Origin of the sequence: Glaciecola punicea, from assembly GCF_001756615.1 — a bacterium.
In the GTDB taxonomy this organism is placed as follows: domain Bacteria; phylum Pseudomonadota; class Gammaproteobacteria; order Enterobacterales; family Alteromonadaceae; genus Glaciecola; species Glaciecola punicea.
Map to the genome: position 1 here is coordinate 1 of NZ_LZXY01000011.1, position 57,671 is coordinate 57,671.

The following is a 57,671-nucleotide window of genomic DNA, read 5'->3' on the forward strand; positions in this document are numbered from 1 at the left end:
CTTTTTTGTGCCTGTGAGAAAGAGACAATGTAGAAAGATACCATGTAGCAACATCAACCATGGTCAAAAACACGCCGCTTAAATTTGATGAGGCTATGGAAGCAAAAAGGGATCAAGGATGTCGCACCGTCCCCGCTGTTAAACCTACCAACGGTCGCGCAGTATTTTCAGTGACAAGGGCGGACACTAAAAATCTGCACTTATACACACCGCTTATCAACAACAATCATAAAAGATAGTTGGTACAAAGCTTCCAAATTGTCTGTAATAGTATTATCGATACAATCAAATGATAGAGTAGATGAAAGGCGGCGCAAACATGACGAAAGAGGTGAAAAAAACAATGCCGGAATTACAAAAAAATATACCCGACCATATGTCTGAAGAAATACATTATATTGACGTGCCTTTGCCAAAGCCCGGAAAGTGGGAACAAGTTGCACCAGGGATCTTGTGGCTACGTATGCCATTGCCATTTGCTCTTGATCATATTAATTTATATCTTATTGAAGACACACTAACAGATGGCTACGTTCTAATTGACACCGGTATTGGCACGAATAAAACAAAAGAATTATGGGAGAGTTTATTAGGTGAGCTAATTAAACCGATTACAAAAGTAATCGTGACCCATATGCATCCAGATCACATTGGTATGGCCGGGTATTTAGTTGAAAAATTTCGTGTTCCCTTCTATATGTCTAACTCAGAATACTTTGTTGCAAGGGCACTCACCGCTGGTGCAATGGGCGCAAGTGACTGGCAAGATGACCAATATTTAGTACGCTGCGGTATGTCGACTGACTATGTTGCAATTGCCAAAGAAAACAGGAAATCAAGTAAGGGAATGGGTGCTGTCATTGCGCCTATTCCGCTTCAGTTTGAGCGCTTAGAAGCGGGCAACAGTTTGCTAATTGGAGAGCATAGTTGGAAAGTTATTATCGGCAGAGGACATTCACCAGAGCACGTGTGCCTATATAGTGAGTCACTCAAGGTGTTAATCTCCGGTGATCAGGTGCTACCTAAAATTTCGCCTAATATTGGGGTTTATAGTACAGAGCCTAACGCCAATGCTTTACAGCAATATTTGACGACTTTGCCGCAGTTCCTTCAGCTACCCGGTGACACATTGGTGCTTCCATCTCATAAACAACCATTCTACGGATTACACTGCCGAGTTAACCAACTCTGTAATCATCACCATATGCATTTGGAAAACTTACGCGACTTTTGCAAAACGTCTAAAACAGTAGCAGATTGTTTACCCCTGATGTTCAAACGTAAGCTGGATGACCACAATATGTTTTTTGCCATCGCAGAGGCATTCTCACATCTGAATTATTTATTCTTTGCTGGAGAATGCTCGCGCGAGATTAACCAACAAGGTCACTATGTTTTTACCCTAAATAAAAAACAAGATTAAAACATTCCGCAGCTGCGTCATATTGCACAAGCAAATTGGCGCGAAAGTGTTACATCCACACTGGCTTATCTCTAGCAACAATCAGTAAGGCACGATTGGCCTGTTCTCTGGCCAAGTATTCTGGAATAAGTGGTACTTTGTGGAAGCCTGAGGCCAATACATAGTTTATATCTGCTAAATTATGCGGTCGCATAAATACGCTTTGTTGATATACAACCTGCTGAGTCTTGCCGACGGGAAACACATAATAATTCACCCCAATTAATCCCTTCCTAATATAAATAAAACCTTTTTCAAAATGGTAGCCCCAACGCCACCAGCGTAAATACACTAAGCCAACTAATAAAGTATTGAACATAGAGAGAATGCCCCAGCCAAGAATGGTAGTTTCACTAGATTGAATTACCACTGCGTTAACCAAAACGAGTATAGGCATAATGGGGAAAGCTAGAATGCGAATAATTAACCGTTTTGAAATACGGGTAAAGACAATACTATCAAAACGTTTAACATTAAATGCATCTTGAATTAATGCTGCTGATTCAGTGATCGTAACTGACGGCACAATAAGCTTACTTGCATTATTTATATTACCTGCCTGTCCACCGCCAACGGGCATACTCATGTTTTGTTCAAAGCGAAGATTTGTACGTTGAATAATTAGGTCAAGCCAGTCTTGCTGCTGAACAGCGACTTGAATTCTGCTAAGTCGCATACTGACTTCATGCTTAGTTAAGAGACCACTTCGGCGTATGTACCTGTCTCCTAAGCGGCTTAATTTATATTTATAAAATACAAATATCGAACCAATTACCGAGAACGAAACAACAACTAACATAACTAGCATTACGAGTGACAATACGTGTAATATAAATAAGCCAACACTGAGACTTTCGTAATCTAGATACGCCATTAAATCAATGCCAACACTTTCTAAGGCAAGGCCAATGTTCTCTCCAATAGCATTGTAGAAGGGCGCTAAAAAGCCCAAAAATATCCATACTCGGTTATTCGATATACCATGGATTACCAGATCCATCAGCGAGCGTTCGTTCAGCAATGTTTCCTTATCTTGATGCACTTCAACGCAGCCCGACTCTTTATTTAAAGTATTTGCAGGTTCATTAGTTTTTATCTGCAGTATCATCTGCTTGAAGCTCTCAGCTAGATGCAGGGGTAGTGCAACAATTTTTGCTTCCTGCTGAGCAGAGCCTGCAGTATCTAATTCAATAAACGAATATTGATTAAAGCGATAATAGAAGGGTTGAATCACCTTAACATTTTGTATCTTTTTAAACGGTAGGTCTAAATGTGACTTTTTAAATACACCCTGTTTAATTTCAACGCGCTCGTCAGTAAACTTGTAGAGGTAAAACCAATACTTAGCGATGCTGTTTATCAGAATTAGCGTAAAGAAAGCAATAAGCCCTAATGCAAGATACACTGGGTTTTCTTTGATCGTTGAATAGCCGGCTGCAAAAGCAGGAAGTGTATAAATAAGCACGCCACTTACTAATCCATATACTGTTTTAGTAAAGAAATACAAAATAGCCAAAGGCGACACACGTGACCATTCTTGTGTGTGTGTGCGAGTTAAGTTCGCGTCTATCTCAGGTTGAGTTAGCAAGGGCTGTGTTTCGTTATTGGATTTAATATGCTCATTTTGCCTTGTTTCAGACATCGGCAGCTAAATCCTTATGATCAAGAATAAATTGACGCAGCGACACAGCGTCTTTATAAACGAGACCTGGAATATTAAATGTATGAGATACGCCGCCAGCGCTAAATACCTGTAGTGTAGCAAGGCCAGCCTGCCGCTCTATAGGCCCACGTCTAATTTCGATGTGCTGAATCCGTAAGATGGGCTGGCTGACTAAGCTTCTAAAGATTAGACCCGATTGATAATTAAGATCGTGTTCACGCAGAGCATATTGTATGAGTGGGTCGGCAAAAACGTGATAAATTAAGTTGCGCAGTGTATTAATAGCGATAAAAACGTAGCCGCCAATAACGTAAGGGCGCGCATTTTCGGGTAAATCAAAGATAATACCACTTGTGAAAAGTGTCAAAATTATGGCAAGTAAAGCACCAAAACACGCCCCCCAAATTAGATTTATCTGACGATACTTAGGGGATATAGGCGTCATTGCCATAGTTGCCGTATTTATTTCAGTAACAGACAACGTTTTATTAGTAAATTCAGGTTCTACAGTAAAATTAGACGGGGTTTCAGACAAAACAAAGTATCCTTTAAATGAGCACGACGCTATCGTGGGTAAAGCGCAGACTATCAAATACGTCAATGCGCTTAATTATGACCAACTTCGATACAATAAGGTCCTACCGCTTTAGCCTTATACAACGAGGTGTGGCTCGTTTTACAGTATCCACGAGCGCTTAATTGGTTAAAATAGGCCGCTCACCAAAGTTACGTCGTTGCACAATATCACCTATCTTTGTCGTATTTTATATAAATTTGTCATTTAAGTTTATACACGTGCACCATTTTCTGTAACAATAAATATAGATAAATTAACGAATAAGTGAATTAAAAATTGGACTCGTTAAAGTCTTTACATACATTTTCGCTTCACGCGCGCTGCCGCAGGATTATAAATATTGAATCGTCACGAGAGTTAATAAGCACAATTAGGGCTTTAATAAACGAAGGCGATGACACAAAATACCTGATGTTAGGTGAAGGTAGTAATACAGTATTTATTGATGACTATCCACAATTGGTGCTGCTAAACCGAATTAAAGGTATACTCGTGAATGAAAATAAAAGCGAATACTTACTCACCGTAGGAGCGGGTGAAAATTGGCATAGATTAGTCGAGTTTTGCATACAACGTAATATTGGTGGTTTTGAAAATTTGGCCCTTATTCCAGGCACTGTTGGTGCATCGCCTATTCAAAATATAGGCGCTTATGGTGTCGAAATAGAAAGGTTTATTGATAAAGTTGAGTTTTTAGACACCGAGTCGCTCACCCTATGTAGCTTTAATAAAGAGCAGTGCAATTTTGGCTATCGTGACAGTATTTTCAAACAGCAGGCTCATAATCAACGTATAATAACGCGCGTTTTTTACCGCTTACCTAAAGTGTATAAACTTGAAACGAGTTACGGCTCATTGCTGCACCTGGTATTACCTAGCGCCGAGAAGGTGTTTAATGAAGTTATTGCTATCAGAAAAAGTAAGCTACCCGATCCTGCAAAACTAGGCAATGCTGGGAGTTTTTTTAAAAACCCAGTAATTGATAATAACCATCTTAATAGGCTTTTAAATATCCACAATGATATGCCGAGTTTCCGAGTAAATGAACATCAGGTAAAAATCCCGGCAGCATGGCTTATTGATAAATTGGGGTTTAGAGGAAAAAAAATTGGCAATATTGCCTGTCATGAAAATCAAGCGCTTGTGCTGGTTAATATGGGAGAAGGAGAAGGTAAAGACTTACTGACGCTAGCGCGTCAAATTCGTGACTCGGTATACAAAACCTTTGATATTGAGCTAGACAATGAGGTGCGGCTAATTGGGAAACATGGACTTGTCACGTTATGAAAAAATCACAGGCGCAAAATAAACAAGCGCTTCGCACTCAATTGCTAAATAAATTAAACGATGGCCATTTCCACCTTGGTGAAGATCTAGCTAGTGAACTAGCGCTCAGCCGCAGTGCAATTTCCGAGCAAATAAAAGCACTGAATAAGCTTGGCCTCGATATCTGCAGTATTAAAGGGCGCGGATACAAGCTAACCAATCATATTGAGCTGTTGTCGCACAGCCAAATTCAAGCTGCATTGCCGGCGTCAAGTCAAGGTAATGCCTTTTTGATACAGATTGAGAATTTGGTTAGTTCAACTAACGATATTGTAAAAGCAAAATCGCACAGTGTACCCTATGTCGATTCTGGCTATTGTTGTTTAGCTGAAGCACAAAGTGCAGGCCGCGGCAGGCGCGGACGAAATTGGGTTTCGCCCTATGCCAGTAGCTTATACTTAAGCATGCTGTGGCGATTTACCGGTGGCCACCAAGCGATGACCGGGCTTAGTTTGATGGTGGGGGTAATCATTAATGAAACACTGCAATCGTTAGAGGTATTGAACTGTCAGTTAAAATGGCCAAACGATGTGTACCATGAACAGAAAAAACTAGCGGGCGTTTTAATTGAGGTTGAGGGACAAGTAGGGGCCACTACATCGGCTATCATTGGCATAGGCATTAATATAAATTTGCCCGCTAATGTGCAAGGAATAAATCAAGCTTTCACTGATCTATCCAGTATAACTAAAAAACCTATTAGCAAAAATCAATTAGCCGCTGCCCTTATTCATAAGCTTTGGCAGAATTTACCTATATTTGAGGCACACGGTATGGCGCCTTTTATGGCAAGATGGAAAGACTGCGATTTATATTACAAAAAACACATAACGATAGTTGCTGGTGATAAAATTATCACGGGCACAGGCAATGGTATTGACAATACTGGCGCACTTTTGCTTGATATTAACGGCAGTATAAAAGCTTTTCATGGCGGAGAAATTAGTGTTAGACAGGCCTAGTTTATTGCTCGATATTGGCAACAGCAGTATTAAGTATGCTTGGTATACTTTTCCTGAAGAAATTGCCGATTTACGCATATTTAGAACATCGCTAGACAGTATTGAAGCCTTACTTGAGCAGGCTGCAAACTGTTGGTTATGCAGCGTAGTAAATGAAGAAACAAGCCTTTTTATTGCAGCGCTGTGTGGCAAAGCAAAAATTCCTTTTCACCAAACGCGCACTCAAGCAGTACAGTTTGATATTTCAAATGCTTACGCACAGCCGCAAAATATGGGCGCTGATCGCTGGATGGTGATTTTAGCAGGCGCGGCACTTCGTGATAGGGGAGAGCAAACTAATTTTATCGTGATAGACGCAGGCACTGCTATAACCTGTGACTTTGTGGTTGCCAACAAACACTTAGGTGGTTGGATAGCGCCAGGACTTTCTATGGCTCGCACCGCAGTGGTTAGCCAAACTAAAAGAGTATTTGACCAAGGTCAGCTATTGGACACATTAACACTAGGTAATGACACGCCTATATGTGTTGCACAAGGTGCTCTTGCACAACTCAGCGGAATGTTATTGCAAGCATGCAACATCATGCAATCGTATTGTTCAAAATACGAGCTGTATATAAGTGGAGGAGATGCAAGAGTGCTGATCAGTACATTGGCAAAATCAGAAAATAATAGCGCGTGCGTGAATATAAATTATGTTGAAAATTTAGTGTTAATTGGGCTGGCCAAAATTGCACATCAAAATATGGCTAAAAATGATTAAAATAATGGCAAATATAGAAGCTTTTACGAGCAAGCAAACATTAATCGTAAAAAAATCTATTTATTTACCAAAAGACACTTGCGCATCATTAATCATTGCTCTAGAATCCGCACCCACTTGATGTAGTGCCGACTTAGCTCAGTTGGTAGAGCAACTGACTTGTAATCAGTAGGTCACCAGTTCGATTCCGGTAGTCGGCACCATCAATCTCTGGAGGGTTACCCAAGCGGTCAACGGGATCAGACTGTAAATCTGACGGCTCAGCCTTCGCAGGTTCGAATCCTGCACCCTCCACCACCTTTTTGAAAAAAAGTTGGTCAGAGAAACTTCGGGAATGCGAGCATCGTATAATGGCTATTACCTCAGCCTTCCAAGCTGATGATGCGGGTTCGATTCCCGCTGCTCGCTCCACGATGCTGATATGGCTCAGTTGGTAGAGCGCACCCTTGGTAAGGGTGAGGTCGGCAGTTCGAATCTGCCTATCAGCACCATTCTTTGACTACTTTTTTTAATATTAACTTTGCTGGGAAAAGACAATGGCAAAAGCAAAATTTGAACGTAAAAAACCGCATGTTAACGTTGGCACAATTGGCCACGTTGACCACGGTAAAACAACGCTAACTGCGGCTATCAGTACAGTTCTAGCAAAAACATACGGTGGCTCTGCCTCAGCGTTTGACCAAATTGATAACGCACCAGAAGAGCGCGAGCGCGGTATTACTATTAATACCTCACACGTCGAATATGACACGCCTAACCGTCATTATGCACACGTTGATTGTCCTGGTCACGCCGATTATGTAAAAAACATGATCACCGGTGCTGCGCAAATGGACGGTGGCATATTAGTAGTGGCTGCTACCGACGGTCCTATGCCACAAACACGTGAGCATATTTTACTAGGTCGTCAAGTTGGTATTCCATATATGATTGTCTTCATGAACAAATGTGACATGGTAGACGACGAAGAATTACTAGAGCTAGTAGAAATGGAAGTGCGTGAGCTTCTTAGTGAATATGATTTTCCAGGTGATGATTTACCGGTAATTCAAGGCTCAGCACTCAAAGCCCTTGAAGGCGATGAAAAGTGGGAAGCTAAAATTCTTGAACTAGCAGATGCGCTAGACAACTACATTCCAGAGCCAAAGCGTGACGTTGACAAGCCATTTATTCTGCCAATAGAAGATGTGTTCTCAATTTCAGGCCGTGGTACGGTTGTAACAGGTCGTATTGAACAAGGTATTGTTAAAGTAGGCGAAGAAGTTGAAATAATCGGTATAAAAGATACGGTTAAAACAACGTGTACAGGCGTTGAGATGTTCCGTAAATTGCTTGACGAAGGTCGTGCCGGCGAGAACGTGGGTATATTATTACGTGGTACTAAGCGTGAAGATGTTGAACGTGGTCAAGTACTTGCCAAGCCTGGTTCAATTAAGCCACACACCAAGTTTGAAGCTGAAGTGTATATCTTAAGCAAAGACGAAGGTGGCCGTCATACGCCATTCTTTAAAGGTTACCGCCCACAGTTTTATTTCCGTACGACTGACGTAACAGGGGCTGTAGAGCTTCCTGAAGGCGTAGAAATGGTAATGCCTGGTGATAACCTTAAATTCGTAGTAGAGCTAATTGCTCCAATCGCGATGGATGAAGGCTTACGCTTTGCAATCCGTGAAGGTGGCCGTACTGTAGGCGCCGGTGTTGTTGCTAAAATACTGTAGTAAATACTAAAAATGCAAAGAGGTCGCTTAGTTAAGCGGCTTTTTTTATGCCCAAAATTTAGTGCTAATAACACGGGTGTACATTTGTATTGTCCGAATGTCCGAATGTCTGAATGTCCTAGAAAGTCTTGCATTGCTCAATTGTCGGAATCAAAGATCTACGCCATCAATAGATTTGGTAAGTTTAAGGGTTCTACGTCAGAAATTATTAGACATCATGAACAAAAGGTTCGGGCTACACTGTCCAGTAATTTTTTATTGTACTTTATTTTATTTGTGGCCTGTTTCACGTTTTTATAGGTGTGACTCACAGTGTCACATAACAAGTAAATTGAAGACACACCCTGTGACGCATAGCATCTAGTTGAACGGATAATGCAGCTACTCTTCATCTCATCGCGCTTAGTAATCATTTGTGTGCTTTCATGACTAACGATAAAGTGTCTTTATTAAATGATAGCCAAACTTTGTTTTCACCGGCCCATGTACAGTCAATATATCTTTTTTAAAGACGACATCATCAAACGCTTTTACCATTTGCCCGCGACGAAACTCACCCAAATCACCGCCTTTTTTGCCTGAGGGACATACTGAATGACGCTTGGCTAGAGTGGAAAAGTCTTTGCCTTTATTAAGTTGAATAAGTAGCTCGTTCGCTTCTTTTTCAGTTTTTACTAAAATATGTAAAGCACATGCGGTTGCCATAATATTGGTCTCATAATGATGTAAGTAGCAATACATTAATGTTGCTGTAAACTTTGGTATTACACAATGTATAAATATTCAATACGCGTATAAAGAGAGGGTAGGTAATGACAAATCTTGCTTAAATTTCACTTGTGTAATGTGTACTAGACGACCAATTACACGAAACACTTCAAATTTTAGCATTATAAATTACAGTAGTAAGCATTTAGGCAGAGTCGTTCAAAGTCGTTCACACAATATGAATGTACTTGCCTATGTGAGCACCAAGGCCACATTATTTTATGGCAAGGCCCTTAATAACAAATAATAGTGAACAAAAAATTATCTTTTAGGCATAGATGGTAACTGGAAAATGAGTCAACTCAACACAATTAGTTTTAAAAACGAATGGGTAAGTCCTTCAAAAATAGTCTGCATAGGTCGAAATTACCTTGATCACATAACAGAGTTAGGCAATCAAATCCCCTTTGAGCCTGTCATATTTTTAAAGCCCAACTCGGCTATCAGTGAAGACTTGAATAGCAAAAATCAAGATGAAATTCATTACGAAGGAGAGCTTTGCTTTATCATTAAAAATGGGGAAATTGCAGGACTAGGGTTTGGACTTGATTTAACCAAACGTAAATTACAGTCTCAGTTAAAAGAAAAAGGTCTGCCTTGGGAGCGGGCAAAAGCATTTGACGGCTCTGCGGTGTTTAGTGCCTTCGTAGAACTCCCCGCAGATATCAGCAATGTAACATTTGCATTAAGCGTCAATGAGCACCTCGTTCAGCAAGGGCGCGTTAAATTGATGATGAATACGCCATACTGCCTTGTTGAAAATATAAGCGCATTTATGAGTTTGGTCGATAACGATATTATTATGACAGGAACACCAAGCGGGGTCGGTAAAGTTGAAAAAGGACAGATTTTCTTAGGTGAGGTTTTCGATGGCACTCAAGGTCTTATTTCAAAACAATGGACAGTACTGTCATAACTATAATATTGTGGTCTGGTATTTGATTGCCGCACGTATAAAACAATAAAATACGCAAGCCCAACATGAGACACGCTATTATCCCTATGAGAGCAATTGAAATATTTTGGATATTCCTAAAATTAGGACTCACCAGCTTTGGCGGGCCCGTGGCGCATCTAGCCTATTTTAGGCAGGCGTTTGTGGAAAATAGAAACTGGTTCAGCGAAGCGCAATATGCGCATTTGCTGACCATTTGCCAAACTATTCCAGGCCCTGCGAGCAGTCAAGTGGGGTTTGCTATTGGCCTTCTTAGAGGTGGCTGGCTTGGGGCTACCTTGGCTTTTATTGGTTTCACCTTGCCTTCGGTTTTGCTGCTGCTTTTATTTGCTAATAGCTTAAGTTTACTCGATTCATGGGTAGGCCAAGCAAGTTTACACGGCCTAGCAATATTGACCTTCATTGTTGTGCTACAGGCCGTTATTGGCATGAGTAAACAGCTGCTAACAGTGCCTCTATCGTGGATAATCGCTGTAGTCATGTTTTGTGTAGTGTTGTTAACTAGCGCGCTATTATGGCAAGTGATGGCTTTAATGCTGTGTGCAATAGTCAGCAGCGGGCTATTAAAAAAAGACACGCAAGAAAACCATTCAGACGCACCGATGTTTTCTTCTTTTCCTCACAAGTTTACGTTAACCACAACATGGCTTGCTGCAGGCTTGTTTGTTGGCTTGTTTATCGTGCTAATTGGAAACCCATTTAACTTTACTCAATACTTATACGCGCAAGCACCGGCTTACTATGCCTCGGGCGCGATGGTGTTTGGCGGTGGGCATGTTGTGCTGCCGTTCTTAGAGCAAACTACGGTAGCCCAAGGATTGGTTAGCCAAGAGGTGTTTTTAGCAGGCTATGGTGCAACTCAGGCTGTTCCCGGCCCTATGTTCTCGTTCGCTGCCTATTTGGGCTATATGGGTGAATTGCATCAACAGCTTGTTAATGGTGGTGATACAAATGTAAGCAATGCAGTCCTTGCCGCTTTGCTGGCGACCCTTTTTGTCTTCTTACCCGGCTTTTTGCTAGTAAGTGCCATTTTGCCTATTTCGCAGAAGTTGTTTGCCTATGCTTTTGTAAGACGGGCCTTTGTAGGCGCTAATGCTGCGGTAGTTGGTTTGTTAGCTGCAACCCTATACGATCCTATTTTCACGCATGCTATACAAAGCAATCACGATGTGGTCATCGCCGGCATCGGGTTCATAGCACTTAGCCGTTTTAAAGCACCGGTATTGGTCATTGTTTGTTTATGCATTATTGTAAAAGTGCTGTTTGTTTCAATGTCGATGTAAACGCTTATTGCTGAAATGTTATTTAGCGCATTCCCAAATATCCCATCGGGAAAGCCGAACGAAGAAACAATATAAACAATATTTTCATTGAGGGTATAAGTTTGTAAACTCTTATGCATATTTGAAGTATAATTCAAATAACGCTTTACAATAAGAAACACCCTAAAACGACAATAAAATAAAGGATACGACTCAATATGAATTTTAAAAAAACCGCTGTTGCATTAGCTTTATTTGGCTTTACGAGCGCCAGTATTGCGCAAGCTACCTTTAGTTTTGTGGCGCAAAGCGATATGAAAGCGCCCAGTCACGTTGTGTTTGTAGACGACCTAGAAAACCTAGATGGCGCCGCAGCAAGGCTAAACACAGCCTCTGAAGGTCAACTGCTTAAGTTACTTGCGCTGAACGATTTTGAAACAAAGCTTGGTCACGTGCAGCATTTGCAAATGGTAGCGGGTTTGGGGTCGCTGCTGGTTATTGGCAGTAAGGATGACAACGGAATAAGCGCCTCTGAGCTTCAAGATTTAGGCGGCATAATTGCCTCGTCGTTGTATTCTACTACCAAAACGGTTGACGTGGCGGTTCATATTGACAACTTAACACTAACAGACACTACTCTTTTTACGCCTAGTGCGCTTATTGCTAGCGGCTATCATATGCGTGACTACAGTTTTGACAAATATAAAACAAAGAAAGATGAAGGCAAGTCTACCGTTACCTTAGTCACTCAAAATGCAGAAATGGCGGAAAACCATTATCAAAACGATTTAAAATATGTGGCACAAGGCATCCATATGGCACGCGATATTGCCACAGAGCCGGGCAACAATATGTACCCGGAAGTATTTGCAGACAAAATAAAGGCTGCATTTAGCGGCATTGACAACGTAAAAGTAAAAGTACTTGACGTAAGAGACATGGAAAAGTACAACATGGGCGCATTGCTTGGCGTGGGTAAAGGCTCGGTTCATGATCCTCGCTTGGTCATCATTGAGTATTTAGGCGGTGATAAAAACACGGCGCCAATTGCGCTTGCAGGGAAAGGCATTACCTTTGATACCGGCGGCATAAGTTTAAAAGATAACGATGGTATGTGGGCTATGAAGTCAGATTTAGCCGGCGCATCAGCCGTTGCTGGCACTATGCATGCGATTGCTAATAGAGGTGAAAAAATTAACGTTATTGGTATTATGGCAATGGCTGAAAATATGCCCGGTGCTAGCGCAATAAGACCAGGCGATGTGCTTGACACAATGAAAGGCACTACCATAGAGATAATGAGCACCGACGCCGAAGGCCGTCTGGTATTGGCAGACGCCGTTTATTACGTGCAGCAAGAATATAAGCCAAGTATGCTGTTAAACATTGCTACATTGACAGGCTCAGCAGCGCGAGCGCTAAGCGATGAATACGCGGCAGTGATAACACGCGATTTTGAGTTGTCTACGCAAATGATGGAAGTGGGCAAGCGTTCGGGAGAGCATGTATGGCCCTTACCGCTTCACGCTAATCATTTTGAACAGATAAAGTCGCCTATCGCCGATATTAAAAATTCAGGCGCAGGCAACCCTGGTGCGAGTATAGCCGCTGCTGTTATTGCCACATTCGTGGATGAGTCACTGCCATGGGTACACTTAGACATAGCAGGAGTTGATTGGCTAAGTGAGGATATTGACGTTTCGCCCAAAGGCAGTCAAGGTTGGGGCGTACGCTTTATGGATCAAGTTGTTAGAGAGCAGGTAAAGTAAGGCTTACACAAACGCGCGAATTATTGCAAAGCCTGCTAAGGTGAACGGCACCGACACCACGGTGCTTATTGCAATAATTTGCGCAGCAAGTTCATGATTCCCACCAATTTTACGCGCCATGACATAGCTTGCCGCCGCGGTTGGACTAATAGCCATTAAAAACACAATCATAAGAGCCATTCCCTCAACGCCCGCTAACACCGCGACCGCGACAATAACAATAGGGTACACGACGCACTTAACCGTAATACTGAATAGGCTGGCAAGACCATTTTGACGCATAGTCGAGAAACGCAGTGCGGCACCTGTGCATAAAAGTGCTAAGGGCAGTGTGAGTTGGGCAAAATATTGAATACTGTTAGTTGCAATTTGCGGTAGTTTAACAGCTAGGATAGAGGCCAATAGTCCTGCCACAATAGACAATATAATAGGATTGGTCACAATGTCTTTGGCTATTTTTGTGTAAGAGCTTTGTTTATCTTGATATACGTTAAGCACAGCAACCGACAGCAAATTATACAAAATAGTGAGGCCGCCCAAGTACACAGAGCCATAGGCTAAACCTTCACTTCCGTAAGCGTTAGCGCAATATGCCAAGCCAATTATGCCCATATTAGAGCGAAACGAACCTTGAATGACGACGCCACGATCTTGCTTGTTCTTAATAAGCAAAGACGTTGTTAGCAGCATGGCTACAAACACCAGTAAGGTGCCGGCCATACCAGCGCCGATGACGGTGAAATTAGCAAGTTGCCCCACAGAGCTAGTGCTAATGGTGCTAAATAATAATGCGGGCAGTGCGAAGTTAAAGACTAAACGCGAGGCTTTTTCGACAAAAGCGTCGTCTAAGGTGCCGTATCTGTGAAGCCCATAGCCAAACGCTATCATTACTATTACTGGCCCAATTACTGATACGGCAAAGCTTACGAAATTTAAATTAGGCTGCAAGGGCTTTATGCCTGTTGGTTAATAATTAAAGGTTGTCTATATACTTTAATATACTACCAAATGCACGCGATCCATTCTTCTGAATTTGTTTATCAAAGTATAGTGGACCAATTAAGAAGGTGCTTATCCTGCCTTTTGAAATCCATTTCGCGTGGGTTTTGCCGTCAACTTCAGATAAGTGCACTTCGCCTAAGTGATGATCGTAGGGAAGTGGTTTTGAAAATATAATCTTATAGCCTAAAACCGCTTTTTTTGTCTCTTGATCCGATTTGCTGCTCGCAGGCTCATAACGCACAATTTCTTCGTGAAGCGTGCCAATAGCCGCTACTACTTCGCGTACTGCCCCCAAGCCGTTTTTATGCTCTGTGCCTTCTTTAAGTAAACTAGATTTATCGACCCCTTTGAACTGGGAATAATTTGCGTGGTCACTTATTAGCTCAAACACCTGCTCTATAGGCTTATTAATAATACGTTCTACAGAAATATTGAACATTAGTTACTTCTCTCTTTTTTTAGGTGACTGTTATCTAAGCGCACGTCTTAGTATTTTACCCACTGTTGACTTGGGCAGCTCATCTATCACATTAAATTCTTTGGGTACTTTATAAGGGGTTAAAAATTCGCGGCAGTGCTGGCTAAGTTCTTTGTCACTTACCGGAGCATTAACCGTTATATAAGCGCAAACACGCTCTTGAGAATGCTCGTCAGGCTTGCCAACCACCGCCGCCTCTAGCACATTAGGGTGTCTACTTAACACATCTTCAACCTCATTAGGATATACATTAAAACCAGACACAATTATAAGATCTTTTAAGCGATCTACAATTTTAATACAGCCGTCGGGTAAGCGCACGCCAACATCACCGGTTTTAAAATAGCCATTAGCAGTCATTACTTTTGCGGTTTCATCGTCGCGCTGCCAATATCCGCGCATTACCTGCGGGCCTTTAACCGCGATTTGGCCCTCTTGTCCATCGACGACTGGTGCATCGTTGGTGTCTAGTAACTGAATGTCGGTTTGGTCTAAAGGTAGGCCGACGCTGCCTATTACTTCTTTACCGGGTATATTAAACGCCACAACCGGTGCTGTTTCAGACAGTCCATACCCCTCGGTAACTGAACAGCCCGTGGTTTTTTCCCAAAGCTGGGCCGCTGACTGCGTTAAGGCAGTACCGCCTGACATGGTCAGTCGCAGCGTTGAAAAATCAAGTTTTACAAAGTCTGGCTGGTGGCACAAGCCCATAAATAGTGTGTTAATGCCTGCAAACGCCGTAAATTTGTGAGGTTTGAGCGTTTCCACAAAACCATCCATATCACGCGGATTAGGTATTAGCACATTTAGTGCACCTTTAGCGAAAAAAGTCATCATGCATACCGTAAATGCATAGATATGATAAAGCGGTAGCGGACAAATAACGACCTCTTCACCGTCTATTAAGCGTGTACCAAGCCGGTTTAAGGTTTGAATGCTGTTAGCAAGTACGTTTTTATGGCTTAGCTCAGCGCCTTTCGATACGCCGGTAGTGCCGCCTGTATATTGAAGAATGCATGGATCTTCTAAGCTAGCTGATGCTCTGTGTATGCTAAGCACTGTGGGCACTTTGGCAAATATTTCTGCATAGCAAGGGTATTCAAGCCCACTAATTTCTTTGTTATCTAGCAATTGCGCTGCACTCGTCACAATTACGGTGTCGATATTAACGGCGCCGGCGATAGCTTCATACTTGGGTAAGAGGTCGGTTAATATTACGAGCGCGGTGGTGCCAGAGTCGTTAAATTGATGCTGCATTTCAGTTGGGGTATATAAGGGATTGGTGTTTACCACGATAAGCCCCGCGCGCAGCGCTCCATATACCGCGATTGGATGCTGAATTAAATTAGGCAGTTGAATCGCAATTCTATCACCGGGTTTCAAGTCGGTATGGTGCTGAAGATAGTTAGCAAAGCGTGCCGATAAGTCATTCATTTCGGCGAAGGTTTTAGTTTGGCCTAATGCATTGTAACAAGGACGTTGCGCATACTTTTCAAATGTCTCTTCTATATAATCGGCTAAGCTATAAATGTGGCTAGGGATTAGATTGCCTTTAGTAAACGTGGGTTGGCTTATATGCATAGTATCCTCTGTAAGGGCTGTTAAATATATGGCTTAGTGTGCGAACTAACGTAGCAATATACTAATATGCGCACCAATTTAACACTTTTTTTACACATTGGAGTTATTACACTTATGATGAATGTGCTATTGATTTGATGAATAATTCGTTTACTGGCGCATTATCACCAGCAACGAGGCTAAGCCGCCTTAGTTTGGGGTCGGCGAAGTCGCATAAAACATAAGCCGCCAAGTAAACCTGCGCCAATTTGCAATATAATGCCGAAAAGAGAGCGAGCGCCCGCCAGCAAAGTAACGCCCAAAATTGGCTGCATGCCCACTAGAATGGCCGCCATTGTAAAGCCACCCGCCACAACATACAGGTAAGGCGAAGTGGCGCGAGTGTGCTTGCGTATTGTTTTAGCAATCAAAAAGGCAATGACCAAGCCTATTGTAATGATCACGCCATAGCTTGGTAACAAGCCAAGCAAATCTTGCCACGACATATATATCCGCTGCGACCACGTAATATCAATGTCTATGTTGCTTAGTGCTAACAGCACCATTTGGGTTTGTAATAAGCACGCACTAATAATGGTTACTAATGCGGCGAGTAAGAAATGCTGGAGTAGAACAAGTTTTTTCATAAAAGTCTTAGTGGTAGAAAACATTTTGCGTGATAACATAATTCGCTATAGTAGTGTTTTTTTATCGTCAGAGGCAAGTGTAGAATGAAATTTGATGGAACATACAAATCAATGCGATTACCACAACGTAAACTCGCTTTATTTTTGCGCCCGCCGTGGATTAATATCGCACTTACTTTGGCTACCTTACTAACGTGCTATGTCGCTAATGCTAGCAGTACGAAAAACGTTGTTGATGATACGCTTAGTTTATCCCCCATCATTATAGATCTATCGGCATCTTGGGCCATCAACGTTGGCCCCGATAATTTGCTATATGTTACTCATCGCTCAGGCCTGTTATCTACGTATTCGCTGTCAGGTGAGTTATTAACAAAGATTGATTTGCAGCTTAATGACCTTTATTACGCGGGTCAAGGTGGATTATCAGCCATTGCTTTTCACCCAAATTTTGATCGCCAGCCTTGGATTTATTTATCATATTCTTATGGTAGTAAAACCGCTAACGGTTTAAAAGTAATTCGCGTTTTGTTAAAAAACGCAAAGCCTGAAAGTGAACAGTTGGCAAACCCTAGCACGCCAAGAGCCCTTAACATCGACGGCGTTGCCGTATCTGAAACTATTTTTGAACAAGCCGATTTGCGCAGCACCGCCGCACACTATGGCGCGCGGCTAGCTTTTATGGCCGACAACAGTCTACTTATTAGCACCGGCGACGGTTTTGACTACCGCGAGCACGCACAAAAAAGAACATCCGATATGGGTAAAATACTGCGCCTGACCGACACGGGTGAGGCGCATGCTGGTAACCCTTTTATGTCGGGGGATACGTTTTCCCAAAGAGCCGTGTACAGTTTTGGGCATCGTAATCCACAGGGTTTAATTGTGCTTTCTGATCAGCAAATTGTTGCGCACGAACACGGTCCTGCAGGCGGCGACGAGATTAATCTTATCAATAGTGGCGTAAACTATGGTTGGCCTGTCATAACGCAGGGTAAAGATTACATTGGTAGTTTAATTAGCCCTTTTACCGAGTATGACAATATGGAGCAGCCTGCTTTTAACTGGACGCCCTCGATTGCGCCGTCAGGAATGATTTTTTATAACAGCGAAGTAATTCCTGACTTTAGCAATCGTTTACTACTTACATCACTCAAATATCAACAGCTACATTCGCTCGTATTAAATAACGAAAGTGTGACAGATGAGCGCATCTTTTTTGCAAACAGTGGCTACAGAATGCGCGATATTACTATGTCAAAAGACGGCCGAGTCTTTATCTTGGCCGACGGTGATATGGCCTCTGTATTTGAAGTCGTGATGCAATAGTGGTATCGCATCACTTTGGTGAATGCTAGGTATAATCGCTTGATTGCTCAATCCTATTCATCTTCTGGGTATAAATGGTATACTTGCGCCTATCCCAAAATTCTCATTACATAGCGATGCTATGGCAATTTAAAACGTGGCTAGCCCACATTAGAGGACGTAAAACGTGTTAGAAGATTATCGTAAGCATGTTGCCGAACGTGCGCAGCAAAATATTCCGCCAAAGCCGTTAAATCCAGAGCAAGTTGCTGGTTTAATCAAACTTTTAAAAAATCCGCCTGCAGGCGAAGAAGAGTTTCTAGTTGAATTGCTAGCCGAGCGTGTGCCTCCCGGTGTAGATGAAGCGGCATACGTAAAAGCCGGATTTTTAAGTGCTATTGCTAAGGGTGAAGAGATCTGTATTTTGATTAGTAAAGAGTCGGCGGTGCAACTTCTTGGCAATATGCACGGTGGTTATAACATTACGACGTTAGTCGAGCTGCTTGACGACAGCGACTTAGTTGAACTAGCGGCAGAAGAATTAAAGCACACACTATTAATGTTTGACGCCTTTCATGATGTTGAGGAAAAACACAAAGCGGGCAACAAGTACGCGACTGAAATCATGCATTCATGGGCTGAAGCAGAATGGTTTACAGGACGAGAAGACTTACCTGAAAAAATAACCGCGACCGTTTATAAAGTTACCGGTGAAATTAATACTGACGATTTATCACCCGCACCCGACGCATGGTCTCGTCCCGACATTCCTTTACACGCTCGCGCTATGTTTAAGATGCGTCGCGATGGCCTTGAACCTGAAATACAGGGTGAAGTAGGTCCGTTGGCACAAATTCATGAAATGAAAGAAAAAGGTCACCCGGTTGTATTTGTAGGTGATGTAGTAGGAACAGGTTCCTCGCGTAAATCAGCCACCAACTCGGTTTTGTGGTTCTTCGGCGAAGACTTGCCGGGCGTGCCTAATAAACGTGGCGGCGGCATTTGTATTGGCGCCAAAGTAGCGCCTATCTTCTTCAACACAATGGAAGACGCCGGAGCATTAGTGTTTGAAGCCGACGTAGAAAAAATGAACATGGGCGACACCATCGACATTTATCCACTTGAGGGCATTATCAAAAATACTGACAGCGGTGAAGTTATCGCACAATATAGCTATAAGTCAAAAGTGCTGCTTGATGAAGTGCGTGCCGGTGGCCGTATCAACCTAATTATTGGGCGAGGCCTAACGCAAAAAGCATGCGAATCATTGGGACTTGGCGTTAGCGATATATTCCGTGTACCAGAAGTGCCTACCGCCACCAATGCAGGTTTTACGCTTGCTCAAAAAATGGTTGGAAAAGCCTGTGGTGTCCACGGTATGCGCCCTGGTACTTACTGCGAACCTAAAATGACCACGGTCGGCTCACAAGATACAACCGGGCCGATGACCCGCGATGAGCTAAAAGATTTAGCTTGTTTAGGATTTTCAGCCGATTTAACCATGCAGTCGTTTTGCCACACCGCGGCGTATCCGAAGCCTGTTGATATTGAAACACAACATACACTACCCGACTTCATGATGAACCGGGGTGGTGTTTCATTGCGCCCAGGCGACGGTATTATCCATTCGTGGTTAAATCGTATGCTACTGCCTGACACCGTGGGCACCGGCGGTGATTCACATACGCGTTTCCCCATGGGTATCTCGTTCCCGGCAGGTTCTGGCTTGGTCGCATTTGCTGCCGCGACAGGTGTAATGCCGCTAGATATGCCTGAATCTATACTGGTGCGCTTTAAAGGCAAAATGAAGGCAGGCATAACTCTGCGCGATTTGGTGCATGCAATACCGCTTTATGGCATTAAAAATGGCTTATTAACGGTGGCTAAAAAAGGTAAAGTAAACGCATTTTCTGGCCGTATACTAGAGATTGAAGGTTTAGAAGATCTAACCGTAGAACAAGCCTTTGAGCTGTCAGACGCCTCGGCCGAGCGCTCAGCGGCAGGATGTACCATCAAAATGTCAAAAGAGTCTATTGGCGAATACTTGAAATCTAACATTACCATGCTACGTTGGATGATCAACGAAGGCTACGGTGACGCACGTACGATTGAACGTCGCGCCCTTAAAATGGAAGAGTGGTTGGCTAACCCAGTATTGATGGAAGCTGATAAAGACGCTGAATATGCGGAAATATTAGAGATAGATTTAGCTGATATCGACGAGCCTATTCTGTGCTGTCCTAACGATCCTGACGACGCTAAAAGCTTGTCTGATGTAGCCGGTAACAAAATAGATGAGGTCTTTATTGGTTCATGCATGACTAATATAGGCCACTTCAGAGCCGCAGGTAAGCTACTTGAACAATTCAACGGCACCTTACCTACGCGCCTGTGGATTTCACCACCCACTAAAATGGACAAAGCGCAGCTTATGGAAGAGGGCTACTACAATATATATGGCCGCGCTGGCGTTAGAACCGAAATGCCAGGCTGTTCACTGTGTATGGGTAACCAAGCGCGCGTATTAGCGGGTGCTACTGTATTGTCTACTTCAACACGTAACTTCCCAAATCGCCTAGGTGACGGTGCTGATGTATACTTGTGTTCAGCTGAAATTGCTGCGGTTGGCGCAATCTTAGGTAAAATTCCTAGTAAGGAAGAGTACATGGATTATGCTAACAAGATTGACTCGATGAGCTCTGAGGTTTTCCGTTATTTGAACTTTGATCGTATGGAATCATTTAAAAAAGCGGAAGAAGAAGCGAAAGCGAATATCATTCCTACTTTAAACCTTGCCTAGGGATGGCATTGTCTCAGCTACGCTAATGTAGTGAAGTCAGAGTCTTAACTAGCAAACAAAAGCCGAGTTTAGTATATTCACTGCTCGGCTTTTTTGTGCAAGGAATTATCATGTCAGCTAGACCTTCATCAGCATTTTTACTCGTATTAGCATTATTGTGTCTATTAAGCCTTATGTCATGCGCAAAGCCTAGCAGCGTTGCTGATAAGGCAAGCCAAGAAAATCAAACACTGGCAAATATTTCGCAAAACAATGAGCCTGCTGATTTTGATGCAATGAGCGATGAAGAAGCTGACGCCTGGTTTGCTGCTAAAGCTGGCGATGGCAAAATTCCCTTGACGATTGGGGCAACAAAGATTCAGGTTGAATATGCTGATACAGCGCAAAAGCGTCAGTTAGGCTTAATGTTTAGAAGACAGCTTTGTGAAGATTGCGGAATGTTATTTAAATTCGACAGCCCTCGAACTGGCAGTATTTGGATGAAAAACACCTACATTGAACTAGATCTTGCCTACATTGACGAGCAAGGCACAATAGTCGATATTGAACAGCTCCAAGCCCACAACCTCACGCCGGTGAAATCGTCATCAGTGGTGCTATATGCGCTTGAAATGAACCAAGGCTGGTTTGCTAAGCAAGACATAAGAGTGGGTGATATAGTCGCAATGCTGCCGTAATACTTTTTGCATAGTAAAAAGAGGTGCTTTAACACAGTAGTTTAAATATGTATGTTGAACAACAATGCTACTAAAGTGACACCTTTTATTAATATCATCGGTATATTTACAAGGATAAGGCTGGTTGTTGCTGATGAACACTAATTTTTATTGCACATACCAGTCACTATTATTCACATATATTACACCTAAGGACAAATCGCGTTATGTCTACACAGTTGAACGTCGCTAAATTTGGCGGTACCAGTGTTGCCAATTATCACTCTATTAATAACTGTGCCTCTATTGTGGTAAAAAACAAACACACTAAATTGATGGTAGTTAGCGCCGCGGCCGGCGTTACTAATCATTTGGTGATGCTAGCCAACACCGCGCTAACGTCACAGCAAATAACGGATGTCATAGTAAGCATTCGCAAAATCCAAGTTGCTATTTTAAATGAATTGAAAAGGCCAAGTGAAGTTAACGACAAATTGTTTGAACTATTAGATGAACTTGATGGTTATGCACGCCATGAAGAAATTAATTATAAAGATGATTTGAAAGATGCCCTGATGTCTATGGGTGAACGCATGTCGTCTTTATTATGCGCGGCGGTGTTAAGAGAACACGGTGTTAACGCCATCAACTTTGATGTACGCAAAGTGATGCGCACTGACGACCTATTTACCCAAGCAGCTCCCGATATTAATACCATTAAGATTTTGTCAAGGCAACTGTTGGCTCCTGAGCTTGAAAACCATATAGTGGTAACCCAAGGTTTTGTAGGCGCAGATGCCCAAGGAAAAACTACGACGCTCGGTCGCGGGGGTTCTGATTTTTCGGCAGCCTTGCTAGCTGAGGCATTAGGCGCTGCTACATGTGAAATATGGACCGACGTCATTGGTGTGTATACTACCGATCCTCGCATTACCGATAAAGCCAGACCCTTACCTGAGTTAAGCTTTGAAGAGGCTGCGGAAATGGCAACCTTTGGAGCAAAAGTATTACATCCAGCCACGATGGAGCCGGCGCTACGACATGATATTCATGTATTCGTAGGATCTAGCAAAGAGCCAGATAAGGGCGGTACTTGGATAAAACGAAATTGTGAGCATGAGCCGGCATTTAGAGCAATTACGCGAAGGAAAGATCAAGTGTTAGTAACGGTTAAAACGCCAAAGATGATGTATGCTCAAGGTTTCTTGGAGAGGGTGTTTCATATTATTGCCAAACATGATCTAAGCGTAGACCTGATTACCACATCGGAGATTGCGGTTTCATTTACGCTAGATAATCCACCAAACTCTATGTCAGAAAAAATGAATAAAGAAACCATTGTTGAACTCAGCAATATTTGTGAAGTCGTCATAGAACGGGATTTTGATGTAGTGACTGTGGTGGGCAATAACATGCATAGTTCTGCAGGTGTATCTTCACGAGTATTTGCTGCCATTAGCGATTTTAATTTGAGAATGATTTGTTTTGGCGCAAATGTTCATAATTTATCATTTGTTGTGGGGAAAGACGACAGTGAAGACATTGTGAAAACACTTCACCGAGCACTATTTGAATAGTGTATTAAGTACTAAAAAAATTATGCCCCCTGAGACATGGGATTACGCAAGAACCTCCTTGATTGTACTTGTAATGAAAGATAAAACGTTAAAATTTTCACGAAAACGTTAATTTATTATTAATATTTTAGTTTTTTCCATATTAAATATAAATACTTATAAAAAATAAACATCAGACTAGTTAGACCTAAAGTACTGGCCTTATTGGCAATTATGTAAATAAAGTTTCGCTTGTAACAAAATATTTATTGAACTAACTGAAAAATCTGCAAACATTAGGTTGACCGCGGTGTGCAGTAGAGTTTAATATCGAAAGACGGGATCTGATCTCGATAATATAAGGTCGTATGAAACGACTATTTTTCACTATTTATAGTGCTCTAGGGAGACATTAAATGTTTACAAACAATAAAATAGCTAAGTCTGTTTCAATAGCGATAGCTTTTGGTGCAGTGTCAGGATTAAGTTTATCTGGTGCCGCTGTTGCTCAGCAACAAGAGCAAGCGCAAGCTGATACAAAAATTGAGAAAATTCAGGTTACCGGTTCACGTATTAGACGTACCGATTTAGAAGGTTCAGTACCGGTAACTATAATAGACAGAGCGGCAATTGACCTTTCTGGTCAAATATCTGTGTCTGATTTATTGCGTAGCACAAGTTTCAACAGCGCTGGTTCGTTCCGTCCTCAGTCTGGTAGCTCTGCTCAAGGTGTTTCACAAATTAACCTTCGTGGTTTAGGCGCTGAACGTTCACTAATACTGGTAGACGGTCGTCGTTTACCGAAGTCACCTTCTACAGGTAATTCACAAGATTTGAATACTATTCCAATTGCTGCTGTTGAAAGAATAGAAATTCTTTCTGACGGTGCTTCAGCAACCTATGGTTCAGATGCTATAGCCGGTGTTGTAAACATCATCCTAAGAAAAGACTTCGACGGTGTTGAACTTCGTTTAGGCGCTTCGGATGTAAGCACTCCTAAAGAAGGCGGCGACAGAGAAGCAGGCTCTGCAGTATTTGGTGCAACTAGCGACAAATCAAGCATAATTGGCGGTGTATCATGGAACAACCGTGACATCATTTTTGAAAACGCTTACGAGTGGGTACAGCCAGGCGCATCAAGCTTTGGCGTTAACTGGAGAACAGCTGCCGGTTTTACTTCAGTGATTCCAGATGCAACATGTGATTCATTAGAAAATTTCTTTACATTAAGCTCAGGTCTTTGTGCATATAACTTTAATGCGACAAACGCTAACGAAGCCTCTACTGGAAACCAGTCTGCTTTCTTGAAAGCAGACTATGAAATTAATGATGACTGGAAAATCTTCTCTCAGACACTAGTTACTAACACCACATCTTTCGGTCGTTATGCTCCTTCACTAAACAACGCTGGTGATGCTGCATTCGTTGGTGTAGACAGTATTAACAACCCTACGAACCCTGCTTCTCCTTTCTACAATGTAGCTAACGGCGAGCAAAGAGAAGTTAACGTACGCCACAGATTTGCCGCGCTAGGTAACCGAGACAACGAAGTAGATAACTGGTCTACTGATTTCTTCGTCGGTATCGAAGGTGATTACAACGATATGTTCATAGATTTAGGCGTAAGAAAAACTAAGTCAAAAACTTACGAAATTGGTAGAAACTACCTAATGTCTTCTAACGCTAGACGTGCATTAGACAGCGGCGATTACTTATTAAACGATCCCTTTGGCGACCGTTTCACCACTACGGCCGACAGAAGTGCATACAAAACATTACTAAACGGTCTTAAAGTGACAACTGCTCGAATTGGTACGTTTGATCAAGAAGAAGTGTTCGGTTCAGTTGCTTTTGACGTTTATGACATGGGTGCCGGCGATATTCAAGCGGTTGTTGGTTTTGAGTACAGAAACGAAGATTACTCTGATACATACGATTCACTATCAGAAGCCGGTCAGGTAGGTGGTTCAGCGGGTAACAGTGCTGGTGGTGGCAGAGACGTTAAGGGTATATATTTCGAAACGCTGATTCCAGTAACAGACCTAATAGAAGTAACGTTTGCAGGTCGTTATGATGAATATTCTGATTATGGCAGTGATTTTTCTCCAAAAATCTCGGTTAAGTATGACATCACGGATGATCTTGTCCTTCGAGCTTCTTACGGTGAAGGTTTCAGAGCACCAACACTCGACATACTTACACAGCAGCCACAGCCAGGTAACCCAAGTGTTTCTGATGATCCATCTTGTATCAATCTTGGTCTTGAAGCAGGCTGTGATATTCAAGTAAATTCACTAACTATTGCTAACCCAGAAATTGGTTCTGAGAGTTCTACGCAGCTGTCACTTGGTTTTGCATACCAGCCTACAGAATGGTTGAATATGTCTGTTGACTACTATGACATTGAAATTAAAAACTTGATCAGATTCTTTGGTGCACAAACGATTCTGACACGTGAGCAAAGAGGCGAGGCTTTACCTCCTGGTATCGGTGTGTCTAGACTTGCAAATGGTGGAATTGATTTAATCACCCAAGGTTATTCTAATGAAGGTAAACTTGAGTTAAACGGTATCGATCTTAACTTCAATACTAACTTTGACCTAGGCGACTACGGTAGAGTTACCCAAATGCTACAAATTAGTCAGCAATTTGATTATATTATTGACGGCGGCGAAGATTCTCTTAAAAAAGAAGGCGAACCTGACAAGCGTGGCTCATTATCTACTTCTTATGCAATAGCTGATTTTGAGTTTGCTTGGGTTGCAAACTACATTAGTTCACAGCGTAAAGATGGTGCAGATACAGCTTCTTGGATAACTCATGATATGCAGGCTACCTATATATTCAGTACAGGAACAAGTGTTGCTATAGGTGCGCAGAATATATTTGAAAAAGACCCGCAGTTGAATAGTTTCGGTGGAAGAAACTATAACTTCGACCTGTATGACGCATACGGGCGTATCGCATACGTAAGACTAATTCAACGTTTTTAATTAGTTGCAGTAAACATTAAAAAGGCGGGAATTATCCCGCCTTTTTTGTATGTGGAGATTAAATGAAACATTGGGATGCATATTGGACTACGAGAAATGCAGTTCATAGCTTCAGCGAAGGACAGTACAATAAGGGTTACAACGGTGAGTTGTCTATTTTATGGAATTCTATTTTTAGAACCATTGATAGTGCAGCTAGAGGTGTAGATATTGGCTGTGGCAACGGCGGTCTTGCCTTGCTTGCAGTGCAAAGTGAAAATAGGTTTACAATGTTTGGATGCGACGCGGCCAACATTCAGCCCCTTGCCGCGATTGATACTTCGCTAGAACATTTTAAAATGCTGCCAGAAATTAGCTTTTTTGCCGGCATGAAAGCTGAAAACTTGGGTTTTGACGCTAATTATTTTGACTTTGCAATTAGTCAATTTGGAATTGAATATTCAGAATTAAACTTAAGTATTCCTGAAGTGTCGCGGGTGCTAAAGCCAGGCGGGCGTTTTATTGCAATGTTACATCATAAAAATTCTTTTGTGACAATAAGCTCAAGTATAGGGCTTGAAGTTCTAGCTAATTTTTTAGCTAAGAATTCAATCGTGGATCAATTACATAAATTTGTGACATTTTATAATTCTCCGCAGTTTACGTACAATATGCAATTAGCAGAAAATGTGGCCACATTTCAAACATATAATAAAACGTTGCTAAATTCCTTTAAGGCCGTGCAGCAAGCTAACTTAAATGAAGCTAATATTCATTGGTATAACGACATCAGTAAAATGTTGGTTCCCTTTGTCATGTCTTGGCAGAGTTACTCAGTAGAAGATTTTGAACAAGTGATATCTTCAATTCAGCAGTTTAAAAGTCGGCTAGGCGATCAGATTAGTTGTGCAAAATCCCAAGCTAATATAAAAGAGATAGTAGACTGCGCGCGCCATACCTTTTCAAGCATTGAATATAGGCCGATAAGATTAAAAGAAGGCCTATTTGCTTGGTGTGTTGAGTTTATAAAATAAAGCAAAAGAGGGCTGAGCTTAAAAGCTTTGTCCTCTTATATATATTGTTGTAACTTCTTTGTTTATTACTTCGGCGGCTTGTTCAGCATCATTTGCCTATTACCCGAATAGCTAATGTGATCCTCATGAAAACTCCAAAATAGCATGCTGAAATTTAAAATATCGATTAAGCCTATATCGTAAATAATAGGAAAACCTTTACGCGTAGTGATGGAAAAATTCTTGAGATTCTAAGCAATACAAACGCATCTTATTGCCCCAGACAAAGCCAGTGTCTAAGGCTATCACCTTAGCGTCAACTGGAAGCGTAGTAGGCACTTCACCTAACAAGGAAGCCCAATGCCCGAATAAAAGTGATTGGGATGGTTTAAGAGAGCTGTTCTCATGATTAAACCAAGGCTGTAAATGCTCACTTGCATTTCTTGGATGACACTTAGTGCCAAAGTCTAAACTTAAATCATCGTGTATAAATCTCATGCGGGTAAATGCGTTAACGATAAAGCGGTCACGCGCGGAATCTTTTAAATCTTTACTCCATACGTTAGGCAGATTGCCATACATATTGTTTAAGAAGTGTGCTACTTGCTTTCCCTGTAATTTAGTTTCTACTTCAAGAGAGAGTTTACGTGCTTTTTTAATAGACCACTTTGGGTACAAACCAGCGTGTGTAATTAAGGTGTTTTTAAGGGGAGAGATTGCAAGCGGCTTGGCAAGTAAAAAATCAATGAATTTAGGCAAGTTCTTATGCTTCAATAGCGGCGCAAGTTTGTCTTGTGTCTTTGCTTTGCCGACTCCAAAAGCACAGGCAATTAAATGCAAATCATGATTGCCAAGAACAGTGTTGAAATGAGGGCCTAAATCGTATAGGTACTCCATTGTCGCTAAACTGTCTGGACCGCGCGCCACCAAATCACCTACCGCCCATAATTTATCGGTGAGGGGATCAAAATCGGCTTTTTTGAGCAGTTTAATTAAGCCTTTGTAACAGCCTTGAATATCACCCACTACAAAATTCTTCAAATTGTCACCTTTTTGTAGGGTTTTGCACGATTCACATACCACATTAATGAAGGCTGTTAGGAACCGCTAAGCTAAACACAGGAATAGGGGTTTTAAAATTGTCTTGGTTGTGTGCTTGAAACTTATAAAAACCTTGCATAGTGCCTACGGCTGTTTTTAACATTGAGGCACTCGTGTACGAATACGTTTGATTAGGGGCGATAACGGGCTGTTCACCTATCACGCCGTCGCCTTCAACCTCTACTTTTTCGCCATCACCGTTAGTGATCAGCCAATAGCGGCTAAGGAGTTTCACATTCTCTTTGCTGGTATTGGTAATATTCACCGTATAGCTAAACACATACATTTGCGGGCTCTTATCTTGGTCTTGTTTGCCCAAGTATTTACTGGTCACTTTAATCTGAATGGCGGGGGTCATGGCTTGATATCTCTTGTGCAACCTTGTGTGAAGGTTCATGCGAAGGTGCTTGCGAAGCGTTATGAAAGGCATTCGCTAGCTTGGCAAATTGCGCTATAGTGATTTGCTCAGCGCGGCTTTCTGGGTCTATATCCAATGCCACAATTTGAGCTTCACTTAATAGGTTCTTTAGGCTGTTTCGTATTGTTTTTCTACGTTGATTAAACGCGGCTGTGACTATGGCTTGAAGGCTGGCAACTGAGCTAACCGCATATTGTGGTAAGCTTCGCGGGCTCAATCTTACTACGGCCGAGTCGACCTTTGGCGCCGGCTTAAATGCACTTGGCGGCACCATTACAACAGGCACCGCACTGCAATAGTACTGCGCCATAACCGACAAACGACCATAAAGCTTGCTGCCACTTTTTGCGCATAAGCGCTGCACAACTTCATGCTGCAGCATAAAATGCATATCTTGTATATGTTCACAGTATTTAAATAAATGAAACATTAAAGGAGTAGAAATGTTGTATGGAAGATTACCAAACACTCTTATCTTTTTCTGTGACTGACGAAGTTGTGAAAAATCAAATTTAAGTGCGTCTTGCTCCACTACCGTCAGTTTATCGCGGATAAACGGATGAGAGCGAAGCCTGGCGGCTAAATCCCTGTCTAGTTCTATCACGGTGAAAAAATCGACAAGTTCTGCGACAGGTTCAGTTAGCGCACCTAAACCAGGTCCTATTTCAACAATATTATCGTCATGTTTAGGCCCTATCGCACTGACAATTTTATCTATTATATACTCGTCGTGCAGGAAGTTTTGGCCAAAGCGTTTGCGTGCCGTATGTCCTAAGTGTTTATTGCTCATTTGCTGCACTCACAGTTTTAGCTTAGCAAGCTTAATCGCTTTATTAATCGCTCGCGCCATACTGCCTGTATCAGCCTGTCCTGTGCCGGCTAAATCGGTGGCGGTGCCGTGGTCAACAGAAGTGCGAATAAAAGGTAGGCCAAGTGTTATATTGACTGAGTTACCAAAGCCTTTAAACTTTAATACGGGTAAACCCTGGTCATGATACATCGCTAACACCGCATCTGCTTTTTCTAAATACTTGGGTTGAAAAATAGTATCTGCAGGCAACGGTCCAACTAGGTTCATTCCAGATTCACGCAGGCGGTCGAGGGCCGGCGTAATGACCTCAATCTCTTCACGGCCTAAATGTCCATCTTCACCCGCATGCGGATTGAGTCCACAAACATAAATGGTGGGATGTTCAATGCCAAATTTTTGTTTTAAGTCGGCATGCATAATGCCAACCACCTTCTCAATTCTTTCACGCGTAATGGCTTTGCTAACGTAAGCTAGCGGGATGTGGGTAGTCGCTAAACACACGCGTAAACCGTCTGTGGCGAGCATCATTACGACGTCTGCCGTGTTAGACTGCACCGCAAAATATTCGGTGTGCCCGCTAAAAGACACGCCAGCTTTGTTTATGATCCCTTTGTGCACTGGACCTGTTACCACCGCGTTAAACTCGCCTTCCATATTAGCTTCGCAGGCTAAGCGCAGTGTGTTCACGACATAATGTCCGTTTTCACTGTCGAGTATTCCGGCAATTGGCTCCTTTGCACAGGGCACATGGTTTACAATTATTTCGCCCGGCTTCTGAATGTAGTCCATGCCTTTTGAGTACGGGATAATGTCTATCTTCTTGCCCAACAGAGCCGCTCGTGCGCGCAGCAAGTCTCTGTCAGCGAATATCACCAGCTGTGCCTCCCACTCTTGCTCGGCTAACATAATAATAAGGTCAGGCCCGATACCAGCAGGTTCCCCTGGCGTAACGGCAAGTTTAATGGCTGATTTGCGCGCATCAAGCTGATTTGATACCGTCACTTATGCATTCTCGTCTAAGACTTCGATGTATGCTTGGTCGCGCATTTCTCGCAGCCATGCGTCGGTCTCTTCTTGGAACTTACGATTAAATATGAGTTGATAAGCGCGGTCCTTCTTGCGCTTTTCGGTTGCATCGTCTACTCGCCTGTCGATTAGCTGAATTAAGTGCCAACCATGTACTGTACGAATGGGCATGCTGTACTCGTCTTTTTGCAAAGATGCCAATGATTGCTTAAATTCAGGTACATAAATACTGGGGTCATTCCAACCAAGTACGCCGCCTCGCAGCGCTGAACCGGGATCTTGACTATGCTGCTTGGCTAACTCGGCAAAATCCGCATTGCCTTCAATTAACTCAGTTCTAAACTCCGTCAGCATTTGTTCGGCTTTTGCGTCGCTCAATATAATAGAAGGCGATATAAGTATATGGCGAGCGTTAACTTCTTCCACTTCTACAATTTCTACACCGCGGGTGTCTGCGATTTTGAGTATGTGAAAACCTGCGCCACTTCTAATCGGACCAATCACTTCGTCTTTCTGTTTATTGCCCACCGCTTCAGCAAACAAAGTCGGCATGGCATTAATATTCATCCAGCCCATGTCTCCACCTTCAAGTGCCTTAGGACCAGATGAAGCACCAATTGCTAAACGGGCAAAGTCTGAGCCACTGCCTAGTAGTTCTAAAATCTTTTCAGCGCGCTCTCGTGCTTCACCTACTATTTGTTCAGAAGCATCACCTGGAATATCAATTAGGATATGGGATAGCTGATACTCGGCTTGCTGAGCGCCTTGTTCATTAATGATGGTCATTAATGAGTCTACTTCTTGGTCGGTAATATATACTCTACGACGGACATTAGCGCGGCGGACTTCGCCGCTTATTAGTTCTCTTCTCACCTGTTCACGATATACTTCAAAGGCCACGCCGTCTTTGCTTATTTCATTTCGAAACTCAGCCATGCTCATATTTTGCTGCTGGGCAATGTTCTGTATAGTTTGATCTAACTGTGGATCACTAACTTGAATGCCCATGTTAGCTGCCATTTGTGCCTGCAAATTTTCAAGTATTAAACGTTCAATAGCTTGACGTCGAAGGGCAGCATCAGACGGTAGCGTCTGTCCATTTATGACGGCGTTTTCCTTTACACCTTGCATAAGGTCGGTAATTTCGCTTTCAAGCACAACGCCTTTGTCGACAATAACGGCCACTTTGTCTAATAGTTCACGGGCATTACTCGGGGTGCTGGTTGCCATTAGCCCAAACGCTAGTAGCAGTGTTACGGTTAGTAATATCTTTTTCATATTCACTCTATTGTCAAAAATTAATTCAGTACAAACGGCTGACGGTAGCCAAATAGCCCTTGGCTAAGCATATCAACTTTCCTGTCACTATTCCCCATTCCTTTAAATACAAATTGTAACCCTATGCCAGAGTCGAAATCATTTAAATCACGCACGCCATTGTTATTAAAGCGTGTCGCTAAGTTTCGCCTCAGCGTGAGACGTAACGCCCAGCAGCAGCTTTCATACTCAATGCCCATGAAGGTTTCGATGCTCCTAGAGCGCTGTAAATCGCGATAATAGCGTCCTACCCAATGCCAGTTGTCTGCTATTGGCCAGCTTGCCGTCACGCCTACTTGGTCAATTCGCTCATTAGATAGCTCGCGAATGTATCGATGATTTATCTGCACTAGCTTATTGTGGTCTAATTTATATTCGGTTGACAGTGCGCTACGTTCCACTTGGTTGGACTGATTTCCTACTTGTATGTCAGAGCGTAGAAACCAGTTTTGGTTCACTTGCCAATCTAATTCGGCCGCTATCGATGAACGATTTCCCTCTCGGCGTCCGTCTATTAGTTCTGAGTCACGCACATAAAGGATTTGACCAATACTAGCGATTAAAATCTCATTGTTACTGCTGTCGATAAGTCGTGAAGTGGTACCCAATGTCACTTGGTTATTATCGTTTATTCTGTCTAAGCCAGTAAATTCTTGACCGCGAAATAAATTATTGAAATTGGTTAATATAGCGGTGGAGTCGTATAAACCTATATTGCTTTGCTCCTCAAAGCTGGTGAACAAATATTGCGCTTTGGGCTCTACGGTTAACGTGTAATCTGTACCAAATAAACGCTGGGGTTTTTCGAATATTAAGGCGCCATATAAGCGTGCTTGGCCGAGCGTACGATTAACTTCTTCCTCTAATAGGCCAAATTTTTCATCCTTTAAGTCTTGTTTGTAATAAGTGTGTAAAACACTGGCTTGTGCGAGCAGTTCACCCCACGCACGCTGATAAGGTATGCGTATAGAAGGTTCTACATGGAATCGCAGCGCGTCAGGTAGTACAAGCGAGTCGTTTTCAAAATACGCTAGCTCAGATTTTACGCCCACATTAAGCAACTCGTTAAGGCTATTGGTGTAATTGAGCTTTGCTTCTGGAAGGGCTCTATAATTGCTCGCTGATGCACCAATGGTGGTAAAGTCACGCACGAATACCGAAAAGTCGAGTGCTTGTGAACTGAAGTTAACACCTGCTTGGCGGGACAAATGTGTGTCGGCCTGATTATAAAAGTCAGAGCCCAAATCGATAATGTAGTTATCGTCGCTTAGATCGCTAATGTCGGCGCTTATAGACCAGTTGTTGCTAAGCTTACCACGATGAAAGAAGCGATAGAAATAGCGCTCTTTATCAGTCACCCTGCCGTTGTCGTTGGGTAAGTACTCTAACTGAAGCTCACCGGCATGGTTATCGAATAAGTATCTAAATTCGCTTTTTAATTGTACACCGCGATTAGTCATTAAGCGCGTGGAAATAAAGCCATCTACATTCGCAGCTATATTCCAATAAAAAGGCTGCTCCCATTCAAGGCCGGTGGTGGAACTGCTGCCAAACTGCGGGAATAAAAAGCCTGTCTGACGCTCAGCCGTAATAGGGAATGCGAAATACGGTAAATAGAAAATAGGCAAGCCGCCCACAAAAAAACGGGTGTTGTAGGCTTCACCAAAGGGCTTACCGCTTTCAATTGATATTTCAGAAGCTTGGATTTTCCAATCTTCATTGCCTTCTGGGCACGTGGTAAATGAGACATTTTCAAGGCTTACGCCGCGCTCTTGTGAGATTGACAATAACTCAGCGCCGCCGCGGCCACTTATGCCCGCAATTTTATAGTTAGTCTCTTGCATTTGCAGTAGCTTTAAGTTGCTGTTCACCTCGACCCCTTCGCTGTTGACTTGCAGTAATGCGTCGGTATATTGCACATTCCCTGTGGCCCGTATTTCTCGTCCGTTATCTAAAATGTTTGCGCTATTTGCGGTAATAGTCGACATTGGGCTAACAATTGAAACATCACCTTCAAATACCGCTAGCGCGTCTTTCACGAGCAGGGCAGAATTAGAGTTAACCGTGATGTTGCCGCTGCCCCCTTTGGGCGCTGCATACACAAAGGAAGGGGTTATACAGGTAACCGGTACACTGAATGATCCGTCAGTTTTAGGGGTTCGGTTCATAGTTTGTGCAGATTCAATCTGCTGGGCAGCGCTTAACTCAGAGCCGCATAGCAGCCAGCCTAGTGTCAAAGCATGAAGCGCTGGACGTAAACGTTTAGCAAAGTAGGTTATTTGATTTCGAGCAGTTGTGTGACGATAGAGTTTGGACATTGCTGGTAACGAACCGCTCATTAATGATGAAGCTATTGACAGTGAAAATATTAGCGCCTCCCCTATGAAAAATGGTCTGACTGAAGGCCTTGTAATATTAATGGTTATGCGAGCAATAACCAACTAAAAACGACTAAAAAGCATAAAAAGTAGGTAAACATCGATTAAATGCTCACATTTCAATACAATCTTTGTTTTTCCACGGTGAATACTTTAATTTAGGCACCTTGAACCTTACACTAATCACGCTGCTTTATTTTTGCAGTGTTACCAGCGCGGAGCATGTCACCATGTTCACGCTCACACGGGGAACTATGAATATTTACGGTAAAATAATAGGTGCGCTGTTAGGACTTATATTTTTAAAGTGGCCAGGCCTTGTGCTTGGTTTATTTGTCGGGCATATGTTTGATATAGGCTATGGGAAAGATTTCTCTAAACGCGGCAGGTTCGCGCAATTTTTTTCATCGCAAGATGGGATCCAGCGTCAATCCGTTTTTTTTCACGCCCTCTTCTCAGCCCTAGGTCACGTGTGTAAGGCCGATGGCAAAGTTACCCCTGACGAAATAGCAGTAGCCTCTGCACTTATGGACAATATGAAGCTAAACGGTGATACTCGCCAAGCAGCTCAGCATGCATTTCGAGATGGTAAGGCTAAAGACTTTGCGTTAGCGCCTATGCTCGATGAATTCAAAAAGCACTGTGGCGGGCGTCGTGATGTCTTGCAAATGTTTTTAGAAATATTGATAAGCGCTTCATGCGCCGATGGGCGAATAACGCCGCCAGAGTTAGAGGTGCTTGAGAAAGTCGCGCGCAGCCTGCATTTTTCTCGTCAAGACCTGCATTTTTTGATCAGTACGTACGAAGCGGGTCAGCGCTTTAGGCAGCGCGGCGCGCACAATAGCCAGCAGCATGGCGGCTCTCATCAAAGTCACAGCACTTACTCTTCAAGTCATTCTTTGCAAGATGCCTATCGCATTTTGGGCGTAGCCCAGACTGATGATGACAAAGCGATTAAACGTGCTTATAAAAAACAAATGACTCTGCACCATCCCGACAAATTGAGTGCCAAAGGCTTACCTGCAGAAGCGCTTGAGTTGGCTAAGGGTAAAGCGCAAGATATTCAAGCGGCCTATGAGCTGATTAAAGAAACACGCGGCATGAAATAGTCGTGTATTTATAAAATATGTGTACGGTTAGTGTCAATACCAGAAAAGTACTATTGTGGCTGGCAAAATGTAAGCTTGGTACTATCGGAGTATTGCTAGGGTATAACCAAGGTATAACCAAGGTATAACCAAGGTATAACCAAGGTATAACCAAGGTATAACCAAGGTATAACCAAGGTATAACCAAGGTATAACCAAGGTATAGCAAAGGTATAATCACGGATATGGTAGAGCCAACGGCCACCATAAGGGTAAACGTAACGGCAAAATATGGCAGAAAATATAGTAGGAAAGGCCTTCAACCAGCAGCTAGCGAAAACTACGTTATCGCTTGAAAATGAAGAGTTAATCGAAGATTTCATCAACATGCTGTGGGTCGAAAAAGGCCTTAGCAATAACACCGTGAGCGCGTATAAAAGCGACTTAAATAAATGGGCGTTGTTTTTACAGCGTTACTTTGACAAGCTGTCGCTGCTAGATGCCACCGAATCACACGTGCAGGCGTACTTAGCAGTTAGGGTCGAGCAATCATTTAGCCAGCGCTCAACGGCTAGGTTGCTCAGCTCCAGTCGCGCATTTTACGTCGATTTAGTCGCCACTAAAAAACGCCAAACAAATCCTGTTAGTGCCATTAAAAATCCTAAGCTACCGCAATATTTACCAGGCACTTTGTCTGAAAAGCAGGTAGAGAGTTTGCTGGATGCGCCTAATATAAGCGAGCCCATTCAAATGCGTGACAAGGCAATGCTAGAACTATTGTACGCAACGGGCATAAGGGTCAGTGAATTAGTTAATCTGCAAATGCATGAGATTGGTCTACAGCAAGGCGTTATTAGAGTCACTGGAAAAGGGGGCAAAGAGCGCTTAGTGCCCATGGGTGAAGAAGCGCTATCAAGCTTAGAGTACTATATAAAGTTTGCACGACCTGAGTTATTAAAGAGGCCAATTAGTGCGGTATTTCCAAGCAAGCGAGGGCAGTTAATGACTCGGCAGACCTTCTGGCACCGGATTAAACATTATGCAGCTGTAGCGGGCATTGGCACTACACTTTCTCCGCATACATTACGGCATGCTTTTGCGACTCATCTGCTTAATCACGGCGCCGATTTAAGAGTTGTACAAATGTTGCTAGGACATTCTGATTTATCAACTACTCAAATTTACACCCATGTAGCCACTCAGAGGCTGCAATCTTTGGTGAAAAATCACCATCCTCGAGGATAACATTGTGCCTGCTAGTCAGTTTCTATAATATAATACCATGTATAATGCCGATAGTGACATGAAGAACATGCTCGGCGATGTTTTTTGGCTTAAAACAATCATGGAAGCTACAAGATTGTATTAACAGGCCGTAAAAAAAGTGTAAATAATTGAAGTAGTTTTACTTGTTTACGTGTCTACTCTTATAACTTATTTGTTTTGGAATCAATTTAATGAAATTAATCCGTTTGCTAGCCAGTGCTAGCACATTTGTTATGGTCACTGCATTGGCTACGACCAATGCGTTTGCGCAAAACAGCGACAAGGCTATAACAGCATCTCTTTCTCAAAAACTGAATTTAGATATCATTTCAATCGCAGACTCGCCAGTGCCAGGATTAAAGCAGGTGTTTACTAACCGCGGATTGTTTTACGTTAGCGACAACGGCGAGTTCTTTTTGCAAGCGCGCGTATATAATATAACGCAAGGCGTTGAAGATGAAACCGAAAACGCGCTGAAAAGCGTTCGGCTAGAAGGCGTTGAGCGTTTTAAAGATTCGGCGATTGAATTTAAAGCCGACAAAGAAAAATATGTAATTAATGTGTTTACTGACACTACATGCGGCTATTGTCGAAAACTTCATAATGAAATGGACCAGCTCAACGGTTTAGGGATCACTGTGCGTTACCTGGCTTGGCCACGTGCGGGCATAAACAGCAAGGTATATGACGACACTGTTTCTATTTGGTGTTCGCAAGATCCGCATCAAGCCATCACCGATGCTAAAGCGGGCAAGCCAGTGAATGACGCAAAATGTAAAAACCAAGTGGCTGAGCAGTTTAAATTTGGTCAACAGATTGGCGTTAGCGGCACTCCCAACATTATTATGCCTGATGGTTCGGTTGTACCGGGTTATCAACCCGCACAAGCCTTAGCATTAGCGCTTAAAGATTTGAGCTAAAGCTTTGAGCTAGAGCACAAGCTACATGAGGAAGTAATGTAGTGCAAAACACTATTAGCTTTAGTATGCATATTGCATTTACGTAGCACAGTTTTTACAATTGCGGCTATACTATGCATTAACACCCTCTTGTAATTAAGGAAAACTCTGTGCACATTATGCGACGTGAGGCGATTAATGCAGCGCCTTTAGGTGGAAAACACACCGACATTATTGACAAAGTTTTGCGTAATCGGGGTATTCAATCTCAAAGCGAGTTGAGTGTGCAAGGTAAACACCTGCTGCATTACAATAAATTAAAAGATATTGAAAAAGCAGCTAATTTACTGGCTGATGCCGTGGTTAATCATCAACAAGTGTTCATTGTTGGTGACTTTGATGCTGATGGCGCTACGAGCACAGCGCTGTGTATCCTAGCATTTCGCAAAATGGGCCTGTTGAACGTCCAGTACATAGTGCCCAATCGTTTCGACTACGGCTACGGATTAAGCCCGCCGGTGGTTGATTTAGCTTATCAAGCGGGCGCTAAGGTGCTGGTGACAGTCGACAACGGCATCTCAAGTATTGAAGGGGTAAAGCATGCAAAGTCACTTGGCATGACGGTGGTGGTAACCGATCACCATCTACCCTCAGACGTGTTGCCCATTGCCGATGCTATTGTAAATCCTAATCAAACCTTGTGTGAATTTGAATCGAAAAACCTCGCGGGTGTTGGCGTTGCATTTTATGTGATGTCAGCCACTAAAAATGTGCTGGTAGAGCGTGGGTATTTTACACAACAGCAAATACCAGTCCCAAACATGGCCAATTTTCTTGATATAGTGGCGGTTGGCACCGTTGCCGATGTGGTTGTGCTAGATAAAAACAACCGTATTTTGGTCCATCAAGGCATTCAGCGTATAAGAAGCGGCAAAACAAGGCCTGGCATACTGGCCTTGTTGAACATAAGCGGGCGTGATTATAGTAAGTGCTGTACCACCGATATTGGTTTCGTTATTGGTCCCCGCTTAAATGCTGCCGGGCGCTTAGAAGATATGTCACATGGTATAGAATGCCTGCTGTGTGAATGCATAAATGAAGCAGCCACTCTAGCTTTGGCGCTTGACGCCTTAAATCAGTCGCGCAGAGAAATAGAGCAGTCGATGAAAGATAAAGCCGAGTTGGCCTTGGCAACACTTTCTCTTGATGCCAAAAATATGCCCGCTGCACTGGTGCTCTATAACGAAGATTATCACCAAGGCGTAGTAGGTATTGTGGCTGGAAGAATGAAGGAGCGTTACTACCGGCCCACTATTGTATTTGCCAACGACAATGAGCACACATTAAAGGGCTCGGCGCGATCTATTCAAGGTGTGCATATTCGCGATGTATTAGCCAGAGTTGACTCATTGCAGCCTGCGCTTATACATAAGTTTGGCGGTCACGCCATGGCTGCTGGTCTGTCGATAGCCAAAGTTGACTTGCCGTTGTTTCAAACCGTATTAATACAAGTCGTGAGTAACCTTACGCAAAACCTTCCTAAAGAAGCTATCATATACTCCGACGGCGAGCTGAGTGAGCAGCAGCTCACCTTAGAAAACGCACATGAACTTAAGTATTCAATGCCTTGGGGTCAAGGTTTTGAGGAGCCTCAATTTGACGGTGTCTTTACTCTGGTTAATCAACGTATTGTAGGTAAAAATCATTTAAAAATGACCTTAGCGCAAAATCAAGTTTACATAGATGCTATCGCGTTTAATGTAGATATCCAAGCATGGCCAAATCATAAAGTGAACGAAGTGAAAATGGCCTACAAACTAGATATAAACGAATTTAGAGGCCAAACCACCCTGCAGCTGATGGTAAGTGACTTAGTGGCCGTAGAATAACTAAGATGCATAATCGTCAACTCCTAAGTGGCTATGTACTGCATAAGCGTCCTTATCGAGAAACCAGCCTGCTGGTGGATTTTTTTTCATTAGAATACGGGCGTGTTAGCGCAGTAGCCAAGGGCGCTAGGGGCAATTCAAAATCAGATCGTAAGAGCTTATTACAGCCATTTCAAAAACTAGAATTTGAACTAATAGGCCGTTCTCAGCTAAAAAATTTAGGCCGCGTTGAGGCTTTACAAGGCGCGGTTAAGGTAAGGCAAAGTGGACTCTACTGCGGTTTTTATATCAACGAAATTTTGAGTCGAGCGCTTCAGCAAGAAGAGCCTGTAGAGGAAGTGTTTACTCACTATGAAAAAACCTTAGACCTTATTGCCAACGTTGATAATAATGCACTTGGTGAGTTTGAACCGATTTTAAGAGAGTTTGAATTTACCTTGTTATTAGCGCTAGGGTATTTACCTGACTTTTCTGTTGATGCACAAAGCGGTGCAGATATAAATGAAAACGCATTGTATAGCTTTAATCCTCAAATCGGTTTTAGCCCTTGTGGTGAAGATCAGAAACGCGCTATTAAAGGTGAATATATTCGTGCAATTGCCAACGGTAACTATGGCGATAAAAGTCAACCGCATATAAAGCAGATAGCAAAATTTATTTGCCGAACCGCACTCGTCGAGGTGATTGGTCCTAAGCCTATTAAAAGTCGGGAACTGTTTAGGTGAAGAGCTTTACATTATTGTGGTAATCATCCGCGCCCTGTGCTTTGTTTGGGCATCCTAAAGCTGATATAATTTACGTTCATCAAGTAACACAAGTACTCGCCACATTACTATTAGGAATATTCGTTTATGAATCCAATTTTGTTAGGTGTCAATATAGACCACATTGCTACACTGCGAAATGCTCGCGGTACCGATTATCCAAACCCTGTGCACGCCGCTGATATTGCCGAACGAGCAGGCGCCGACGGCATTACTATACATCTACGCGAAGACCGCAGGCACATTGTCGATAAAGACGTATACACTTTAAAAGAAACGCTCAACACGCGCATGAACTTAGAAATGGCATTGACCAAAGAAATGTTAGCGATTGCGGCAAAAGTGCAGCCCGAGTTTTGTTGTTTGGTGCCTGAAAAACGGGAAGAACTGACCACTGAAGGTGGGCTTGATGTGGCGGGTAATTTATCCAAAATGAAAGATGCTTGTCAGCAACTAAGTGAACAAGGCACACTAGCTTCTTTATTTATTGATGCTGATCAAGCGCAAATTGAGGCAGCATTTGAAGCCGGTGCGCCCTATATTGAAATTCACACGGGGCAGTACTCTGACGCAAAAACAGAAAATGAAGCTAGTCACGAACTCGCCAAGCTTATTCAAGGCATACAGTATGCAGATCGCTTGGGGTTAAAAGTAAACGCAGGGCATGGTCTGCATTATCATAACGTGCAGGCAATTGCCGCCATTCCTGAACTTGTTGAGCTTAATATTGGACACGCTATCATCGCTAGGGCGGCATTTGATGGTTTAGGCAAAGCGGTGGCAGACATGCGCAACATAATGCTCCAAGCACGCTTACAGGCGACTCAAACGATGCTGTTACAAACATCGTTGCATCGAAGCGGATAGGCCGCGCAGCGATGTTATTTGGCATTGGCACCGATATTGTTGAAATTGCGCGTATCCAAAAAGCTTTGAATGCGACTCAGCGTTTTGCGTTGCGGATACTAACTGAAGCTGAGATGACCCAGTATAGTGCAAGCAAATATCCTGAGCGCTATCTAGCCAAAAAGTTTGCCGCCAAAGAAGCGCTCGTTAAGGCGATGGGAGTGGGGATTGGCAACGGATACAGTTGGCAAATGATACAGATAGAACACAATGATATGGGCAAACCTTTTTTTGTCTTCAACGGCGCGATAGAGACGTTTATGGCTGCGCAAAACATTGTGAACTGCCAGTTGTCTATTTCAGACGAACAGCATTATGCAACGGCTATGGTAGTGCTGGAAGCCTCAGCAGAATAATGGTTTACGTGAGCAATAATGTAATTTTAACGTGATTTTTAACCGAAATTGTAAGCTCACAATCTGCACTAACAGAGGATACAGTCATGGCGACTTTTTTTACGCCCACACCCAAAAAGTCTAAAAGTCAGCGAAAAAATACAGTATTTGAGCTTACTATTGATGCTCACGATCACGCTGGTAATGGCCTTTGTTTATCATCAAGCCCCATTACCATTGTGTCTGACGCGCTAATTGGCGAGCGTTGCTTAGTATGGTTTAGCAAGCAAACTAAAAAGGTTAATTTTGCTGAGATCTCAAAAGTAGTAGAGCCTAGCCGCCTAAGGACACTTCCCTTTTGTGAATACTATGAGCACTGCGGTGGTTGTAGTTTGCAGCATACAAACGCGAAGCACGGCTTAGCGTTGAAGCAAAAGGCCTTAAAAGACTACATTACTAAACAACTAAAGCTAGCAAGAACATTTAGCAACAGCACCGCGTGGGAAACGCCCGTTCTGTCGGAAATAGACTATAACGAGAACCCAGTTAATACACGCTACAGAAGACGCGTTCGCTTGGCGCTTGACGCGCGCTATAAAGACAACATTAAAATAGGCTTTAGGGCGCGGCGCTCAGACGCTATCGTTGATATTCCAAAGTGCGCCATAGCCAGCAGCATTATTAATGACTGTTTACCGCCGCTGCGACAGGCTTTGGTTCGCCTTCCTAGCATTCATAAAATAGGCCATATTGTGATTACCGAGGGAGAGACAGCACTGCAGGTAGCTTTATTTACTAGCCGCGACTTATGCAAAAAGAGCTACGCGAAATTATCGGCGCTAGCGCAAATGCTCACTATTGACATTGTGGTTAAATCCAAAGGCAACGACGATATTTGTATACACGTTAATAATGCAAGCGGCGAAATATCTGATAAGGCGCAAAAGCGTTTTTCAAACAGCGCTGTTGTTATTGAGGACATGCCTGGCGTTAAGCTTGGCATAGAAAGTGCGCATTTTTTGCAAATAAACAAGACGGTGAATCAAGGCCTGATTAAAAAAGTAAAGACTTGGCTTGCACCAGAAAAAAAACACACTTTGTACGATTTTTATTGCGGTAGCGGTAATTTTGCGCTTTGCCTCGCAAAATACGTAAACTCGGTGCAAGGTTTTGAAGGCGTTGCAGCAATGGTAAAGGTGGCGACGCTAAATGCAAGCGTTATGGCCGTCGATAATTGTCACTTTTCTTTAATGGACTTGTCTGCACTGCCCGATTTGGAAAAATTGAGTTTTGCTGAAAACGCAATAGCGATCCTTGATCCATCGCGCGAGGGAGCGCTTGAGCTTTGTCAGTTTTTAGCCAGCAAAGGCATTGAGAAAATAGTCTATGTGTCATGTAATCCAAACAGTTTTGCAAGAGATGCTCAATATTTACTGCCCTATTATGAATTAAGCAAAATAGCCACCTTAGACATGTTTCCTTTTACAAAGCATATAGAAGTAATGGCTTTGTTTACGCTACACAAGTAGATTGTGCGCACAAGTTGTTAATATAATTTGCAATTTAGTGCACAAATTTGTGTATAATTAATATCAAGATGAAAATAGAAATACATTAGGTAAAAGTGTGTTTTTACTAAGCGTCAAGGAAAGGTATGGTTTCGATTCGCAGTGTACATCAGTCCCAACGCCCAGAATTTGAAGTGTGGCTAAATGACCTCACCCTACCGTCAAAAACAAAGGACAAACTGCGCACTATTTTCGACGAGCCCGAACAGTTGCTAATGGGTCAAGAAATGGTCGAAATTCTGCAGCAGTTGCACATGGATGATGAAACCTTACAAACCGCACTGGTGTATCCTTACTGTGAAACAAACGCCCTAAACAGAGAAGAAATGCTTGAACGTTTTGGCGAGGGCATTACGAATTTGGTTGAAAGCGTGCGTAAAATGGAGGCCATCAATAGTCTGCAGTCTAAACGCCAGCAGTCTGACGCGGTTCAGGTTGATAAACTCAGAAGTATGCTGCTAACCATGGTTGAGGACGTGCGCGCCGTGGTCATTAAGATGGCTGAGCGCATTTGCACCCTACATAAAATAAAAAAAGAAGATGAGGAAACCCGCGTTTTGGTGGCTAAAGAGTGCGCAACTATCTATGCGCCATTGGCAAACAGGTTAGGTATTGGACAGCTTAAATGGGAACTTGAAGACTTATCCTTTCGGTATTTACACCCGCAAACTTATAAACGCACAGCCGCCATGCTGCAGGAAAAAAGGCTAGACAGGGAGCAGTACATAGAAGATTTTGTGGCTGACTTGCAGGCAATGTTAGATAAAGAGAATATTAAGGCAGAAGTGATAGGCCGGCCCAAGCATATTTATAGCATTCATAAGAAAATGCAAAATAAGCAGTTAGACTTTGATGAATTATTTGACATACGCGCTTTACGAATTATTGCCTCAAGACTTCAAGACTGTTATGCGGCCTTAGGTACAGTGCATGCAAAGTTTAAACATATTCCCAAAGAATTTGACGACTACATCGCTACCCCCAAATCCAATGGCTACCAGAGTATTCATACTGTAGTGATAGGACCACAAGGCAAGTCGATTGAAATTCAAATTAGAACAAAGCAAATGGATGACGACGCCGAGCTTGGTGTGGCAGCGCACTGGCGCTATAAAGAAGGCAGTTCGGGCAAGTCAGCCAGCGGTGATGATAGGGTAAGCTGGCTGCGTAAAATTTTACAGTGGCAAGATGAGCTGGCCGAATCGGGCAACTTGGTGGAAGAGCTGCGCAGCCAAGTGTTTGATGACCGCGTGTATGTATTCACCCCTAAAGGAGATGTAATTGATTTACCGCTTGGCTCAACGCCGCTAGATTTCGCCTATTATATTCATAGCAACGTGGGGCACCGCTGTATAGGCGCGAAAATAAGAGGGCGGATAGTGCCGTTTACCTACACCCTACAAAGTGGCGATCAGGTAGAGGTGTTAACAGGCAAGTCACTCTCTCCTAGTCGTGACTGGATGCATCCAGGGCTAGGCTATGTGCATTCAGGACGCGCACGTGCGACAATTCATTCGTATTTTAAGCAGCAAGACAAAGCAAAGCATATTGAGGCTGGTAAAGAGCTTCTAGAGCGTGAGCTACATAAAGTTAATGTGCTGGTAAAGCATGCCGCTGACGCTTGTAAAAAGTTTAATGTAAAGTCTCCTGAAGATTTATATGCATTGGTGGGTTCGGGAGACTTGCGGGTGATGACACTAGTTAATTATCTCGCACAAAAATTTGCACCGCCAAAGCCTGAAGCGCAAACCCCCGTCATTAAAACCCGCAAGGCAAAAGTGCGCAAAGGCCAAGAGCCAATCATTGCAGAGGGCGTTGGCAATTTAATGAGTCAAATGGCGAAATGCTGCCAACCTGTAGCGGGTGAAGCAATCTTAGGCTACATTACACAAGGTAAAGGGGTAAGTGTTCACAAGGAAGGCTGCGGGCAGTTGCAAAATCTGCTCAATCAGCATCCTGAGCGCGAAATTGAAGTGTCGTGGTTAGTTCAGCATCAAATCAGTTTTCAAACTGAGCTTGATATTTACTGTGACGATCGAAGCGGAATATTGCGCGATATAACCACCGTATTGGCAAACGAAAAAGTTAGCTTGTTAGGGGTCAACAGCATCAGCAATAAGCTTCGAGGTAGTGCTCATATAAAACTAAGCATTGAAGTAGCAGATGCCGACAACCTGATGAGAACGACAGGAAAGCTGCGCCAAATTAACGATGTAAGTGATGTGGTTCGTCCGTAAATCTAAAGCTAAAAGAAGGTTAAGTTTTACTAATTAGCAATTAAGGCTTCGCTTTTGCTACTAACTCTGTATAATTCGCGACCTGCCCAGCAGTGCCCGCCTTTGGGAAGGCGGATGATTAACCGGTTCGAAGGGGCCAACAGGTTGATAACGTTATTTTTTTAAATTTTTTTGGGTGAAATTAAATGAAAACTTTTGTTGCAAAGCCAGAAAGCGTAGAGCGCGACTGGTATGTGGTAGACGCCGCAAACAAAACGTTAGGTCGCTTAGCGACTGAAATCGCAACTAGATTGCGTGGTAAACACAAGCCAGAGTATACTCCTCACGTAGATACTGGTGACTACATTGTTGTTGTTAACGCTGAGAAAATTACTGTTACTGGTAATAAAGCGAAAGGCAAAGTCTATTATACTCATACAGGGTATGTTGGTGGACTTAAAGAAACAACATTTGAAAAACTTCTCGCTAAAAACCCAGAGCAGGTTATTGAGCGTGCAGTTAAAGGTATGTTGCCGAAAGGACCACTAGGGCGAGCTATGTTCCGTAAACTGAAAGTTTTCGTCGGACCAGAGCACACGCATCAAGCACAACAGCCACAAACTTTGGATTTATAAGGAGCGCACCATGGCAGATACTCAATATTACGGTACAGGTCGTCGCAAGAGCTCAACAGCTCGTGTTTTCCTTCGTCCGGGTAACGGCACCATCACCATCAATCAACGTCCAATTGACGTTTTCTTTGGTCGTGAAACAGCACGCATGATTGTAAAGCAACCATTAGAATTAGTAGAGATGCTTGAGAAATTCGATTTGTATGTAACCGTTTCAGGCGGCGGCATTTCAGGTCAGGCAGGCGCCATACGTCACGGTATTACCCGTGCACTTATGGAGTATGATGAGACACTTCGTCCAGCACTTCGTAAAGCGGGCTTCGTAACACGCGATGCGCGTACTGTAGAGCGTAAGAAAGTGGGTTTACATAAAGCGCGCAAGCGTCCTCAGTTCTCAAAACGTTAATCGTTTTACAACGTATTGTTCAAAAACCCGGCTTGCCGGGTTTTTTTGGTTATTATTGCAGTATTGGATTTATTCTTGCTAATTACGACCAAGGTTGAATAGTCATTATTTCGCATGTGTGCAAAATACTTGACTCAAAACAAATATAAACGTGCCTTTTGTGAAGTAAATCCTTGTGTTTACTAAGCGTTTTTTTTACCATATGCCATCAAAATTTGTTAGACATTTATCAATCGTTGCATAAGCTCAAGCTTTACGCACTATGAGCGATAACCTAAAGATAAGCAAGAGTAGGTTGAAAGACCTTTTCCAACACCCGGAGAACAGTTGATGAGTGAAGTATCAGTAGATGCTAATAAATCGGCACCAAATGACAATCCTAGCGCACGAAGCGCCGAGCCCGAATCTGACAACCCAAGACGTAAATTTCTTACTATTGCTACGTCCGTCATCGGTGCTGTAGGCGTTGCTGGAATAGCCGTACCGTTTTTATCCTATTGGCAGCCCAGTGACCGTGCAAAAGCGGCTGGTGCAGACGTTGAAGTAGATATAAGCGGTATACAGGTTGGCCAACTGATCCGCGTAATGTGGCGCAGTAAGCCTGTTTGGATTGTACGACGTTCACCCGAGTTAATAGCATCACTTGCCGCTGTGGAAAGCGAACTGCGCGATCCTAATTCAGAAGTTGAGCAACAGCCCGCTTATGCACAAAATCAGTACCGTTCTATTAAAGAAGAGTATTTGGTGTTGGTGGGCATATGTACTCATTTGGGTTGTTCGCCACAGCATTTGACCGACGGAGATTTCGCTGAGCATGCAGAAGGCGTTAGCGAAGGTTTTTTCTGTCCGTGTCACGGGTCTAAATTTGATATGGCTGGTAGGGTCTTTCAAGGCGTACCAGCGCCGTATAACCTAGTAGTTCCGCCTTATATGTTTGTTGACGACAATAATATTATAATTGGTTCTGATGAGGGAGCCGTATAATGACAACGTTATTAGCTTGGATTGAAGCACGTATTCCAATGATGCGCACTGCAAATGTGCATGCTATTCAGTACCCTGCGCCACGGAATATGAACTTTTGGTATGTGTTTGGCTTTTTAGCCACCATAATATTGGTGAACCAAATTATAACCGGTATTTGGTTAACGATGAATTATGAACCGTCTGCACAACGTGCCTTTGCGTCGGTTGAGTATATTATGCGCGAGGTCAACTACGGGTGGCTTATTCGCTACATGCATAGTACAGGTGCTACTGCTTTTTTTGTGGTGATATACTTGCATATGTTTCGCGGCATGATTTATGGTTCATATCAAAAGCCCCGGGAGTTACTCTGGGTATTTGGCATGCTAATTTATTTAGCCCTTATGGCAGAAGCGTTTATGGGTTATGTACTGCCATGGGGACAAATGTCGTATTGGGGTGCACAGGTCATCGTATCCTTGTTCAGCGCCATCCCCGTTATTGGGGGTCCGCTTGTAGAGTGGATTCAGGGCGACTACGTCATATCAGGGGCGACTTTGAATCGCTTCTTTGCGCTTCATGTTATTGCATTACCGCTTGTAATTGTTATTTTGGTGTTTTTACATATCATAGCGCTACATGAAGTGGGTTCAAACAACCCAGACGGCGTGGATGTAAAACACCCCAAAGGTAGCCTGCCTGAAAGCGAAAAAACATCCTATAAAATTCATGAGCATTTTACTAATAGATATGACTATGCGGACGACGTGGTGCCATTCTTCCCACATATAGTGCTTAAAGACTTAGTTGCGTTTAGTATTTTCTTATTTATTTTTTGCTACATTATGTTTTTTGCGCCAGAACTTGGTGGAAAGGCACTTGAGCATCCTAACTTTGAAATTGCCAACCCGCTTAAGACGCCGGAACATATTTTCCCTGTATGGTATTTCACACCTTTCTACGCTATTTTGCAGGCAGTACCGCATAAATTATCGGGTGTACTAACAATGTTTGGCGCTATTGCGGTGTTGTTTGTTTTACCATGGCTTGACCGTGCTAATGTGCGCTCATGGCGCTACAGAAGCGGGCTACATACCGCTAATCTGCTTGTCTTTGCAGCTGTATTTATATTCTTGGGATATCTAGGCGGCACTCCTCAAGAACCTTGGAAGCTTATCGCGGCGCGTATAGCGACTATTATGTACTTCATGTTCTTTGTAATGTTATTTTTATATTCAAAACACGAGACAACTAAACCGGTACCCAAAAGGATCCCAAGATGAAAAGATGGATAGCATTACTGATATTGCTGCCTGGCTTGGCTGTAGCTGCGGGTTCTAAGGTTGCTTTGCAAGACCCTAATATCGATTTGACCGACAAAGCGTCTTTGCAGCGAGGTGCGCAAACTTTTATGAATTATTGTTTGGGTTGTCACCAAATGCAATACCAACGCTATCAGCGTATGTTCAATGATTTAGGCATTCCTGAAGACCTAGGGCAAAAGTATCTTCAATTTACCGGTGAGAGCGTATCCGATTATATGACCAATACCATGCCCGCAGAAGATTCTGCACAATGGTTTGGTGCGCCGCCGCCCGATTTAACATTAGTGGCGCGAGTGCGTGGCCCAGAGTGGTTGTATACTTATTTCAAGACATTTTATGTCGATGAAAGCAAGATATTTGGTGTTAACAATCTTGTGTTTCCAAATGTGGGTATGCCGCACGTCTTAGAACCCCTACAGGGCACACCTCGTTTAGCCTATGAAGAAAAAATGGTGGACGGTGAGTTAGTCATGCGTCCAGCAGGTCTGACTAACGATGGCAATGGGCGCTTGAGTGAAGATGAGTACAATGACACAATCCGCGACTTAGTTAACTTCCTCGAATACACCGGTGAGCCAACGCGTTTGAAGTCAGAGTCGATTGGTCGTGGTGTATTGATTTTCATTGTTATATTCTTTGTTTTCGCTCTGCTGTTGAAGAAAGAGTACTGGCGAAATGTCAAGTAATAGAGTATAGTTCCGCGGCTTTTTTCAAAAAGGGCTCTATGAATGATTAGTGCCCTTTTTTGTGCTTTAAATTATTATAACAATTCCTATTGCTCACCTTATGTGGCAATAAGGCTCGGAGGTTTTAATGGCTGTGGCCACTAGCAAACGTTCTATCATGACCATGTTTTCAGACAATATCGATATATACTCACATCAGGTGCGTATTGTCCTTGCTGAGAAGGGTGTTGGTGTTGAGATTATTTTTACAGATCCAAGTCAAATTAACGAAGAGTTACTTGAACTTAACCCCTACGGAACAGTACCTACACTTGTAGATCGTGAACTAGTTTTGTACAAGTCACATATTATCATGGAATATCTTGATGAGCGTTTCCCGCACCCACCGCTTATGCCTGTTTATCCGGTGTCACGTGGAAAAAGTCGCTTAATGATGCATAGAATTGAGCAAGATTGGTATTCATTAGCAGCTAAAGTGTTTCGTAAAGAAGATGGTGCCGCAGAAGCTAGAAAAGAACTTAGAGAAGCAATACTAAGTCTTGCTCCTATTTTTGCTGAAACAGATTATTTTATGAGCGAAGAATTTAGCCTAGTAGATTGCTATTTAGCTCCGCTGCTTTGGCGTTTACCCGCCCTAAACATAGAGCTCGATGGCCAAGGCAGCCGACAAGTTGTCGCTTATATGAAGCGCATTTTCGAACGTGGTTCATTTAAAGCATCATTGACTGATCAAGAACGCGAGATACATAATCCTCTTTAATACCTTAGAGCCTTGCTGCTGTTATATTTACAGCAGCGTTTTCCCCTTAAGACTGAGTGACGCCTCGTGCAAGAGATGACCCCTAATCAACCTTATTTATTACGCGCCTTTTACGATTGGATAATTGACAATGGTCTCACGCCCTACATGGTGGTCGACATAAACTTTCCACATGTCCAAGTACCCACTCAGTTCGTAAACGACGGTCAAATTGTTTTAAATGTTTCTCCTAGCGCGTGTGTTGGTTTTAAGATGGATGCAGAGTGGGTAGAATTTCAAGCTCGTTTTTCTGGCAAGCCCATGACGGTATCCTTTCCGTGCTGTGCTGTAGGCGCTATATACGCTAAAGAGAATGGCGCAGGAAGTGTGTTTACGGTGCCTGAGACCGATCCACCACAGCAGCCGAAAAAGAATGAGCCTGACAAGCCGACGAAGAAACCTGGCTTGCGAATAGTCAAATAGCGCCTAGTCTATAAGCTCCATTACTCTAATAACTTTAGTCACTCCATCTACATTTCTTACTAGCTCAACGGTAGCAGTGGCTTCTTGCTTGGTAAGCTGGCCCATTATAAATACTTCGCTATCTTCCACTATTAAATCCATTTTGAGCATAGGCACTCTGCTGTCAGTGCTCATTACGGTGCGAATTTTAGTGCTTAGCCAAACGTCGTTAATGGTAGACCCTGCCGGAATAGGTGCGCCCAGCCTTATTTGATTGTGTATTTTAGACACTTGGTTAACTGTCTGTGTCACCCTAGTGACTTCAGATATAAGTACTTGAGATACAGCCTGGCCTGTTAATAAAACTTGGCTATTGTAAACGTGCACGCTGATGTCGGCATCTTTTTCAAGGTTAGGTATTTTGTTGATTGCCGTATTTATACGTGCGGTCATTGTTTTGTCATCAATCTGGGTGCCTAGAGTACGTCTGTCAGAATTACTTACCGCTGCCGTTCCTGCGGCTCCCACCGCTACTGCTGACACACATCCTGATAACTGGCTTACACCGACCCCTAAAATTACGGTCAAAGCGATCTTTTTATACATTTGATTAGTCTCCACTGTCGATTGGGAAAAGCGCACTGTCGATGGATTCACATAAGCTGTGAATGACCAAAAGATGCACTTCTTGAATGCGAGCAGTGCGAGAGGACGGAACTCGAATTTCGACGTCATTTTCACTTATAAACCCTGTCATTTCTCCGCCGTCTTTGCCTGTTAGTGCCACTATTGTCATATCGCGCGTAAGCGCTGCCTGCATTGCATTAATGACGTTAGCTGAATTACCGCTGGTAGAGATAGCCAGCAAAATATCACCGGCTTGCCCTAATGCTTTAACCTGTTTTGAAAAAACTTCATCAACAGAAGAATCGTTCGCTATTGAGGTAATGGTTGAGCTGTCTGTAGTGAGCGCAATTGCCGGTAAAGAGGGTCTATTGCGTTCATACCGATTAAGCAGCGAAGATGAAAAGTGCTGCGCTTGAGCAGCTGAACCACCGTTTCCGCAAGACAAAATTTTGTTGCCGTTAATGAGTGCTTCAATCATCATTTGTGCTGCTTTTTGTATTGGCTCAGGAAGTGCTTCAGCCGCGGCTATCTTGGTTTGAATGCTTTGTGTGAAGCTTTTCTTGATATTGTCTAACATTTTGCAAAATGCTCCTATGCGCATAGTTTGTGCGCGCAAATACTTTATTATTATATGGCGCATCGATGAACAGCCTAGCATCAACAGACTTAGGCAGATGACCGGTATTATACGCTATCTAACCATGTAAGTTTCGTATCATCAATGGCTATTACATCTATACGCAAACTGGTATGGTGAATGTTCAAATTACGCTGCTGCAAGAAGCACATAATAGCTTTATTCATTTTACTCCTTTTTGAAGCGGTGAAGTACTCCGCAGCATGCCCGCGAATGCTACTGCCGCGATATTTGACTTCAACAAACACCCATTGTTGCATATCTTTAAAAATTAAATCGATTTCACCTTGAGGCACGCGAAAGTTTTGCATAATAAACCTAAGCCCTTGAGATTCTAGGTAATGCTTAGCCTTGCTTTCTGCTACTTGGCCAGCTCTTTTACCCTGATCATGTTTAGTGTCACTTTGCATATTCACTCACTCTAGTGCGATAGGCCTTAGCAATATCTAAGGGCTATCGCAAACATGGCCTATTGAGAGCCTAGCTCATTGATGGACAGCCAAGTAAGTTCGCGTGTTAATTGCTGAGAACTGTTTATTGACAAATCTCCGCTTAAGCCTTTAATTGCAAGATGTTCAAAGGTACTAAGTTGAGCTAAGTTGCCAACGACTGAAAGCGCGTCATAACCAAAGGCAAAAAGCCGTAAAAATGTACTGGGTGGTTTATTGAACAAGGCATCTATTGAGGCTGAAAGGGGGTCGCCACGCTGTATTGATAATAGCCACGGCATGTCTACAAAAATCAAGTTACGCAGGTCGCGCTGACTATTTTTACTTTGCTTGTGGTCGTAGCCGTAAGAAGCAGCAAATACCGGAATTTGTTCATTGGTAAATAGGCTAATACTGCTCTCTATAATAGGATTTATAAGCTCTAAATCATTTGGACGAGCGAATACTACAAATGCGTCTACGTCTCTTCTGTTTCTAGTAACGCTGTGTACACGTTCTTGATGCAAGTTGGAAAGTTGCTTAATGCGCCTTTGACTTTGCAATACGTCAAGCGCTGAGGTAATACCTACCCGCATACTGTTATTGTCTGTATAACTAATTTGTTGTAGTGCTTGTACTTGGCCGTTTTTACTTAACTCGCCAGTTGCCTTCCAAGCCGCAATGAAGGCATTGTTCATGCGTTTAGCTGTTGCAGAACCGTCGTCTATGACCACAGGGTTGCGTATAGTACGTGTGCGCATTAGCGCCACGATCTGCTGTGCTTCTTCTTCAGGTGAGAGTGAAAACGCCGCCAAAAGACCTTCCCCGTCTTTTGTGCGTGGCTGGGTTTGGTTAAGCACTAGCTGTCGTTGGGGAACTAAATTAAGCGCATTAATTTCGTCGATATGGCTGCGTAAGAGCGGACCAATAATGGTGTCGTAGGGCACTAAAGACTCTGCAGTAATATCAGTATTTAAAGTGTTTAGTGAACCCGTATCGATAAATTCAATTGTGGATTGAATCACACGTTTACTTTTCTTAGCAGAGGCTAATTTGTGATAGTAAGCACTCAGTATTCCCTGCTGTATGGCTTCTCCTTGTGCCGATAAACGCCCGCTTAACGGCAACAATACTGCTATGTTCTGGTTTTGGCGATGCTCGATGCTTAAATACTGTTGTATTTGTGTTGGTAAATTACTTACTATCATCAAGTTCGTACGAGTAGATAACCATTGTTTTATCGACGCTTGACGAGCGTTATCGTCTAGGCTGGCATCTTCTACAATGTTGAGAAACACAATATATTCGCTAAGCGTTGGATATGTTGCCGCAAGTTGCGCTCGCGCGTCTTGGTCAAGCAATGAAAACCATTCCCACGCTTTATTGTAAAAATGGGTCCGAAGCTTAGGGTGATCCACTAAATTATCGATAATATTTGCATTTAAAAGTTGATGCAAGGCGCTTGCGTATTGCTTATTTTGCGCAAGCAGACGAGCAGAAGCAATTTGCGCTCTAGTGGCAAAGTCTATAGTGTTTAAAGATGCGCTAAGGGGCACCTTTGCGCTATTTATGCCATTTTCGTTTACTGTTTCTAACCATTTAATGACAAGGCTAAGTAAAGGCTGTTTATTAATTGAATCGCTTGTGTTACCAATCGAGTCTAGGGCGCATTCTGCTTTCAATAAATTACTTATAGCCACGTGCTGGGAATTATTAAGACTACCCTGTGTGTGCTTAATAACAATACTAACTGCGCGACAGTCATCCGCGCTTTTGTAATTATTCGCTAATATAAGCAAGGATAAATTGCGCTCATTTATATCTTTGCTGTTTGCGTAACGCGCCTCAATATTTTCCAAAGCTTTTTGTTCTTGTCCGCTCATATCAGTGTCAAAGGGCGGCTTTTTTTCAGGCTCAGATATTGGCTTTTGGTTTGGTGCAACACCGCAGCCAATTAAGAAAAACGAAATGCTGCAAGTGACAAAAAGTGTGCGTAAGTTCACGAGTATCCCAAAGATAATAAAGGTTGACTTCGCTAGTCTACTTGGCTTAATAAAAATATCTAGCTGAATTCATGCAAACTGTACTTAAGTTTGTGTAAACTAGGCGTATTAGTTTTTTTATTTATAAGTGAAGAACGTGACTGGTATTTTGTATATTGTGCCTACGCCTATTGGCAACCTTGGTGATATGTCTAACCGGGCTATCGATATTTTGAATGAAGTCGACCTAATTGCCGCGGAAGATACGCGCCATTCTGGCCATTTACTGCAACATTTTTTGATTAAAACGCGTTCAATTAGCTTACACGATCATAACGAGGATCAGCGCACTCAACTATTAGTCAAAAAACTGCAAGCGGGAGAAAAAATAGCGCTTATTAGTGACGCTGGCACACCACTTATTAGCGATCCAGGCTACACCTTAGTTAGTACGTGTCGCTCCCTTGACATAAACGTAATAGCTTTACCTGGACCTTGCGCGCTTATTACCGCGCTAAGTGCCTCAGGCTTGCCGACCGACCGCTTTATGTACTTAGGGTTTTTGCCCGTTAAACAAAAAGCCAAAGCGCAGTCGCTCAAGTTTGCTAGTCTTGCGCACATGACCTGCATCTTTTATGAAGCACCACGTCGGGTTAAAGACACCATAGAAGTATGTGCACAAGTGCTGCCTGATAATCATCAAATTGTGCTTGCAAAAGAGCTGAGTAAACGTTTTGAAAGGTATATAAGTGGCAATGCAAAGGATGTTCTAGCGTGGTTAAACCAAGAGGATGCGCATCAAAAAGGAGAGTTTGTGCTAATGATTTATTGTAAAGCGATAGCGCAAGAAGAGCTTCCCGTGCAGGCAAAAGATCTTATGCACCAGCTCATAGCCTTGCTGCCGCCTAAATCGGCGGCAGCGGTGGTTAGCGAGCATTATAAATTGAACAAAAAATCGCTTTACCAATATGCACTTTCTTTGAAAAACATGCAGACATAAAGCAGGCTTTGTGTGCTTAAACACTATCAAATAAGTCTTGCACACGCTGCCTAAGCTCTTCAATTTTAGTAATGTCGGCAGGTGCTATAAAAATAGTGTCATCGCCTGCAATGGTGCCCAATACGCCATCGGTATGGCTCAATGAATCGAGTAAACGTGCGATTAACTGAGCGGCCCCAGGGCTGGTGCGAATAATCACCATTACGTTGTTATGCACAATATCTAACACTAGCTGCTTTAACGGGCTTTTTGCGGTGGGCATGCCCAGTTCAGGCGGCAGACAATAAACCATATCACCACGCGCATCTCGAGTTCGCACTGCGCCGAACTTGCTTAACATTCGCGACACTTTTGACTGACTAATATTATCAAAACCCAGTTTTTTTAGGGCCAGTACAATCTCGCCTTGTGATCCATAGCTCTCAGTTTTTAAAATTTCGCGGAAGGCTTTTATCAGTACATCTTGTTTACTGGTGCTCATAGGCAATAACATAGCTCGACATGTAGAATGCGTATATCTTGCAATAAGCCCACTATATAAGCAATTTTTGCGGTAAAAATGTTTATTTTGATATTTGATACCATAGTATCATTGAGCTTTGTGAGCATTTCGGCTAATCTTCGCGTTCTTTTTATCAACCTAGTTAACTGGAGATATCTCTATGAAAGTAGCCGTATTAGGCGCCGCAGGTGGAATTGGTCAGGCCTTGTCACTATTGTTAAAAATACAATTGCCTGCAGGCTCTGAATTATCATTATATGATGTTGCGCCGGTAGTTCCCGGTGTTGCAGTGGATTTAAGCCATATACCCACCGACGTCAAAGTAACTGGATTTGGTAAAGATGATCTAGCGACAGCATTAACAGGCTGCGACATTGTGCTGATCCCTGCAGGCGTTCCTAGAAAGCCAGGCATGGATCGTTCTGATCTGTTCAACATCAATGCAGGGATAGTTAAAAATCTAATAGAAGCCTGTGCAGACAACTGCCCAGATGCATGTATAGGCGTTATTACTAACCCTGTTAACACCACGGTAGCTATTGCCGCTGAAACGCTAAAAGCAAAGGGTGTTTACAACAAGAACAAGCTGTTTGGTATTACTACGCTTGATGTTATTCGTTCAGAAACCTTCATCGCAGAGCTTAAAGGCAAAAGTACCTCCGATGTGCATGTGCCGGTTATTGGCGGTCACTCTGGTACCACTATTTTACCTTTATTGTCTCAGGTTAAAGGCATTACCTTTACCGATGAAGAAGTAGCTAGCCTAACGCCGCGTATTCAAAACGCGGGTACTGAAGTGGTAACGGCTAAAGCCGGTGGTGGCTCAGCTACCTTATCTATGGGTCAGGCTGCAGCGCGCTTTTGTTTGTCACTCGTGGCGGCCATGCAGGGTAAGGACGTTATAGAATATACATATGTACAGGTAGACGGTTCTGAAGATGCGGCCTTTTTCGCGCATCCTGTTCGTTTAGGTAAGCACGGCGTTGAAGAAATTTTACCCTACGGTGAATTAAGCGCCTTTGAACAAAAAGCCAAAGAAGAAATGCTTGATGGACTCCGCAACGACATTAAAATGGGCGTTGATTACGTTAATAGCTAAATGCTTAAATGTTCTTAGTGCGAAAGTCTGCGCTACTTAGGTAGCGCTTACACCACAAAAAAAACAGCCTTGTGTGTCATCAGGCTGGTTTTTTTATTCAATTAATATGTTCAAGCACGTGTTACCTTCACGTTGTTATTAACATCTCTGCTCTGTCTAATTAAGTCATCTCCCTTTTCATAGTCAGATTTTGCCAAGCGGTCATACAGCACTACATTGGCCGTCACGGCTAAATTCATACTGGTTTTCGTGGGAATATACACTACATGCTCACATGCGTTAACAATATGCTGGGGGACCGATCCGTCTTCGGGACCAAATATATAGTAGGCATTTTTAGGGTGAACAAATGCGGGTAGAGGAGTGGCACCTTCTACTAGTTCAATTACTACAGGAGTGGCGCCTTGAGGTAAAGCAGACAGTAAATCGTCTACCGCAGTGCTAGGAATTAAATTGCGGATCTTCTTCGTATCTTCGTGAAAAGCTTTGGCGTGAGTATATCGAGAGCCAGTATAAAAAATAGAAGACACCCCAAAACACCCGGCAGCGCGCAAAATAACCGCCACATTACTGGCTGATTTAGGGTTAAGTAAACCAATGCTAACGTGGTTATTGTCGTTTTTCATCTAACATCGCTTCTTTAATATTATCATCACCATTAGCCAGTAATTAACCCGTGTTGCGCATACCAACCGCAATACCAGTAATCGCTACCATCATCGCGCGTTCAAGGACCACTACGTCGTTGTCTTCAAACTTAGAGGATTTCGCTTTTCGAATTCTATCTAGTAGCTCAATTTGCACGTAGTGCAGTGGCTGTAAATATCCAGCCCTTATTTGCATTGAGTTTCTGGCATTTGGATCATCTTCCATCATGTGTTCATGGCCCGTCATTTTTAGCAAGCTTTGCATCGACTGCACCAGTTCTTCGCGCAAAGCTGCACCAAAGTGCAAAAGCTCATCGGGCACGAGGCGTTTGTC

52 protein-coding genes and 4 tRNA genes (1 of these 56 running past the window's edge) are annotated in these 57,671 nt (G+C 42.9%); 36 read left to right on the top strand and 20 right to left on the bottom strand.

The window, feature by feature from the left end:
* The first annotated feature begins 343 nt into the window (after positions 1-343).
* Positions 344-1,423 (top strand): MBL fold metallo-hydrolase, encoded by a 1,080-nt coding sequence (locus BAE46_RS11910; RefSeq protein WP_070113010.1) that lies wholly within the window; start codon positions 344-346, stop codon positions 1,421-1,423.
* Positions 1,424-1,472: 49 nt separating this feature from the next.
* Here BAE46_RS11910 and BAE46_RS11915 read toward each other — a convergent pair whose 3' ends face one another.
* Positions 1,473-3,104 (bottom strand): PH domain-containing protein, encoded by a 1,632-nt coding sequence (locus BAE46_RS11915; RefSeq protein ID WP_070112964.1) that lies wholly within the window; start codon positions 3,102-3,104, stop codon positions 1,473-1,475.
* Complete coding sequence (locus BAE46_RS11920) at positions 3,097-3,660, bottom strand: PH domain-containing protein (protein ID WP_083256870.1); 564 nt, start codon at positions 3,658-3,660, stop codon at positions 3,097-3,099. Before BAE46_RS11920 ends, BAE46_RS11915 begins: the two co-directional genes overlap by 8 nt.
* Before the next feature lie 318 nt (positions 3,661-3,978).
* Here BAE46_RS11920 and murB point away from each other — a divergent pair, with 318 nt between their 5' ends.
* The 8 genes from murB (at position 3,979) to tuf (ending at position 8,471) form a co-directional block, all read left to right on the top strand.
* A complete protein-coding gene (gene murB / locus BAE46_RS11925) occupies positions 3,979-4,989 on the top strand; it encodes a UDP-N-acetylmuramate dehydrogenase (RefSeq protein WP_070112966.1) in 1,011 nt (336 codons plus the stop codon).
* The gene (gene birA / locus BAE46_RS11930) at positions 4,986-5,990 is read left to right on the top strand and encodes a bifunctional biotin--[acetyl-CoA-carboxylase] ligase/biotin operon repressor BirA (protein WP_006007827.1); all 1,005 of its coding nucleotides are present in this window, start codon (positions 4,986-4,988) and stop codon (positions 5,988-5,990) included. Before murB ends, birA begins: the two co-directional genes overlap by 4 nt.
* A complete protein-coding gene (locus tag BAE46_RS11935; RefSeq protein WP_040521235.1) occupies positions 5,959-6,753 on the top strand; it encodes a type III pantothenate kinase in 795 nt (264 codons plus the stop codon). The genes birA and BAE46_RS11935 overlap by 32 nt, the downstream gene beginning before the upstream one ends.
* Positions 6,754-6,880: 127 nt before the next feature.
* A tRNA-Thr gene (locus BAE46_RS11940) sits at positions 6,881-6,956 on the top strand.
* A 9-nt stretch (positions 6,957-6,965) separates the two neighbouring features.
* Positions 6,966-7,050, top strand: a tRNA-Tyr gene (locus BAE46_RS11945).
* Positions 7,051-7,089: 39 nt separating this feature from the next.
* Positions 7,090-7,164 (top strand) — tRNA-Gly (locus BAE46_RS11950).
* 4 nt (positions 7,165-7,168) lie between these two features.
* Positions 7,169-7,244: transfer RNA gene (locus BAE46_RS11955), tRNA-Thr, on the top strand.
* Between the two features lie 45 nt (positions 7,245-7,289).
* Complete coding sequence (tuf, locus tag BAE46_RS11960; RefSeq protein ID WP_070112967.1) at positions 7,290-8,471, top strand: elongation factor Tu; 1,182 nt, start codon at positions 7,290-7,292, stop codon at positions 8,469-8,471.
* 429 nt (positions 8,472-8,900) lie between these two features.
* On the opposite strand, the gene ppiC is transcribed toward tuf, so the two are convergent.
* The gene (gene ppiC, locus BAE46_RS11965; RefSeq protein WP_006006356.1) at positions 8,901-9,176 is read right to left on the bottom strand and encodes a peptidylprolyl isomerase PpiC; all 276 of its coding nucleotides are present in this window, start codon (positions 9,174-9,176) and stop codon (positions 8,901-8,903) included.
* 355 nt (positions 9,177-9,531) lie between these two features.
* On the opposite strand from ppiC, the gene BAE46_RS11970 reads away from it, so the two are divergent.
* The 3 genes from BAE46_RS11970 to BAE46_RS11980 all read left to right on the top strand — a co-directional run bounded on the left by BAE46_RS11970 (position 9,532) and on the right by BAE46_RS11980 (position 13,225).
* A complete protein-coding gene (locus BAE46_RS11970; protein WP_006006354.1) occupies positions 9,532-10,155 on the top strand; it encodes a fumarylacetoacetate hydrolase family protein in 624 nt (207 codons plus the stop codon).
* A gap of 65 nt (positions 10,156-10,220) precedes the next feature.
* Positions 10,221-11,477 carry a chromate efflux transporter gene (gene chrA, locus BAE46_RS11975; protein WP_040520924.1) on the top strand — a complete coding sequence of 419 codons (1,257 nt, stop codon included), beginning with the start codon at positions 10,221-10,223 and terminating at the stop codon, positions 11,475-11,477.
* Between the two features lie 197 nt (positions 11,478-11,674).
* Positions 11,675-13,225 carry a leucyl aminopeptidase family protein gene (locus tag BAE46_RS11980; RefSeq protein ID WP_070112969.1) on the top strand — a complete coding sequence of 517 codons (1,551 nt, stop codon included), beginning with the start codon at positions 11,675-11,677 and terminating at the stop codon, positions 13,223-13,225.
* Positions 13,226-13,228: 3 nt separating this feature from the next.
* On the opposite strand, the gene BAE46_RS11985 is transcribed toward BAE46_RS11980, so the two are convergent.
* From BAE46_RS11985 to BAE46_RS12000, 4 genes are all read right to left on the bottom strand, one after another.
* Entirely contained in the window at positions 13,229-14,173 is a 945-nt protein-coding gene (locus BAE46_RS11985; protein WP_006006348.1) for an AEC family transporter, read from the bottom strand.
* 25 nt (positions 14,174-14,198) lie between these two features.
* Positions 14,199-14,666, bottom strand: a complete 468-nt coding sequence (locus BAE46_RS11990; RefSeq protein ID WP_006006346.1) for an SRPBCC family protein — start codon at positions 14,664-14,666, stop codon at positions 14,199-14,201.
* A gap of 30 nt (positions 14,667-14,696) precedes the next feature.
* Positions 14,697-16,286, bottom strand: a complete 1,590-nt coding sequence (locus BAE46_RS11995; RefSeq protein ID WP_006006344.1) for an AMP-binding protein — start codon at positions 16,284-16,286, stop codon at positions 14,697-14,699.
* A 179-nt stretch (positions 16,287-16,465) separates the two neighbouring features.
* Positions 16,466-16,912 carry a hypothetical protein gene (locus BAE46_RS12000; protein ID WP_141567277.1) on the bottom strand — a complete coding sequence of 149 codons (447 nt, stop codon included), beginning with the start codon at positions 16,910-16,912 and terminating at the stop codon, positions 16,466-16,468.
* Positions 16,913-17,023: 111 nt separating this feature from the next.
* Here BAE46_RS12000 and BAE46_RS12005 point away from each other — a divergent pair, with 111 nt between their 5' ends.
* The 6 genes from BAE46_RS12005 to BAE46_RS12030 all read left to right on the top strand — a co-directional run bounded on the left by BAE46_RS12005 (position 17,024) and on the right by BAE46_RS12030 (position 27,238).
* Entirely contained in the window at positions 17,024-18,241 is a 1,218-nt protein-coding gene (locus BAE46_RS12005) for a PQQ-dependent sugar dehydrogenase (RefSeq protein WP_070112970.1), read from the top strand.
* A gap of 166 nt (positions 18,242-18,407) precedes the next feature.
* Positions 18,408-21,020 (top strand): bifunctional aconitate hydratase 2/2-methylisocitrate dehydratase, encoded by a 2,613-nt coding sequence (acnB, locus tag BAE46_RS12010; protein WP_006006340.1) that lies wholly within the window; start codon positions 18,408-18,410, stop codon positions 21,018-21,020.
* A gap of 110 nt (positions 21,021-21,130) precedes the next feature.
* Positions 21,131-21,697, top strand: a complete 567-nt coding sequence (locus BAE46_RS12015) for a DUF192 domain-containing protein (protein WP_006006338.1) — start codon at positions 21,131-21,133, stop codon at positions 21,695-21,697.
* 206 nt (positions 21,698-21,903) lie between these two features.
* Entirely contained in the window at positions 21,904-23,253 is a 1,350-nt protein-coding gene (lysC, locus tag BAE46_RS12020) for a lysine-sensitive aspartokinase 3 (RefSeq protein ID WP_070112971.1), read from the top strand.
* Positions 23,254-23,648: 395 nt separating this feature from the next.
* Positions 23,649-26,225: a TonB-dependent receptor plug domain-containing protein gene (locus BAE46_RS12025; RefSeq protein WP_006006334.1), complete on the top strand. Its 2,577-nt coding sequence runs from the start codon at positions 23,649-23,651 to the stop codon at positions 26,223-26,225.
* 62 nt (positions 26,226-26,287) lie between these two features.
* On the top strand, positions 26,288-27,238 hold the full coding sequence (locus BAE46_RS12030) for a class I SAM-dependent methyltransferase (RefSeq protein ID WP_070112972.1): 951 nt from the start codon (positions 26,288-26,290) through the stop codon (positions 27,236-27,238).
* 198 nt (positions 27,239-27,436) lie between these two features.
* Here the strand turns inward: BAE46_RS12030 and BAE46_RS12035 are convergent, their stop codons facing one another.
* From BAE46_RS12035 to BAE46_RS12060, 6 genes are read right to left on the bottom strand one after another with little or no spacing between them, the layout of a single operon-like run.
* A complete protein-coding gene (locus BAE46_RS12035) occupies positions 27,437-28,258 on the bottom strand; it encodes a symmetrical bis(5'-nucleosyl)-tetraphosphatase (protein ID WP_006006329.1) in 822 nt (273 codons plus the stop codon).
* 43 nt (positions 28,259-28,301) lie between these two features.
* Positions 28,302-28,676: a Co2+/Mg2+ efflux protein ApaG gene (apaG, locus tag BAE46_RS12040; protein WP_006006327.1), complete on the bottom strand. Its 375-nt coding sequence runs from the start codon at positions 28,674-28,676 to the stop codon at positions 28,302-28,304.
* Positions 28,654-29,526 carry a 16S rRNA (adenine(1518)-N(6)/adenine(1519)-N(6))-dimethyltransferase RsmA gene (gene rsmA, locus BAE46_RS12045; RefSeq protein ID WP_040520936.1) on the bottom strand — a complete coding sequence of 291 codons (873 nt, stop codon included), beginning with the start codon at positions 29,524-29,526 and terminating at the stop codon, positions 28,654-28,656. The genes apaG and rsmA overlap by 23 nt, the downstream gene beginning before the upstream one ends.
* Before the next feature lie 9 nt (positions 29,527-29,535).
* Positions 29,536-30,549, bottom strand: a complete 1,014-nt coding sequence (gene pdxA / locus BAE46_RS12050) for a 4-hydroxythreonine-4-phosphate dehydrogenase PdxA (protein ID WP_070112974.1) — start codon at positions 30,547-30,549, stop codon at positions 29,536-29,538.
* Positions 30,550-31,851 (bottom strand): peptidylprolyl isomerase SurA, encoded by a 1,302-nt coding sequence (gene surA / locus BAE46_RS12055; protein WP_006006320.1) that lies wholly within the window; start codon positions 31,849-31,851, stop codon positions 30,550-30,552. It lies immediately after the preceding gene.
* Positions 31,852-31,871: 20 nt separating this feature from the next.
* Entirely contained in the window at positions 31,872-34,229 is a 2,358-nt protein-coding gene (locus BAE46_RS12060) for an LPS-assembly protein LptD (RefSeq protein ID WP_244885019.1), read from the bottom strand.
* A 293-nt stretch (positions 34,230-34,522) separates the two neighbouring features.
* Here BAE46_RS12060 and djlA point away from each other — a divergent pair, with 293 nt between their 5' ends.
* From djlA to BAE46_RS12140, 16 genes are all read left to right on the top strand, one after another.
* Positions 34,523-35,377 (top strand): co-chaperone DjlA, encoded by an 855-nt coding sequence (gene djlA / locus BAE46_RS12065; RefSeq protein ID WP_006006313.1) that lies wholly within the window; start codon positions 34,523-34,525, stop codon positions 35,375-35,377.
* A gap of 270 nt (positions 35,378-35,647) precedes the next feature.
* Positions 35,648-36,601, top strand: a complete 954-nt coding sequence (gene xerD / locus BAE46_RS12070) for a site-specific tyrosine recombinase XerD (RefSeq protein WP_006006311.1) — start codon at positions 35,648-35,650, stop codon at positions 36,599-36,601.
* A gap of 212 nt (positions 36,602-36,813) precedes the next feature.
* A complete protein-coding gene (dsbC, locus tag BAE46_RS12075; RefSeq protein ID WP_070112976.1) occupies positions 36,814-37,542 on the top strand; it encodes a bifunctional protein-disulfide isomerase/oxidoreductase DsbC in 729 nt (242 codons plus the stop codon).
* Positions 37,543-37,700: 158 nt separating this feature from the next.
* Positions 37,701-39,410 (top strand): single-stranded-DNA-specific exonuclease RecJ, encoded by a 1,710-nt coding sequence (gene recJ / locus BAE46_RS12080; RefSeq protein ID WP_070113019.1) that lies wholly within the window; start codon positions 37,701-37,703, stop codon positions 39,408-39,410.
* A 5-nt stretch (positions 39,411-39,415) separates the two neighbouring features.
* Positions 39,416-40,135, top strand: a complete 720-nt coding sequence (recO, locus tag BAE46_RS12085) for a DNA repair protein RecO (protein WP_006006305.1) — start codon at positions 39,416-39,418, stop codon at positions 40,133-40,135.
* A gap of 126 nt (positions 40,136-40,261) precedes the next feature.
* Entirely contained in the window at positions 40,262-41,041 is a 780-nt protein-coding gene (pdxJ, locus tag BAE46_RS12090) for a pyridoxine 5'-phosphate synthase (RefSeq protein WP_070112978.1), read from the top strand.
* 11 nt (positions 41,042-41,052) lie between these two features.
* Positions 41,053-41,436, top strand: coding sequence for a holo-ACP synthase (gene acpS / locus BAE46_RS12095; RefSeq protein ID WP_006006301.1), 384 nt, complete (start codon positions 41,053-41,055; stop codon positions 41,434-41,436).
* Positions 41,437-41,522: 86 nt separating this feature from the next.
* Positions 41,523-42,944: a 23S rRNA (uracil(1939)-C(5))-methyltransferase RlmD gene (gene rlmD / locus BAE46_RS12100; protein WP_070112980.1), complete on the top strand. Its 1,422-nt coding sequence runs from the start codon at positions 41,523-41,525 to the stop codon at positions 42,942-42,944.
* A gap of 125 nt (positions 42,945-43,069) precedes the next feature.
* Complete coding sequence (gene relA, locus BAE46_RS12105) at positions 43,070-45,220, top strand: GTP diphosphokinase (RefSeq protein WP_070112982.1); 2,151 nt, start codon at positions 43,070-43,072, stop codon at positions 45,218-45,220.
* Positions 45,221-45,405: 185 nt separating this feature from the next.
* Positions 45,406-45,834 carry a 50S ribosomal protein L13 gene (gene rplM, locus BAE46_RS12110; RefSeq protein ID WP_006006294.1) on the top strand — a complete coding sequence of 143 codons (429 nt, stop codon included), beginning with the start codon at positions 45,406-45,408 and terminating at the stop codon, positions 45,832-45,834.
* Between the two features lie 10 nt (positions 45,835-45,844).
* Positions 45,845-46,237, top strand: coding sequence for a 30S ribosomal protein S9 (rpsI, locus tag BAE46_RS12115; protein ID WP_006006292.1), 393 nt, complete (start codon positions 45,845-45,847; stop codon positions 46,235-46,237).
* Positions 46,238-46,567: 330 nt separating this feature from the next.
* The gene (gene petA / locus BAE46_RS12120) at positions 46,568-47,221 is read left to right on the top strand and encodes a ubiquinol-cytochrome c reductase iron-sulfur subunit (RefSeq protein WP_006006289.1); all 654 of its coding nucleotides are present in this window, start codon (positions 46,568-46,570) and stop codon (positions 47,219-47,221) included.
* Positions 47,221-48,486 carry a cytochrome b gene (locus BAE46_RS12125; RefSeq protein ID WP_006006287.1) on the top strand — a complete coding sequence of 422 codons (1,266 nt, stop codon included), beginning with the start codon at positions 47,221-47,223 and terminating at the stop codon, positions 48,484-48,486. Before petA ends, BAE46_RS12125 begins: the two co-directional genes overlap by 1 nt.
* Positions 48,483-49,214, top strand: a complete 732-nt coding sequence (locus BAE46_RS12130) for a cytochrome c1 (RefSeq protein ID WP_006006285.1) — start codon at positions 48,483-48,485, stop codon at positions 49,212-49,214. Before BAE46_RS12125 ends, BAE46_RS12130 begins: the two co-directional genes overlap by 4 nt.
* Before the next feature lie 127 nt (positions 49,215-49,341).
* Positions 49,342-49,974 (top strand): stringent starvation protein SspA, encoded by a 633-nt coding sequence (sspA, locus tag BAE46_RS12135; RefSeq protein ID WP_006006282.1) that lies wholly within the window; start codon positions 49,342-49,344, stop codon positions 49,972-49,974.
* 75 nt (positions 49,975-50,049) lie between these two features.
* On the top strand, positions 50,050-50,436 hold the full coding sequence (locus BAE46_RS12140) for a ClpXP protease specificity-enhancing factor (RefSeq protein WP_040520922.1): 387 nt from the start codon (positions 50,050-50,052) through the stop codon (positions 50,434-50,436).
* A gap of 3 nt (positions 50,437-50,439) precedes the next feature.
* Here BAE46_RS12140 and BAE46_RS12145 read toward each other — a convergent pair whose 3' ends face one another.
* From BAE46_RS12145 to BAE46_RS12160, 4 genes are all read right to left on the bottom strand, one after another.
* Positions 50,440-51,021: a BON domain-containing protein gene (locus BAE46_RS12145; RefSeq protein WP_006006279.1), complete on the bottom strand. Its 582-nt coding sequence runs from the start codon at positions 51,019-51,021 to the stop codon at positions 50,440-50,442.
* Positions 51,022-51,025: 4 nt separating this feature from the next.
* A complete protein-coding gene (locus tag BAE46_RS12150) occupies positions 51,026-51,619 on the bottom strand; it encodes a phosphoheptose isomerase (RefSeq protein WP_040520925.1) in 594 nt (197 codons plus the stop codon).
* Between the two features lie 107 nt (positions 51,620-51,726).
* Positions 51,727-52,089, bottom strand: coding sequence for a YraN family protein (locus BAE46_RS12155; protein ID WP_006006275.1), 363 nt, complete (start codon positions 52,087-52,089; stop codon positions 51,727-51,729).
* A gap of 59 nt (positions 52,090-52,148) precedes the next feature.
* The gene (locus BAE46_RS12160) at positions 52,149-54,110 is read right to left on the bottom strand and encodes a penicillin-binding protein activator (protein ID WP_070112984.1); all 1,962 of its coding nucleotides are present in this window, start codon (positions 54,108-54,110) and stop codon (positions 52,149-52,151) included.
* Positions 54,111-54,246: 136 nt separating this feature from the next.
* On the opposite strand from BAE46_RS12160, the gene rsmI reads away from it, so the two are divergent.
* Positions 54,247-55,089: a 16S rRNA (cytidine(1402)-2'-O)-methyltransferase gene (rsmI, locus tag BAE46_RS12165; protein ID WP_006006272.1), complete on the top strand. Its 843-nt coding sequence runs from the start codon at positions 54,247-54,249 to the stop codon at positions 55,087-55,089.
* Positions 55,090-55,105: 16 nt separating this feature from the next.
* Here rsmI and argR read toward each other — a convergent pair whose 3' ends face one another.
* Entirely contained in the window at positions 55,106-55,570 is a 465-nt protein-coding gene (argR, locus tag BAE46_RS12170; protein ID WP_040520921.1) for a transcriptional regulator ArgR, read from the bottom strand.
* 181 nt (positions 55,571-55,751) lie between these two features.
* Here argR and mdh point away from each other — a divergent pair, with 181 nt between their 5' ends.
* Positions 55,752-56,690, top strand: coding sequence for a malate dehydrogenase (gene mdh / locus BAE46_RS12175; RefSeq protein ID WP_070112986.1), 939 nt, complete (start codon positions 55,752-55,754; stop codon positions 56,688-56,690).
* Positions 56,691-56,800: 110 nt separating this feature from the next.
* On the opposite strand, the gene BAE46_RS12180 is transcribed toward mdh, so the two are convergent.
* Complete coding sequence (locus tag BAE46_RS12180; protein ID WP_006006131.1) at positions 56,801-57,316, bottom strand: RNA methyltransferase; 516 nt, start codon at positions 57,314-57,316, stop codon at positions 56,801-56,803.
* A gap of 43 nt (positions 57,317-57,359) precedes the next feature.
* Positions 57,360-57,671: the final stretch of a phosphoenolpyruvate carboxylase gene (ppc, locus tag BAE46_RS12185; protein WP_070112988.1), read on the bottom strand. It continues 2,307 nt past the right edge of the window; the window shows 312 of its 2,619 coding nt (coding positions 2,308-2,619); the start codon falls outside the window, past its right edge; the stop codon is at positions 57,360-57,362.

Coding starts and splice junctions, on each gene's coding strand:
- BAE46_RS11910 (WP_070113010.1), top strand. CDS start 344: ATGCCGGAATTACAAAAAAATATACCCGACCATATGTCTGAAGAAATA.
- BAE46_RS11915 (WP_070112964.1), bottom strand. CDS start 3,104: ATGTCTGAAACAAGGCAAAATGAGCATATTAAATCCAATAACGAAACA.
- birA (WP_006007827.1), top strand. CDS start 4,986: ATGAAAAAATCACAGGCGCAAAATAAACAAGCGCTTCGCACTCAATTG.
- BAE46_RS11935 (WP_040521235.1), top strand. CDS start 5,959: ATGGCGGAGAAATTAGTGTTAGACAGGCCTAGTTTATTGCTCGATATT.
- tuf (WP_070112967.1), top strand. CDS start 7,290: ATGGCAAAAGCAAAATTTGAACGTAAAAAACCGCATGTTAACGTTGGC.
- ppiC (WP_006006356.1), bottom strand. CDS start 9,176: ATGGCAACCGCATGTGCTTTACATATTTTAGTAAAAACTGAAAAAGAA.
- BAE46_RS11970 (WP_006006354.1), top strand. CDS start 9,532: ATGAGTCAACTCAACACAATTAGTTTTAAAAACGAATGGGTAAGTCCT.
- chrA (WP_040520924.1), top strand. CDS start 10,221: ATGAGACACGCTATTATCCCTATGAGAGCAATTGAAATATTTTGGATA.
- BAE46_RS11980 (WP_070112969.1), top strand. CDS start 11,675: ATGAATTTTAAAAAAACCGCTGTTGCATTAGCTTTATTTGGCTTTACG.
- BAE46_RS11990 (WP_006006346.1), bottom strand. CDS start 14,666: ATGTTCAATATTTCTGTAGAACGTATTATTAATAAGCCTATAGAGCAG.
- BAE46_RS11995 (WP_006006344.1), bottom strand. CDS start 16,286: ATGCATATAAGCCAACCCACGTTTACTAAAGGCAATCTAATCCCTAGC.
- BAE46_RS12000 (WP_141567277.1), bottom strand. CDS start 16,912: ATGAAAAAACTTGTTCTACTCCAGCATTTCTTACTCGCCGCATTAGTA.
- BAE46_RS12005 (WP_070112970.1), top strand. CDS start 17,024: ATGCGATTACCACAACGTAAACTCGCTTTATTTTTGCGCCCGCCGTGG.
- BAE46_RS12015 (WP_006006338.1), top strand. CDS start 21,131: ATGTCAGCTAGACCTTCATCAGCATTTTTACTCGTATTAGCATTATTG.
- lysC (WP_070112971.1), top strand. CDS start 21,904: ATGTCTACACAGTTGAACGTCGCTAAATTTGGCGGTACCAGTGTTGCC.
- BAE46_RS12025 (WP_006006334.1), top strand. CDS start 23,649: ATGTTTACAAACAATAAAATAGCTAAGTCTGTTTCAATAGCGATAGCT.
- BAE46_RS12030 (WP_070112972.1), top strand. CDS start 26,288: ATGAAACATTGGGATGCATATTGGACTACGAGAAATGCAGTTCATAGC.
- apaG (WP_006006327.1), bottom strand. CDS start 28,676: ATGACCCCCGCCATTCAGATTAAAGTGACCAGTAAATACTTGGGCAAA.
- rsmA (WP_040520936.1), bottom strand. CDS start 29,526: ATGAGCAATAAACACTTAGGACATACGGCACGCAAACGCTTTGGCCAA.
- surA (WP_006006320.1), bottom strand. CDS start 31,851: ATGAAAAAGATATTACTAACCGTAACACTGCTACTAGCGTTTGGGCTA.
- BAE46_RS12060 (WP_244885019.1), bottom strand. CDS start 34,229: ATGAGCGGTTCGTTACCAGCAATGTCCAAACTCTATCGTCACACAACT.
- djlA (WP_006006313.1), top strand. CDS start 34,523: ATGAATATTTACGGTAAAATAATAGGTGCGCTGTTAGGACTTATATTT.
- xerD (WP_006006311.1), top strand. CDS start 35,648: ATGGCAGAAAATATAGTAGGAAAGGCCTTCAACCAGCAGCTAGCGAAA.
- dsbC (WP_070112976.1), top strand. CDS start 36,814: ATGAAATTAATCCGTTTGCTAGCCAGTGCTAGCACATTTGTTATGGTC.
- recJ (WP_070113019.1), top strand. CDS start 37,701: ATGCGACGTGAGGCGATTAATGCAGCGCCTTTAGGTGGAAAACACACC.
- recO (WP_006006305.1), top strand. CDS start 39,416: ATGCATAATCGTCAACTCCTAAGTGGCTATGTACTGCATAAGCGTCCT.
- pdxJ (WP_070112978.1), top strand. CDS start 40,262: ATGAATCCAATTTTGTTAGGTGTCAATATAGACCACATTGCTACACTG.
- acpS (WP_006006301.1), top strand. CDS start 41,053: ATGTTATTTGGCATTGGCACCGATATTGTTGAAATTGCGCGTATCCAA.
- rlmD (WP_070112980.1), top strand. CDS start 41,523: ATGGCGACTTTTTTTACGCCCACACCCAAAAAGTCTAAAAGTCAGCGA.
- relA (WP_070112982.1), top strand. CDS start 43,070: ATGGTTTCGATTCGCAGTGTACATCAGTCCCAACGCCCAGAATTTGAA.
- rplM (WP_006006294.1), top strand. CDS start 45,406: ATGAAAACTTTTGTTGCAAAGCCAGAAAGCGTAGAGCGCGACTGGTAT.
- rpsI (WP_006006292.1), top strand. CDS start 45,845: ATGGCAGATACTCAATATTACGGTACAGGTCGTCGCAAGAGCTCAACA.
- petA (WP_006006289.1), top strand. CDS start 46,568: ATGAGTGAAGTATCAGTAGATGCTAATAAATCGGCACCAAATGACAAT.
- BAE46_RS12125 (WP_006006287.1), top strand. CDS start 47,221: ATGACAACGTTATTAGCTTGGATTGAAGCACGTATTCCAATGATGCGC.
- BAE46_RS12130 (WP_006006285.1), top strand. CDS start 48,483: ATGAAAAGATGGATAGCATTACTGATATTGCTGCCTGGCTTGGCTGTA.
- sspA (WP_006006282.1), top strand. CDS start 49,342: ATGGCTGTGGCCACTAGCAAACGTTCTATCATGACCATGTTTTCAGAC.
- BAE46_RS12140 (WP_040520922.1), top strand. CDS start 50,050: ATGACCCCTAATCAACCTTATTTATTACGCGCCTTTTACGATTGGATA.
- BAE46_RS12145 (WP_006006279.1), bottom strand. CDS start 51,021: ATGTATAAAAAGATCGCTTTGACCGTAATTTTAGGGGTCGGTGTAAGC.
- BAE46_RS12150 (WP_040520925.1), bottom strand. CDS start 51,619: ATGTTAGACAATATCAAGAAAAGCTTCACACAAAGCATTCAAACCAAG.
- BAE46_RS12155 (WP_006006275.1), bottom strand. CDS start 52,089: ATGCAAAGTGACACTAAACATGATCAGGGTAAAAGAGCTGGCCAAGTA.
- argR (WP_040520921.1), bottom strand. CDS start 55,570: ATGAGCACCAGTAAACAAGATGTACTGATAAAAGCCTTCCGCGAAATT.
- mdh (WP_070112986.1), top strand. CDS start 55,752: ATGAAAGTAGCCGTATTAGGCGCCGCAGGTGGAATTGGTCAGGCCTTG.
- BAE46_RS12180 (WP_006006131.1), bottom strand. CDS start 57,316: ATGAAAAACGACAATAACCACGTTAGCATTGGTTTACTTAACCCTAAA.